Raw genomic sequence first — 57,671 nt, forward strand, 5'->3', positions numbered from 1 at the left:
GTGAAAGTTTTTTTCCCTTGTCGGCCTTCTTTCTGCCGTGGCCACCGCTGCTCGGGGCGGGAGCCGGGCACATATGAGCAACGTACCCCGATCGGGTGATGTAGCGGGTACACACATCACAGGAGCCCGGCGCGGCCGAAGAATGACCTCGGGTCAGGCGGCGCGCAAAGGGGGAGTTCCGCGATGACGATGCCCGCGGGTGGGGAGATCACGGTCGACTGGGTCCACATCAGGGACACCATCCAGGTCAATGACGCACTGCTCGCCGAGATCAGGGCCGAGCTCCCACAGCTGCCGCCCGAGGCGCGGCTGGCGCTCATCGCGCGCGAGGTGGTCCACGATCCTCAGTACGTCCTCACCGGGCTCGCGGGCCACCCCCTCGTCGTGGTCGCCGAGACCTACCGTGGCAACGGCGGCGCGCTGGACAGCGGCGGCGCGCCCGGTGCCGCGGGTGCGTACGGCGCCACCGGCCCGTCCGGCGTCGGCTACAACGGCATGGACGGCGGCCCCGGCGGACCGGGTGGCACCGGAGGCGCGGGTGGCGCCGCCACGCCCGTCACGGTGCTCGCGCACACCATCACCGACCTGCGGATCGCCGCCCGCGGCGGCCAGGGCGGCCAGGGTGGTACGGGCGGGCTCGGCGGTCGCGGGAAGGACGGCGCCCGCCCGCCCAACCGGCCGGACCCGCCCGACTCCATCCCGGGCGGCAACGGCGGCCCCGGTGGGCCGGGTGGCACCGGGGGCGCCGGCGGCCCGGCCGCGGAGATCGTGGTCGAGACGGTCGCGTACTCGGGCCTGTCGCTCGACGGGGCGGGCGGGGCGCCCGGCGCGGCCGGGTCCGGCGGCAGGGGCGGCACCGGAGGCAGGCACGGCGGCGAGAACGGGCCCGGCGGACCGCCGGGCACCGCCGGGTCCACGGCCGGTCCGGGGGTGGAGCCGAGGCTCCTGGTGCGCTCCGACGCCGACTGGTGGGGCGTGGTGCGGCCGCGCCTGGGCGGGCGCGCCGCGGAGTGGGCCCACTACCGCACGACGGTGGGCGAGTTCCTCTTCCGCTCCTACGCCCCGGGGCTGCCGGAGCGGAGCGGCCACCGCGACAGAGCGGCCCATGAGTTCGGCCGGGCCCTCGCGCTCGACCCGGGGCAGGAGCGGGCCGCCGAGCTGTCGCGGTACATCGCGACCAACCTCTCGCCGATCGGCCAGCCGTACAACCTCGACCTCATGCCGGACTTCCCGAACTTCGAGGACGTGGTCGTCGACTACGACGCGATCGTGCACGGCCGCTTCACCGACGCCATGAATCTGCTGCTCTCCGTCCTCAGCACCGGCCAGAAGCGCGAGCTGCTGAAGAGCGACATGGAGCAGCTGGCCGGAATGCGCGATGTGCTGGTCCTGGAGGAGAAGGCGGCGGGGCTGGCGCTGGAGGGGGCCGAGGGCCGGCAGAAGATCATCAATCAGCAGATCGAGGAGGTCAACCAGCAGATCCAGCAGGTCCGCGAGGAGATGACCCGGCAGCGCATGCAGTTCCCGCCGGGCAACGACCTCGGTCCGCTGGTGGGCGCGGCCATCGCGGTGGCCGCCGCCGCGTCCGCGATCGTCTCCGCCGGTGCCACCGCCGTGGCGTTCGTCGCCGCGGCCGAGGCGATCGCCACCTCCAGCGCCTCGTTCGAGGGGTTCGACACCGCCACCGGCCGGTACGGCGAGGGTGCCTATCTCATCAACTACATCGACTGGTCCAACCCCACCAGCCCCAAGCCCAAGCCGGAAGCCGCCAAGGTGATGGGCGGGCTGAGCGATCTCGTCAAGAAGAGCGCGAAGTTCATCGAGGCCGGGCGGACCATCGCGGAGCTGGCCGCCACCACGATCGACGGAAAGCTGGAGAGCAGGGAGCGGGATCTGGTGGCCCGCCACCTCGACCTGGTGCGGCAACTCGGCGTGCAGATCCTGGAAGTCCAGCAGAAGCAGCTGCTCAAGCGGGCGGCCGAGGCCAAGCTCGCCCGGAATGAGGCCGACCTCGAGGCGATGCGGAGGCTCGACGGGGACTGGGCCTCCGACATCACCGTGCTCAGCGCGACCGCCCGCCGCCTGGTCACCCAGACCCAGTTCTATGTCGACGTCCTCATCCGGTACTCGTTCTACGCGCACCGGGCGCTGGACATCTTCACCTTCGGCAACGAGGCCCCGGCCTACAGCTTCGACTGGGGCCATCTGCACCCGGACGAGGTCGAGAACGCGTATCAGCCGCTCGCCCGGGGCGATGCGAGCCGGGTGCCCGGCCTGTTCGACCGTTACCACCAGTCGTGGAACGCGATGCTCAAACTGGAGCCCCTGCGCACCAGGTACATGGAGTACAAGGCGCTTCTCGACCACACGGTGCGCTTTGTGAACATCACCGCGCCCGAGGTGCTGACCGCGCTGCGGACCACCGGGCAGGCGACGTTCACCGTCTCCCTCGACGGTTTCCCGGCCGCCTTCTCGGAATTCAAGATCGACCGGGTTCATCTGGGCCTGGTCGGGGCCACCGCCGAGACACCGGCCGTCGTCCTGTTCCTCCAGCACGGAGGCGCGGCCGTGAACCGGCGGCGGAGCGGGACGGAGGAGCGTCCGAGCGGACGCCCCCTGACCGCCACCGTGGAGGCCACGTTCGACAGGAGCGACCCGACCGACCCCGCGGACCCCCGGCCGTCCTACTGGGGCCGCAGCCCCGCCACGACCTGGACGGTCACCGTCGAGCCGACATCGGCGCGGGAGGGCGGCCTGAAGCTGGACCGGCTCAGCGCCCTCCAACTCACCATCTGGTACTGGTACTTCACCGCGCCCGCCGCCACGGCTCAGCCCGTCGCGCCCATGCCGGTGCGGGCCGACTACGACGGGGACGGCGTGGCCGACGAGGCCACCTGGTCGTCCGCCGAGGGCTCCTGGCAGATCCGGCCGTCGTCCGGCGCCGCGCCGCGCTCAGTGCCCTGGGGACGGCCCGGCGACATACCCGTACCGGCCGACTACGACGGCGACGGCAAGGCCGAACTGGCCGTGTTCCGGCCGGACAACCACAAGCTCTACACCACCCGGGCGGACGGTGGCCCCGCCGCGGTCCACTACTGGCGGACCGCCGACTACGTCCCCCGGCCCGCCGACCTGGCCCGTATGAACCTGCTCGCGAACACGTTCCGGCAGCGCGCCGCCGTGCTGACGAACGCCGGTCGCCACGCGGAGGCCGTCGAGGTCCAGTTCCAGGCCCGCGACGCGTATCTCCAGCTCGCCACGGTGTCCGCCCCGGCCCGCCGGGACGTGGCCCAGACGCTGGTCATCCTCGGGATGTATCTGTCCCGGGTCGGGCGCCATGACGAGGCGATCACGATCGGCCAGGAGGGCGTCGCCGAGTACCGGGCCATCGGGGACGAGGAGCATGTGGCATGGGCGCTGGGAAATCTGGCCGCCCGGTTCTACGAGGCCGGCCGCCCGGAGGAGGCCGCGGAGGCGCAGCGGCGTGCGGTGGCCGCCTACCGGGTCCTGGCCGCCGCCGACCCCGCCTTCGAGACGGCGATGGCGAAGATGCTGGTGTTCCTGGGGATGTATCTCCAGCACGCGGGCCGTCATGAGGAGGCGGTGACGGCCGGACGCGACGCGGTGGCGATCTACCGTCGCCGCGCGGATCTGCCCAATCTGGCCTGGGCGCTGGGCAATCTGGGCGCCCTGTTGCAGTCCGCGGGCCGCCCCGGCGCGGGCGCCGACGCATGGCGGGAGGCGCGCGAGATCTACCAGCGGCTCGATGCCACCGTGCCCGGCACCTACCGCCCGCTGCTGGCCATGGCCGCGTACCGGCAGGCGGCGCTGCTGGTGGCGGACGGGCGCCGCGAGGAGGCCTTGGCCGCGGCCGAGCAGGCGGTGGCGCTGTACGAGGAGCTCGGCGCGGCCAGCCCGGGCAAGTACATCGCCGAGACCGAGGCGGCCAGGAAGCTGAGGGATTCGCTGCGGCCCGGGTAAGGCGGTCCCTGATGAGGCGGTCCCCGGATCCGACACCTTGTCTCAAGCCCACGTTTCCCTGGAGTACGGAAGCGGAGGCGGGGAAAGCGATGATCGGGAGAGCCGAGGGTCAGGGGCGGGCGCACCGCGGCGAACGGGCGCCCGCCCCTGAAGGTGTCCGAGGGTCTTGACGCCTGCGGCGCGCTGCTCCCCTCCCCGCCCCTTCCCGTTACCAAGGGCTTCGCCCCTGGACCCCGGAGTCTGGGGCGGAGCCCCGCACGCGGCGGAGCCGCATATCGGAGCCGCATACCAATGCCGCGGGAAGGGGCGGGGAGGGGCAGAGATCCGCCGGACACCCCGTAGTGGTCCTCATGCCGTCGCCAGTCTCTGTACCGGAACTTGAGCGCAACTCGGCAGGCTGGGAGGACAGTTGGGGCGGCCGCCCCGCCGTCCCGTCCTCGAACGGAGTCGACCATGGCCTTCACCCTCGACCCTGAGCTCGCCGCGGTTCTCCAGGCCCTCGCCGAACAGAGCGACCCCGCTCCCCCGCCCGAGCGCGACGACTGGCGGACGCTGCGCGCCAGGGGCACGGCCTCGATGCGGTGGATGGCCTCACTGCTCCCGGCGTACCCGTTCGGTTATCCGCTGGTGAAGGCGTCCTCGCACAAGGTGCGGTCCGCGGACGGGGGGGAGATCCTCGTCCGCTGGTACGAGAAGGCCGAGTCCACGCCGGGTTCCGCGGTCGTCTACGCCCATGGCGGAGGGATGATCGCCGGAAGCATCGATCTCTATGACTCCGTGGTGGCCGGGTATGTCCAGGCCACCGGAGTGCCGTTCGTGTCCGTGGACTACCGTCTGGCCCCCGACGCGGCCACCGGCACCGGCCCCGTGGAGGATGTGTTCGCCGCGCTGGCCTGGCTGGGCGACCAGGCGCCCGAGCTGAGGGTCGATCCCCGCCGCATCGCCGTCATGGGCGACAGCGCCGGGGGCGGGCTCGCCGCCGGAGTGGCGATCCTCGCCCGCGACCGGGGCGTTCCGCTCGCCCGCCAGGCCCTGCTGTATCCCATGCTGGACGACCGCACGCTCGCCCCGGATCCCCGGCTGACCCCATATGTGGCCTGGACCTGGGACGACAACTGGACCGGCTGGCATGCCCTGCTGGGTGCGGCGTTCGGCACCGACGATGTCCCGCCGCAGGTGGCGCCCGCACGTGTCGCCACCGTCGAGGGCCTGGCACCGGCCTATGTCGAGGTCGGCGAGCTCGACATCTTCCGCGCCGAGGCCGTCACCTACGCCCAGCGGCTCGCCGACGCCGACATCCCCATCGAACTGCATCTGCACAGCGGGGCCATCCATGAGTACGACCGCCTCGCCCCCGCCTCCCGGCTCGCCCGCCGCGCCATGGAGGACCGCAGGCGGGTGATCTCCTCGCTGTGAGGGCCCGTCACGAGAGAGCCCTTCATGAGAGGGTCCGTCATGAGCCGGTGCGGGGGTCCAGCACCGCCGCTCGTCCACCCGCGCCCACGGCCTCGGTCCGCCGGGCCGCGGCGCTCTCCCGCAGCGAGCCGAGGAACGCCCCGGCGGCGGGGGTGAGGGCGTGGTCGGCCATGCGCACGAGCAGGATCCGGCGCACCGGCGCGGGCGGCCGCAGGGGCAGCACGCTGACGCCGGGGCGGATGCCCTCCAGGGCCAGCGTCGGGGCCAGCGCCACGCCCAGACCGGCGGCCACCATCGCCTGCGCCTCCTGGTAGTCGTGTGCCTCATACGCGATCTGCGGTTCGAAGCCGACCGCCCGGCAGCTGCGCACCAGGGCCTCGGCCACCGGATGTCGGTCGGCACGGGTGATCCACGAATCGTCGGCGAGATCGGCGAGCGTGGCGTCGGTACGGGTGGCCAGCGGATGGCGGTCGCCGACCAGGAGGGCGGGCGGATCGTCGAGGAGCGGGGTGATGTCCACGTCCTCGCGGTCGATGCGGCACCAGTCGTAGTCCCACATCAGCGACATCTCGACCTCCCGGTTCTCCAGCATCGACCACAGGCCCGCGATACGGGCGCTGCGCACGGTCAGCCGTACATCCGGGTGGGTGTCGCGGAAGGCGATGACGGCGGGTGGCAGCAGCGAGGCGCCGACGGTGGGGAAGGTGCCGATGCGCAGAGTGCCCGCGCGGAGCCCCGCGAAGTCGGCGAGCTCACTCTCCGCGGCCTTCAGCTCACGGGCGATCCGCTCCCCGCGGTCGGCCAGGGCGCGCCCGGCGTCGGTGAGGGTGACACCCCGTGCGTGGCGGTCGAGCAGCGGCTGGCCGGCCTCCGTCTCCAACCGGCTGACCTGCTGGGACACCGCTGATGGCGTGTAGTTCAGAGCGCGGGCCGCGGCCGTCACGGAGCCGCGCCTGGCCACTTCGGCGAAGAGCAGAATGCGCCGGACGTCCAGCACGGCATCACCTCAAGCCTTCAGCTCTGCTTAATACCCCTACAGATTTCCGAGATTGTACTTCACGCTGCGGTAACACACCGTAGATGCCACCGCCCACGCAGGAGCCGTCGGCGGGGTGTCGATTCCACGGCCATGGGGAGTCCGTTGTGTTGCGTGTGCGGGGCGAGATGATCCGCGGGGGTACCAGCAAGTGCTGGATCTTCGACCACCACGATGTGGTGGCCACCGGAGTGGATGCCGACACCCTGCTGCTCGCCGCCTTCAACGCGGCCGACCCCCGCCAGATCGACGGGGTGGGCGGCGCCTCGTCCACCACCTCCAAGGCCGCGATCGTCCAGCTGTCGGACGTGGCGGGCGTGGATGTCTCCTACGCCTTCGCGCAGGTGGGCATCGGCGATGAGCGGGTGGAGTGGACCAGCAACTGCGGCAACTGCGCCACCGCGGTCGCGCTGTACGCCGTCCACCGCGGGATGGTGCCGATCACCTCGGACACCACCACCGTCCGCATGCTCAATGTGAACACCGGGGCCCGCCTCACCGGCACCATCCCCACCTCCGGCCGGACCGCGCCCGACGAGGGCACCGCCGCGGTGCCCGGCACCGACGCGCTCGGGGTGCCGGTCCTGCTGGGGTTCCAGGACCCGGCCGGGTCCACCACCGGCCGCGCCCTGCCCACCGGCCGCCCGCTGGACACCCTGACCGGGCCGGACGGCCCCGTCGAAGCCTCGCTCGTGGACGCGGGCGCGCCCGCCGCGCTCTTCGACGCCAAGGCGTTCGGCCTCGACGGCTCCGAGTCCCTGGCCGCGTTCGCCGCCGCGGTGCCCGCGCTCACCGTGCTGCGCCGCACGGCGGCGCTCGCGATGGGGCTGGTCCGCGAGGACGCCCCGGTCAGCCACGCGGTGCCCAAGGTCGGTGTCGTCGGCGGCCCCGTAACATATCGCACCACCCACGGTCACCTGGTCACTCAGGACCGGTACGACGTGGCCGTGCGCATGGTCTCCATGCACGCCCCGCATCCGGCGATCGGCCTCACCTCCGCCGTCGCCCTGGCCACGGCCGCCGCGACCCCCGGCACCCTCGCCCACCGCGTCACCCGGCAGACCGCCGACGGCACGCTGCGGCTGGGCACCCCCGCGGGCGTCATCACCGCCCGAGCCGTCCCCGCACCGGACGGCGCGTCCCCCACGGTGCTCCTGCACCGCGCCGCCCGGCGCATCGCCCGAGCCGAACTTCTCGTTCCCGTCCCGGAAGGACGCCCCGTATGAGCCGCAACGCCGCAGCGCCGGGCACCGTCGCCGCCCCCGACCGGCCCGACCGGCCCGGCCGCATCCGCCTGCTGCTGTCCCGCCTCTATGTCCAGTGCCTGCTCGCGGTCCTCGCCGGGGTCGTCGTCGGTTCGCTGTGGCCCTCCTTCGGGGCGGAGCTGAAACCGCTGGGAGACGGTTTCGTCGCGCTGGTGCGGATGATGATCGCGCCGATCATCTTCTGTACGGTCGTCCACGGCATCGCGGCCATGAGCGACCGCAGAGCGGTCGGCCGGGTGAGCCTCAAGGCCCTGGTCTACTTCGAGATCCTGACCACCATCGCCCTGGTCATCGGGCTGGTCGTGGTCAACGTCGTACGGCCCGGCAGCGGACTGCACGTCGATGTCTCCACCCTCAGCACCGACAGCCTCCCGGCGGAGGCGACCCAGGCCCATGAGAGCTTCACGGACTTCGTCCTCAGCACCATCCCGGACACCCTCGTCTCCGCGCTGACCGGCGAGGAGATCCTGCCGGTGCTGTTGGTGGCGGTCCTGTTCGGCTTCGGTCTCCAGGCCAGTGGCGCGGCCGGGGCGGGCATCGCCGCGGGCGTCGAGAAGCTCTCCACGGTGCTGTTCCGGCTCATCCGCTGGATCATGCGGCTGGCCCCCGTCGGCGCCTTCGGCTCGATGGCCTTCACCATCGGCAACTACGGCCTGGGCACCCTGCGCCATCTGGCACTGCTGGTCGGCTCGTTCTGGCTGACCGCCCTCTTCTTCGTCCTGGTGGTGCTCGGTGCGGTGATGCGCCTGGGCGGACTGCGCCTGCTGCCGTTCCTCCGCTACATCAAGGAGGAGCTGCTGATCGTGCTCGGCACCTCGTCCACCGAACCGGTGCTGCCGCGCATGATGGCCAAGCTGGAGCACGCGGGCGCCTCGAAGCCGGTCGTGGGCATCACCCTGCCCGCCGGATACTCCTTCAACCTCGACGGAACGGCCATCTACCTCACCATGGGGTCGGTGTTCCTCGCCCAGGCCGTGGGGGTGGACCTCAGCCTCACCCAGCAGCTGACCATGCTCGCCGTCATGCTGCTCACCTCCAAGGGCGCGGCGGGGGTGACCGGTTCGGGCTTCGTCGCCCTGGCCGCCACGCTCAGCGCCGTCCCCCATGTCCCGGTGGCGGCCCTCGCGCTGATCTTCGGCATCGACCGGTTCATGTCCGAGGCGCGGGCGCTGACCAGCCTGGTGGGCAATGGTGTCGCCACGCTGGCAGTGGCCCGCTGGGAGGGGCAGCTGGACGAGGCCCGGGTCCGGGCGGTGCTCCGTGGTGATCTGCCCTTCAACCCCGATGACACGGCCACCGACGACCTCGTTCCCGAGGAGCCGGCGGGATCGCCCCGCGAACCCGTCCCCGCCATCGGCTGACCACATCGCCACCTGGCTAACCGCCCGGGCCGAAGCGAACGCTTCGGCCCGGGTGTCGCTTGTCGGCCCGCCGTTTTCCGTTGCACGGGAGTAAACCCAGCAGTGCCATATGTGCAATTGCCGTTATCCACGAGGGTGCCTACGGTCGAGGCACAGACGGCGAAGCGCGCGCCAAGCCTCCCCCTCCTTCACCATTCGCGGGAGCACTCATGTCCACGTCCACCGGCACCACCACCGACACCGGCCTCGACGCCGCGTTGCTCACCCGGGTCACCGCGGCCGTCCGCACCGCGGGTGACCTGCTGCGGGACCGCCACACCCCACAGGCCCGCGGGGTGGCGCTCGACGAGATCGTCACCGAGATCCACGCCAACGACGACGCGGTGCTCGACGTCCTGAAGGCGCCGCTGATGGCCGCCAGGCCCGGTGCGCGCTGGGCCGAGGACGAGCTGGAGGGCGGCGCGCTGCCGCCGGGCGAGTGGTGGATCGTCGACCCGGCCGAGGGCAACATCAACCATGTGCACGGCATGTCCGACTGGGCCGTGACCGCCACCCTCGTCCGCGACAACCACCCGGTGCTCACCGTCGTCCACCTTCCGCTGACCGGCGACTGGTACACCGCGGTGGCCGGACACGGCGCCCGGCTGAACGGCGCGCCCCTGCGGGTGTCGGCCAAGACGGACCTGGGCGCGGCCCTGGTCGGCACGGGCCAGGCCCGGCCGGGCGAGGACGAGCACACCTTCCACCGGATCGGCGCCTCGGTCACCCGGATGCTGATCCACGGCCTCGTCGTCCGGGTCTCCGTGCCCGCCACCCTCCAGCTGATCCATGTGGCCGCCGGGCGCATGGACGCGTTCTGGCAGTTCTCCGATGTGCGCTCGGGTCTGGTGGCCGGCGCGCTGCTGGTCGCCGAGGCCGGTGGCACCGTCACCGACGTCCAAGGCAATCCCTGGGACCTGGCCAGTGGTGACTTCCTGGCCACGGCCCCCGGCATCCACGCCGAGGCCGTCTCCGTCCTGTCGCCCATCGTCTGACCGCCCACCCCCGAGCAAGGAGTTCACACGCATGACCAGCATCGGCATCCTCGGCACCGGACGCGTCGGCAGCGGTCTCGCCCGCGCACTCGCCACCGCCGGCCACCAGATCACCCTCGGCCACCGGCAGCCGCCCGAGGAGACCCCGGCCGACGAGACCGGCGCCGTCCCCGCGATCCGCCACACCGACCAGCGCACCACCGCCGCCACCACCGACATCGTCATCAACGCCACCCCGGGCGACACCGCCCTGGAACGCCTCTCCGCCCTGCACACCGAGCTGGCGGGCAAGATCCTCATCGACGTCTCCAACGCCACCCGGCACACGCCCGACGGACTCCCCTCGGACCTGTGCTACCCCGGCAGCAGCCTGGCCGAGCGGCTCCAGCGGGCCCTGCCCCAAACCCGGGTGGTCAAGGCACTCAACACCATGCTCTTCCCGGTCATGACGGCCCCCGCCGAGCTGTCCACCCCGCCCACCGCCTATCTCTCCGGCGACGACGCGGAGGCCAAGGCCGTCACCGCGGGCCTTCTCGCCGACCTCGGCTGGAAGCCCGAGTGGATCGAGGACCTCGGCGACATCACCACCGCCCGTGCCACCGAAGCCCTCGTGCTGCTGGTGCCGCATGTGCTGCGCCGCCATGGATTCCGGCCGTTTGCCGTCTCCCTGGCCCGCTGACCACCCCGCACCTCCGGCACCGCGGGGACGTGTCGTACCACACGTCATGAAACATGCCCTTGCGCATCGATAGAACCTCAGGCCAGCATCGACCGTCTTCTCATCCGAACAGCCGCCGGACGAAGGACGCGCATGACAGGCAGAGACGGGGAGACGACCGGGAGCGCCACCGCGGAACGGACGGACGCCGGGCGGCAGCGCAAGGGGCGCCGCCCGCTGCGGATCGCTCTGGTGGTCGTGGTGTCGTTCCTCGTGCTGCTCGGCGGCGGAGTGGGCTGGCTCTACTTCAAGCTGAACGGGAACATCACCACCTTCGGGGCGGACGGCCTCTCCGACAACCGGCCGGAGGGGAACGCCGCCGGCCAGAACGTGCTGGTCATCGGCTCGGACACCCGGTCGGGCGGCAACAGCAGACTGGGCGGCGGCACCGGAGACGTGGGCCGCTCGGACACCGCCCTGCTGCTGCACGTCTACGCCGATGGCAAGCACGCGGTCGGGGTGTCGATACCCCGCGACACCCTGGTCGACATCCCGCCGTGCCGGCTGCCCGACGGCACATGGACCAGGACACAACGGAACGCCATGTTCAACTCGGCGTTCTCCGTGGGCGAGACCGCCCAGGGCAATCCGGCCTGCACCCAGAACACCGTCGAGAAGCTCACCGGGCTGCGCATGGACCACACCGTGGTCATCGACTTCGAGGGCTTCTCCCGGATGACCTCCGCGGTCGGCGGGGTCCAGGTGTGCGTGCCCCAGGACGTCTACGAGCGCGATCTGAGCCCCAGCCGGACCACCCGCGGCAAGCGCATCTTCAGCAAGGGGGTCCAGACGGTCTCCGGGCAGAAGGCGCTGGACTACGTGCGCATCCGCCACGGGATCGGCGACGGCTCCGACATCGGGCGCATACAGCGGCAGCAGGCGTTTATCTCCGCCCTGCTCAAGAAGGTCAAGAGCCAGGGGATCAATCCGACCACGCTGTATCCGCTGGCGGACGCGGCCACCAAGTCCATGACCGTGGACCCGGGGCTCGGCTCCGCGAAGAAGCTGATGTCCTTCGCCATGTCGATGAAGGACATCGATCTGCACAACACCAAGTTCGTCACCATCCCCTGGCGCTACCAGGGCGAACGGGTCGCCATCGTCCAGCCCGACGCCGACGGGCTCTGGGCGGACATCAGGGCCGACCGCACCATCGACGGGAAGGCGGCGGGCGGGAAGAGGGACGAGCCCCGGGACCCCGCCACGCCAAGTGCCACGTCCACCGTGTCGGGCGCGGGCATCAGCGTCAGCGTCTACAACGGCACCACCACCCCGGGCCTCGCCGCACGCGCCGCGGACACGCTCCGGACCCACGGCTTCACCGTGACCGGCGCCACGAACGCCGACACCCAGGACCACGCCACCACCGTGGTCGGCTACGGCCCCGGTGAGCGGGACCGGGCCCAGGCCGTGGCGCGGCTCTTCCCCGGCGCCGGACTGCGCCCCGCCACCACCCCGGGCATCAGCCTCACCCTGGGCCGTACGTACCTCACCGCGCCCTCCCCCGATACCTCCACACCCTCCGCGCCGTCCACGCCCTCCTCCCATGTGGCCGACGACGCCCGCTCCGCCGACGACGACCCCTGCTCCAATCTGTCCTACGGCTGACCGGATCCGCGCACGGTCCTCACATCCCGTTCAGGCATGGCCCGCCACTCCCCGGGCATCAGGAAGATCAAGCCGCTCGCAACCACCGCCGGGCGGACCGCGTCTTCGTTGACGCCCGTACACCCGCGCAACCGACTGAACACGTCATCGACCGGGCTCACTCACCCCGGCACCACCGCACGACAGCACAACAGCACGACGAAGGGGACGAACAACGTGGGTATCGTGAGCTGGATCATCCTCGGCCTGCTGGCCGGAGTCATCGCCAAGATCCTCCTCCCCGGGCGTGACCCGGGCGGGCTGGTCGGCACCACGGTCACCGGCATCGCGGGAGCGTTCGTGGGCGGCTGGATCTCCGCGAAGTTCTTCGACCGCCCGGTCCAGAAGGAGTTCTTCGACCCCGCCACCTGGGGCGCGGCGATCGGTGGCGCCTTCGTCCTCCTCGTTGTGTACCGCCTGTTGTTCGGCAATTCACGGAACTGACGCATCCATCGCGCTCGTCCTGTCCGCCACCGCGTCCGCGAGCCCGCGGATCGTGCGGGCGGAGGGGGATCCGGGGTCGGCCGTGATCAGGACCACTTCCTGGTCGTCCTCGGGGACGAGCAGGACATCGCAGTTCAGCCTGAGCGGCCCGGCCGTGGGGTGGTCGATGGTCTTGGTCCGGTGGCCGGGGGCGTGTACCGGACGCTCCTCCCAGATCTGCCGGAACTCCTCGCTGCCGGTGCGCAGTTCGCCCAGCAGCGCGGTGAGCGCCGTGTCCCGGGGGTAGCGGTCGGCGGCCCGGCGGAGCCGGGCGACCACGATGTGCCCGAACTCCTCGGCGCTCGAGCTCTCGTACACATGGCCCCGGCCGAGGAATCGGCGGCGGGCGAGGTTGGTGTCGCGGCCGAGGCCGTCGCCGAGCAGGGCCCGCGCCAGCGGGTTCCAGGCGACCACGTCGTAGGCGGCGTCGGTGACGATCGCCGCGGTGTCGGGCAGCCGCCGCAGCATCTGGGCCACATGCGGGCGGACCCGCCGGACCGCCCGGGCACCCGGGGGCGCGCTCGTCCCCGCGAGCCGGAACAGATGGCTGCGCTCGGCGGGCGCGAGCCGCAGCGCCGCCGCCAGCCCGTCCAGGATGCGCGGCGAAGGTCGCGGGCCACGGGCCTGCTCCAGGCGGGTGTAGTAGTCGACCGACATATGGGCCAGCTCCGCCACCTCCTCGCGCCGCAGCCCGGGCGTACGGCGGTGGGGGTCGGCGGGCAGGCCGATGTCCTGGGGACGCAGCCCCTCGCGGCGGTCCCGCAGGAAGCGGGCCAGCTCGTGCCTCGCCATGCTGCCTCCTTCGGCTGACGGGTGCTGCCTAGGACAGGTTGTCCCTGGCAGGGTGAACGTGGCCGGGGAACCCTTGGTGCCATGAACAATCGCACAGCACTGGTCACCGGTGCCAACAAGGGCATCGGCAGGGAAATCGCACGCCAGCTCGCCGCCGAGGGGCTCACCGTGCACGTGGGCTCGCGCGACGCCGAGCTGGGGCGGCGGGCCGCCGAGGAGATCGGCGGCGACGCCCGGCCGATGGTGCTCGACGTGACCGACGCGGACAGCATCGCCACGGCCGCGGCCCAGCTGGAACGGCTGGACGTCCTGGTCAACAACGCGGGCATCATGGTGGGCGGCGCCACGGCGCCCGAGGCCGATCTCGAGGACTTCCGCCGGACCTATGAGACCAACGTCTTCGGTGTCCTCGCCGTCACCAACGCCTTCCTCCCGGCCCTGCGCCGCTCGGACGCGCCCCGGATCGTCAATGTCTCCAGTGGCACCGGCTCGCTGACCTGGAGCGCGGACCCGGAGCACCAGTTCGCCGTGTCCGCCGGGTCGGCCGCGGCCTATCGCTCCTCCAAGACGGCCCTGAACGCTCTCACCCTCTACACCGCACAGGCCCTGGCCGCCGAGGGCTTCAAGGTCAACGCGCTGGCCCCGGGGCTGCGCAGGACCGATCTGAACGCCCGCGCCGCCGGGAGCGACGGGGATCCGGCCGAGGGCGCGGCGGGCGCGGTCCGGCTCGCCCTTCTCCCGGACACCGGGCCCACCGGCGGGTTCTTCTCCTGGGACGGCACTCCGGCGCCCTGGTAGACCCCCGGCGTCGCAGGCCGTCCCCCGGCGTCACACGGGCCGTGCGGTGGTCCTCTCGCCGCCGCCCCGGTGTTCCCACCCGCTCCCGCCGACCGCGTCAGTCGGCGGAGAGCTGGGTGTTCGGCACCCGCCAGGCGGCGATCACAAAGGCGATCAGGCCCACCGCGGCGCCGGTGAGGAAGACCACGCGCAGGGCGCTGACATAGCCCTCCAGGAACGGCTGCGCCACGGCCGGATCGAGGTGGTGGAGGAAGGCCGAGTCCTCCAGGTTGACCCCGCCGTCGGGCCGTACCACGCCCTTCAGCGCCTCGGCGTTCGCCGGTTCCCCGGCCAGCCTGCGGAACGAGGCGTCCTCGGAGGCCACCGCCAGCCGGTCGCTGATCCGCGTACCGGCCAGGGAGAAGAGGATGGACAGGAAGGCGGCCGCGCCCACCGTGCCGCCGTTGGACCGGAAGAAGTTCACCGACGCGGTGGCCGCCCCCATGTCCCGCCCTGGCACCTCGGACTGGGCGAGCGTGGTGATCGTTTGCATCGCCGCGCCCAGGCCCGCCCCCATGAACACCATGCCGATGGCCACGTACCACAGCGGGCTGTCGTCCCTCAGCGTGGCGAACACCAGCATGGCGACGGTGAGGGAGCCGACGCCCGCCACCAGATGGATTTTGAACCGGCCCGTCCGTGACATCAGCCGGCCCACCACCAGGGTCACCGTGACATTCGCCGCCATGGTGGGCAGCGTGGCGAGGCCCGCCCCCATCGGGCTCATGCCCTTGGCCAGCTGGAGATAGAGCGGAAGGGTGGTCATGGCGCCGAACATGGTGATGCCCACGGTGAAGTGCAGCACGGTGCCCAGCCGGAACGCGCGGATGCGGAACAGCCTGACCGGCAGCAGCGCGGCATCCGCCATCCGCCGCTCCAGCAGGACGAAGCAGATCAGCCCGGCCACTCCCACCGCGTACATCACCAGCGCCCGGGGCGAGGCCCAGCCCCAGCTCCGCCCCTGTTCGGCCACGACGAGCAGCGGCACGATCCCGACCGCGAGCGTGAGCGCCCCGCCGTAGTCGAGCCGGTGCCGTACGGGCTGGTGGGGTATGTGCAGCACACGCAGGATCACCACGATGGCGAGGGCCGCCAGCGGCACGTTGACCAGGAATATCCAGCGCCAGCCGTCGATCCCCAGCAGCGAGGCGCGCCCGGCGAACACCCCGCCCACCAAGGGGCCGACGACGCTGGACCCGGCGAACACCGCGGTGATGTAGCCCTGGTAGCGGCCGCGCTCCCGTGGCGAGGTGATGTCGGCGATGATCGTCATGGCGAGGGACATCAGCCCGCCACCGCCGAGGCCCTGCACCGCCCGGAAGGCCGCGAGCTGATGGATGGACGTGGCGAATCCGCACAGCAGCGACCCGAAGGTGAACAGCACGATCGCGGACAGATAGACCGGGCGGCGGCCGTAGATGTCGGAGAGCTTTCCGTACAGCGGGGTGACGATGGTGCCGGTGACGAGATAGGCGGTGGTCACCCATGCCTGGGCGGTGAGGCCGTGCAGATCGTCGGCGATGGTGCGCAGCGCCGAGGAGACCACGGTCTGGTCGAGCGCGGCGAGGAACATGCCGAGCACCAGCCCGGACAGCACGGTGACGACCTGGCGGTGGGTCAGCCGGGCGGGGGTCTGGGGCTCGGTGGGCTCGGTGGGCTCGGTGGTGGTGGATGAGGACGACATACGTACCTGCGAACCTTCTCTGCCGCGCGTGGGGGACGTAGCGGGGGCTGGATACCCGCGGGGAAGAGCGGGACCCGGAGCCCGGGCGCCGGGGGCCCGGGCTCCGGAGCCGGGGGTTATCCGGCGAGCTTCTCCAGGTCGGGGACGGCGCTCTCGATCTCCGGCAGCGCCAGCATCTCCAGCCGCGCCCGGCGGGCCCGGGCCCGGCAGCCGTCGTCGGCCAGCACCTCGCGGCAGACGGCGCTGATGCCGTCCGGCGTGGCGTCGGTGATACGCCGGCCGAGGCCGAGTTCCTCGACCCGCTGTGCGTTGCCGGGCTGGTCGCCGAACTGGGGCAGCACCGCCATCGGTGTCGCCGTGCGCAGCGATTCGCGGATGCTGTTGAAGCCGCCGTGGGTGAGGAAGAGGTCCACGGACTCCAGCAGCAGCGGCTGGGGCAGCCGATCGGTGATGTGCACATGCGGCGGCACCCCGTCGGTGTCCACGGGGATGCCCCCGGTGGCGAGGATGACGGTGCACTCCTCCAGCCGCGACACGCCCTGGACCATGGCGTGCATCGTGTCCACCGGGTCCGGCATCGGCATGGGCGGCGGCCCGGAGTCCGCCCCGCGTGAGCTGTCGTGGAGCATGGGGATCGCGGTGCCGATGGCGGCGAACATCAGGGGCCGGTCGGTGGGCAGTTCGGCGACCCAACGCGGCAGCACGGCACCGCGGTCCACGTCCACCGTCTGCCGGTAGGCCCAGGTGGCCGGCGCGTGGCGGGCGAAGGAGAAGGACGGTGGTACGTAGTCGATGCGGCCGTGCGGCATGATCGACAGCGGATCCTCCGGGGAGGGCAGTCCCCGCCGCTTCCGCAGGGCGTTGAGGCCCGGCAGCAATGCGGCCGGGTCGAAGCCGTTGACGGCCCCGGACGGGGTGGGCAGCTGGGGTATGCCGAGGGTTTCGGCGACGATACAGGCGCTGAGGTCCATGCCGTCGCGCAGGATGAGGTCGGGGCGGAAGTCCTGTGCCACGGGGAGCACGGCGTCCAGGAGCATCGTGGCCATCGGGCCGGACACGACCTTGCACATGACGCGCAGCATGAACGCCTGCCGCTGTTCGTCGTCCATGTCGGGCAGACCGGCCCGTTCGGTCTCCTCGGCCAGGACGGGGCCGAGGAGGGAGGACGGGCTGAAGTCGCTGATGGCGCTCGTCACCCGCACCTCCTCCCGTTCGAAGACGGGGACGAGGGCCGGAGTGGTGACCACCAGCACCTCATGGCCGGCCGCCGCGAGGGACCGGGCCAGGGGAAGCTGCGCCCGGCCGTGGGAGGGGCTGGCGAGCGTGGTGAACATAACCCGCAACGCAGGGGCCTTTCTGTGGGAAGGGTCTCGTACGGGAGAGATAGGGCGAGAGGTACGGGAAGGGGTACGGCGAGGGGTACGGCGCGAGAGGGGGTGGGGCGGTCAGCGCGCCATCGCGGGCGTGCGGCCGATGCCCTCGCAGCTGAGTCCGGCGCGACGCAGCCGGTCGGGGTCCAGGAGGTTGCGGAAGTCGTAGACGACCGGGGACCCGAGCAGCCCGGCGGCACGCTCCCAGTCGAGGGCGCGGAACTCCGGCCACTCGGTGAGCACCAGACAGGCGTGCGCTCCCCGGAGGGCCTCCTCGGGGGTGTCCGCGAGGGTGAGCAGATCGCTGAGGTCGGGGCGGGTCTCGCTGAGCGCCGGGTCGTAGGCGTGGAGTTCGGCGCCCCGCTCCTTGAGCAGCCGGGCGATGGCCAGGGCCGGTGAGTCGCGCAGATCGGAGGTGCCCGCCTTGAAGGCCAGGCCCAGCACGGCCAGCCGTACGCCGCGCAGCGAGCCGTCGCCCGGGGTGCATCCGGCCACCACGCGCTCGACGAGCCGCCGCTGGTGTTCGACGTTGGTCTCGATGGTGGCGCCCAGCAGCGGGAAGTCCACGTCCGACTCCTGGCAGATCGTCAGCAGGGCGTGGGTGTCCTTGGGCAGGCAGGAGCCGCCCCAGCCGGGGCCCGGTTTGAGGAAGGCCGAGCCGATGCGCGGGTCGTGGCCGATGCCCGTGAGCACATCGTCCACATCGGCGCCGAAGTGCTCGCACAGCGTGGCGAGGTTGTTGGCGAAGGAGAGCTTCATGGCCAGGAAGAAGTTGGCCGCGTACTTGGCGAGTTCGGCGCCCGCGGCGTCGGTGAGCACCAGCGGGGCGTCAAGACCGGCGTACAGGTCCGCCACCCGCCGCGCCGCGTCCCGGTCCGCGGCGCCGACCACGATGCGGTCGGGGTGGAGGAAGTCGCGCACCGCGTAACCCTCGCGGAGGAACTCCGGGTTGGACACCACCGCCACGTCCGGGCGGTTCAGCAGCGCGGCGACGCGCTCGGCGGTGCCCACGGGCACGGTGGACTTGTTGACCACCACGCTGCCGGGCGGCAGCGCGTCGCGGATCTGGTCCGCCACGGCCTCGACGGCGGCCAGGTCGGCGGCGCCACCGACGCCCATCGGGGTCGGCAGGCACAGGAACACCACGTCGGCGCCGGCGACCGCGGCCCGGGTGTCGCGGATGAACGCGAGCCGCCCGGAGTCCAGTCCCTCCCGGACGAGTTCGGGCAGCCGGGGCTCGAGGATGTCGACCTGTCCGCGCCGGAGCCGTTCGACCTTCTGGTGGTCGGTGTCCGCGCACACCACTCGATGGCCGAGGGTGGCCAGACAGGCGCCGGTGGTCAGTCCGACATAGCCGGTGCCCACCACCGCGACGCGTCGTATCTGCACAGGGAATCACCACTTCTGCTGGGGGTCAGATGCGGATGCGTGGCGAGGGCGGCACGGGGCCGCCCGGTCGGGAGACGAGCAGGCCGGACACCGTCGTCCGGCCGGGATCGCGCGCCGCGGCGACCAAAGTCACCACGCGTTGACAAAACATAACGCGCCGACCCACAGCTTGGTCAACAAGTGATGACAACAGTGGATGACTTCTGGACATGCGAGGCTGAACCGGCAGCATGTACGGCACGGTCCAGGCGGAGGTACGACGAGTGAACCGGGCAAGCGACACAGGAGGGTGCGACGACCACCCTCGCCGCGCCCGCAGATACGACGCGGCGGGCACGCGCAGCGCCCTGCTGGGGGCCGCCGGGCTGCGGTTCGCCAGGTACGGCTACGACGGCTGTAGCGTGCGCGACATCGCCAAGGACGCGGGCGTGGACGCCGCCCTGGTCTACCGCTACTTCGGCTCAAAGGAGGCGCTGTTCGACGCCGTGTCGACCAGCACCGGCATGTTCGAGCCGCTGCGCCATCTGCCGCTGGACGAGGTGTCGGCGTGGATCTGCGATGTGGTCTCCACGGGGCCCACCGAGGAGGAGGCCCCGCATCCGCTGCTGACCAAGCTGCGCTCCTCCAGCCGGGAGGAGACCGTCGGGCGGTTCCGCGAGGAGATCACCGAGGTGTTCTCGGAGGGGTTCGCGCGGCGTCTGGAGGGCGAGGACGCCGAGCTGCGGGCCGAGTTGATGGCGGCGTGGCTGATGGGCATCACGCTGCTGCGCCTGGCCATCCGCTCACCGGCGCTGGCCGCCGCACCGGACGACACCCTGCTGCGGTTCCTCCGGGCGGGTATCGATCCGCTGCTGGACGCGGGCTGCCCCGGGGGCGGGAGCGAGGACGGCTGACCCGCTCCTCGCTCCGCCCCCGGGGCGGATAAGCCGCCATGGCGGCCTGCGGATTCCCCTACCCGCCCCTTCCCGCGGCGTAGGTATGCGGCTCCGCCGCGTGGCAGGGGCTTCGCCCCTGGATCCCCGGGGGTCAGACGTTCGGCACGCGCAGCTTGTCCCAGCTGGTCTTGCCGGGGACGCCGTCCGCGTCGTCGCCGGAGTAGCCCAGCTTGCGCTGCCAGGCCGCGTAGGACTTGCGGTCCGCCTCGGTCCACTCCGGGCTCGGGCCCTCCTCGTAGCGTCCGCAGCCCTCGGCCACCAGCCGCTTGCCCATCGCCGTGATGATCTTGCTTTCGCGGCCGTCGCGGAAGAAGTCGGCGCCCGGGAACGGCTCGTAGGTCGCCGGTGGCTTGGGCGCCGGGCCGTCCGGTTTGGCGCCGAGCCGCTTGGCGACGCGGCTGCGCATGCTGTCCATCGTGAAGCCACGCGGGTCGACCTTGCCCGGCTGCCACTCCAGATGGCCGATCACCGAGCGCTGGGTCCAGCCGTGGGCGCGGCAGATGGCCGCGGACACCTTCTCGATCGCCAGCTTCTGCGCCTCCGGCCAGGGGTCCTCGCCGTCGCCGAGGTTGATGCACTCGAAGCCGTAGAAGTGGCGGTTGCCGTCGGTGTCGGCCTCGTTGTCGGGGGGCAGCGCGGATTCGTCGACGACGGCTCTGAGCACGTCGCCGTCGCCCAGGCCCGCGTGGTTGGCGCGGCCGTTGCCGACCAGGTGGACCGCGCCCGACTTGTCGATGACGCCGTGGCACAGCGGCCCCGGCAACGAGGAGTGCCCCTCGTAGCACAGCTCCACGGAGGAGTCCGTGCCCTTGGTGACGGTGTGATGGATCATCACCCCGTTGACCGGCCCCCAGGGGCCCTTGCTGTTGCGGTTGTGAGTCCGCCAGTCGCGGTACTCATGGACTTCCAGTCCCTCGTCGCGAAGCGCCTTGAGCAGACGGTCGGCGGTGAGCGGCGTGGCCATGGTGGTGTGCTCCTTAGGGATGAGGCATGGTGATGTACGGATGCCACGGGCACGGAACTCAATCGGCTCCGCGCCGGGCCTACGTTTCCGGTTCGGTGTCCTCCCTGGCCCTGGTCTCGGCGGCCGCTTCGGCCTCCGCCGCGAGCGCCGACGCGTCCGCGGCCGGGGCGGGCACGGCCAGCGGCCCGAACACCCTCCGCAGGTCCAGCTCCGCCTGTTCGGCGGTCACCCACGCCAGGGGCGCGTAGTGTGTCTGGATTCCGGCCGGGGCCTGGAGGAGCGGTTTGCGGGCCGCGTTCACCGGCCACTCCACGCCGCCCGTGGCGGTGCGGGCCGGGATCAGCCAGTGGTCCCCGGAGCGGTAGGCGCCGTCGGGGGCGAAGTACACCTCGACACCGTCCTCCAGCGGCAGCCAGCGGCCCTCCTCGACCTTGAGCGCACCGCGCTTCAGCCGCGCCGCCGCGCCCTTGCGGGGGCGCCGGGTGGGCTCCCGGTGGTCCCAGCGGCGCAGGAACGGCCGCAGCTCGGGGCGGCGTCCGACGCCCGGCTCGGGCTCACCGGACAGCCGCACCCGCCGCCCCGGCAGGTCGGCCTCCTCCACCCGCAGCAGCGGCAGCGGTTCGCCCCGGCTGGTGTAGGCGGTGTCCACGAACTCCACCAGGTCCCCGACGTTCAGGTCCAGCTTGTCGTCGCTGCCCAGCGACGCCAACTCCACCCAGGTGCCGTCGAGTTCATCCACGGGGAAGACCACCGAGCCGTTTTCCCGGGACCATTTGAAGGTGGCCTCCTTGGCCGTGCCACCCTCGTGGATCTCCACCCGGTACAGCTGGTTCTCCGGCCCCCGGTAGCGGGCGTCCGGGCGGACCAGGCAGGGGTCCTGGTCCGCGTGTTCCGGCCGCTCGGCGCGCGCCGCCAGCCGGGACCCGGGCGCCGTGGCCTTCCGCGCCCACGCCTCGAACGCCTTGCCCACCTGCTCCTTGCTCGCCCCTCCCGGGTTCTCCAGGTCCAGGGCCGAGCTCTCCACCGGCAGCACCTGCCAGACCACCTTGACCCGCGCCGCCGTGTCCGGCATCGCCGAGCCGAGGGCCACCTCGCGCAGCGCCGGGTCCTCGGCGGCGGTCACCGACCGCTCCCACACCTTCAGGGCGACCAGGAACGGACGCTGCTCGGGCAGCCGGTCGCCCGGCCGCTCCGGGTCCCGGTAGGCGTCGGGCTGGTCCCAGTAGGTCCAGGTGGCGGGCGGCTCGTCGGGCTCGGGCGGGTCGGCCTCGCCCTCCGTGCCGGAGGCCCCGTCCGCCGCCTCGTCGTCGACGGCCGCACCGGGCAGCGGCCGGGTCGCATCGCACAGGATGCCGTCCACGTAGTAGCGGCCGCCCTCGATGATCAGGTCGTCCAGATCGCGGCTGCCGCCCTTGAACCGGATGCGGAAACCGGCGTCCCCGGACGGGCCGCCGTGCTGTCCGATCAGGTCGGCGGCGAGCGTACGGGCCTGGTGGAGCTGGATCGCGGTCTGCTCGTTGGCGTCGGCGTCGAGCGTGACGCGGCCCTGCTGGGCGACGACGGCGGAGTAGCGCCGGTCGGACCGGAAGGTGAGTCGGGAGAGATCGGCGTACATGGAAGGGGTCCCCCTCGGAAGGTTCGGAAGTCTGGCGGGCGCGGCTCGGACTCGACTCGGCTCATGTCACGGCGATGACTCCCGCGTCCGTGCCCGCCGGTGTGTACTCCGCGAGCCGCGCCCGCAGGCTGTCCTCGCGCTGCGGCTGGTACAGGTCGTGGAAGGCGCCCATCTCGGCGCCGTCCTCGGCGCCCCGGCGGATCTCCTCCGCGCATCCGGCCGCCAACTGCCCGTACACCGGGGTGCCGTAGCGCTCGCCGCTGAACAGCGGCCGCACCCGCCACGCCTCCTCGGCCCCCACCAGATCCGGCTGGCAGCGGTGGCGGCGCGGGGTGCGCGAGCCCGGCGGCACATAGCTGAACCGCAGACATCCGACACCGCGCCGGGCCACGTGCATCCGCCCGGTGAAGAGGCTGTTCTCGCCGATCCGCACGGCGTGGGTGTGCACTTCGCCGATGACGGTGGTGCGGTGGGCGTGCAGTACGGCGTGGGCGTGGCGGCAGTCCGGGGCGGACAGCGCCGGGCGGTCGTGTCCGGTGGCGTCCAGGATGGAGTCGCGGATGTGGAGGGCGAGCGGGTCGGTGTGCACCTCCTCGCCGATCACCTCGATGGTGCCGAGAACGCTGCGCTCGATCTGGACACACGCGGTGGTGTGTTCCAGGACCAGGCTGGGTTCGTCGGGCGAGCGCGGCTCGCACTCCGGCTCCAGGGACCAGCCGGGGACGAGGGTGCAGTGGCGCAGCACCACGGCGCCGACCGGCCCGGTGACATTGAGGCCGCGCCCCGCGATCAGCAGCCCGTCCAGCACGATGCGCGGCGCCTCGCCACCGGTGTTCCCGTGCTCCTCGCGCGCCCGGATGTTGAGCGCGTCGGGGCGGTTGCTGTACCAGTCCAGCAGCCGGATCACCGGCCGGGTGCCCTCGGCGGCGCGCAGTTCGAGCCGGTCGCCCGGGTCCAGGTCGAAGTCCAGCTGCTCCTGGTAGGCGCCGCTGTGGGTGATCTCGATGATGCCCTCGGGGCCGCATCGCCCGCCCCGCCGGTCGTGCTGCCACTGCCGGTACGCGTCCATGATCCGCTGGTATGCGCACCCCGGGCCGACCCGGTAGACCTCCGCGGCCGGGGAGGTCTCGCGGTCGTCCCGGTCGTACTCCCCGCCGCCCATGTCGTCGGGGTACGCGTAGTGGTACGTGACCCAGACGCCGTGGCGCGGCGCGGTGCGCGAGCCGAAGGCGATCCGGCCGAGCTCGGGGTCGATGACCACCTGGCCGCGCTTGGCGCGGTAGCGCCAGTCCGTCAGATCGGCCACCACGATGTCCGACGGCGGTACGGGCTCGTCGTGGCCGTCCCGCCAGATGGTGAAGCTCTTGCCCGGTCCGTAGGAGTCGAGGAGATGGTCGGCGAGCTGCCGGCGGCGGATGTACGCGGGCACGTTGTCGATGGACGCCGGGGGTCCCCCCGCCGAAGGCAGGGGGCACGTGCTGGACGGCTCGGGTTCGGGGCGGGTCACCAATGGGGTGTCATTGCCGAGGATCGAGAAGGTGTAGAGGTTGCGGGCCCGGTCGACGCAGTACGCGGGCGCCCTGGTCACGTGGTACGGCTTCAGCCGCCACACGAACAGCCCGACCCCGGCCGGGGTGTGGCCGCCCTGTCTGCGGCGGGAGCCCGCGCGCCGTACGTCCACCGAGCGCGCCACCGTGCCGAACGGCCCGCCCGCCAGGTCGAGCGCCGCCCCGTCCCGGAGGTCGGCGAGCCGGCCCCGGGAGAGCCTGCGCAGGTCAGCCGCCGCGCCGCCGGTCCCGCCGTAGAGCCTGACCGGCTGCTGGTGCGCGGTGAGCCGGGAGAGTTCGACGGCGCGGGCGGGCCATCCGGCCACCGACGCGGAGACCTCCTCCAGCAGCGCGAGCGTGCCCTTGCGCCGCCGGTGGGCCACGGTGGCGGCCACGTCCCGGCGCGGCGCCAGCGCCTCGGCCAGCCGCGCCGGGGAGGCGTCCGGCGGCCCGCCGTCGCGCAGTCCGGTGGCCCGCACCCGCTCATAGCCGGGCAGCGGGCGGTAGCCCACCAGATCGCCCAAGTACGGCAGCACCCATGCGGTGGCGGTCTCCACGAACCAGTCGTCGTACTGACGCTCCACCCCGTCGCGTACCCGGTCGACCTGCTCGGCGAGCACGGCGAGCAGGGCGCGCAGCGGCTCGCCCGCCTCGGCGTCCCTGAGGCGATGCCACTGCGGAAGCAGCTCGGCGAGCCCGTCCGGCTCCCTGCTCATGAGGTGACCTCCGTAAGGATCAGCGTGTCCGGCACATCGGGTGAGAACATCGCGAGCCGCGCCGGGCGGATGCCGCGGAAGACGGACACCGAGCGGCCCTTGGCCAGGCGTCGGGTGTCGGTGATGTCGGGGTTGAGGCGCAGCAGTTCGGCGAGCGGGATGCCGTGGCGTCCGGCGATGTCGGTGAGCGTCTCGCCGCCGGTGGCGGTGACCCGGTAGGTGTCCTCGGCGTACTCGGCGGGCCGGGCGGGGACCACGGCACTGGGCTCGGTCAGCCGGGCGGCCAGGTCGGCCAGTTCCCGCGGGGTGCTGGAGGCCGGGACGCCGGTGAAGGCGTCCACGTCCACATAGTCCACTCCGGGCACCGACTGGGCGGTGGCCAGGACCTCGGAGAGCGCGGCGGGCTGCCCCAACTCACGGCCCGGATAGCCGAGTTCGCGCAGCAGGGCCTGGCGCAGCCGGGGTTCGACCAGCTCCCAGGAGTGGTCCGGCGCCACCTTCACCCGTGCCACCAGCACCAGCAGCACCAGCTCCCGCACATCGACCCGGACCGGCAGCCGGGTGTCCCCGTAGGCGGCCAGCGAGGTGCGCAGGGCGCGCAGCACCTCCGCGTCCGCGCCGATCGGCGCGTCGTCCACTCCGGCCACGGTCACATGGAGCACCCTGCGCCGCCCGTCGAAGAGTTCGCGGGCGGCGGCCCGGCCGATGCCCGCGCGGGACCGGGCGAAGTCCTCGTAGTCCTGGAGGGAGACCAGCCGGTCGAGCGCGGAGACCGCGAGCGGGACGGTGCGGCGGGTCAGGCCCGGGCCGTCGCCGTCCGCGCCGCCGGTGGCGGGCTGCGGATTGGTGACGGCGGTGACGCCGAGGGGCCTGGTGAGGGCCTGGGTGATCCGGTCCGCGGGCACGTTGGCGGCCTCGCCGGTGCCGAAGCGGTAGCGGGCCCGTACGTTCTCGTGGCCGCCGGGCAGCCGGGCGCCGTGCGCCCCGTCGCCGAAGGTCACCGTGGTCCGCCCGTCGCCGGTGATCCCGGTGACGTAGACGCGCTCGTGCGGTCCGCGTCCGGCGAGGCTGTCCACCCGGTGCCACAGCAGCCCGTCGACGCGGATCTCGAGGGCGGGGGTGGCGCCCAGGGGGTTGTCCGCGGGGAGCCAGGTCAGCGGCGACTGCCACAGCGTGAAGGTCTGGTTGGCCACGGCCGGGTCGCCGCTGCCGATCGCCTCGTCCCGGCTCTCGCCGTGCGTGGCGGGCACGACATTGCCCTGGACCCGGACCGTCTCGCGGCGGTAGCGGTAGGCCAGATCGGCGGTGAGGGTGAGGGTGGTGTGCACATGGTCGCCGGGCAGGTCGGGATCGACGCGCTGGTCCACGGCGGCGATCACCGCGAGCTCCGTGCCCCGGACCCCGGCCGGGGCGCCCGGACCGGCCGGACCCGGGATGTCGGCGCGCTCGCCGGAGACCACGATCCGGCGGCCGGGCCGCAGCCCGTCGTACAGCTCGGCGAGCTCGATCTCGTTGCCGTGCACATCCTCGCCCAGCGGCTCGTCCGCCGGGCGCAGCGGCTCACCGCCCGCGTGCACGGTGGTGTCGCGGATGGCGGAGAGCAGCACATCGTGTTCGTCGAGCCACGGGTCGGCCAGGGTCAGCCGGGTGCCGCGGCCGGTGATGCCGTAGTTGGTGTACGCGGCGGTACGCACGGCGACGACGCGGGTGGTGACGGAGGCGAGGTTCCTGTCGCCCGGGATGCCGTCCGGCTCGCCGGACCCCTTGCGGGGGCGCTCGACGGCCACCCAGCTGCCGACCGTGATGGAGTCCTGGACCGAATCCAGTGGCAGCACATAGCGGTTGGTGGGCTCCGGCACGGTGGCGATGCCGATCTCGACGGCCGGGGGCTCACTGCCGGGGGTGAACCGCAGCGTCAGCTCATAGGCGCCGTAGCCGATCTGTTTCACGGGTTCGCCACGGCTGAGCATCCACTGCTTGGGCTCTCCGTCGTCCACGACCACATGCACCCGCCCGTCCTCGGCGGGCCGGGACACGAACAGGGTGAGCGCGGGCAGTCCGGGCAGCAGGGTGGCGGTGACGCCGGGTTCCTGCGAGTCGGTGGGACGGCCCCGGAGCCAGCCCAGGTCGTGGTCCTGGCCGACGCGGGTGGACAGCTGCACCCGTCCCGGGCCGAGCTCGAACTCGGCGGTCTGCGGCAGGTTCTCGCTGCGCTGCCAGGACGTCCCGGTCTCGATGTGCTGGAACTCCGCCTTCACCGGCGCCTTGACCGCCGTGTCGTACACGATCCGTACGGCGGTCAGCTCACCGCCGGTCAGCGGCCAGTCGGTCTGCCGGATGACCCGGCCCCGGTCGTCCTGCACCGGCTTGAGCGGCGCCATCGCCCCGAAGGGCGCGGCCGTCACCCGCATCGCCAGCAGCTCGCGCAGCAGCGGGACGGTCCCGGGCGGGGCGGTGGCGGCCGGGGTGGCCCGGCGCCACGCCGTGTACATCCCGCTCGCCACCCTCGGGTCGAGGGCGGCGAGCAGCCCGGCGGTCAGGTCGGAGCCGGGCCCGAAGAGCCGCCGCGGATCGTGCGCCACCGTGGCGCGGGCGCCGGACGGGGGCCGTACGACACGGGTGCGCAGGGCGGGCAGGACGGCGCCGAGCGCGCGTACGGCGGCGGTGCCGTGGGCGGGGCCGTGGGTCCCGGCGGCGGTGCCATGGGTCCCGGTGGCGGGGCCGTGGCTTCCGGTCGCGCCGTCGGCCGCGGGCCGGTCCTCGGCGAGCTGGGACCGCAGCCGCACCTCGCCGGACCCGGCGGCATCCAACTCCCCGGCCCGCTCGCGCAGTTCGCCGAGCACCGCCTCCAGCCGCTCGAACCAGGCGGCGACCTCCTCGTATGGGGCGGCCAGCACCTGCGCCTCCGCCAGCCGGTCATGCGGTTCGGCGAGCCGCCGGACGAGCTGCCCGGGCGTGGTGATCCCGTCCAGGTCGCCCCGCAGCGGCGCCAGGACCTGCGCGTCGAACTCCTCGATCAGGCGGCTGACGGGACGCGGATCGGGGTGGTCCGGCGTGGGCTCGGCGTCCCCCCGGTCGTCCGGGTCCTCGGCCGCCTCCGGGTCGGTGATCCACCGCCGTACCTCGTCCACCAGTTCCTCGAGCGACGGCGGGGCGGACCCCGGCAGCCCGATCGCCGTCACGTCCTCGTCGCGGTCGACGGTCACCCGGGCCACCGGCAGCAGCAGCCTCCGGCCGCCGCCCCCGGACTCCGCCGTCCCGCCGAAGACGAAGAGCAGCTTGTCGCCGACGGTCAGCCCGAGCGAGGTTCCGGACACCAGCAGCTCGGAGCGGCGCTTCAGATCGTCGGGGCCGATCAGGGCGGGCCGGCGGCGGCGCACCGCCAATTCGTTCCACGCCCATCGGGCCGTCAGGTCCTCGCTGGTCTCGAAGGTCTGCGACTCCTCGTCGGAGGCCGCCGGGACGCTGTGGCTGATGGCCCCGCGCGGAATCGTCACCACCACGTCCTCGGCGCGCGGATCCCGGTCCAGGGTGTACGCGAGGTGGGTGTCGGCGGCCACGCCCGGCCGTGGCACATGCCCCACCAGCCGCCCCAGGAGGGCGAGCGAGCGGGGGTCGTGGGCGGTACGCAGATAGCCCTCGTCGGCGATCCGCTCGGAGTGGAAGGTCAGCAGGTCTCCCAGCACCGCCCAGGCGTCCAGCAGCCCGATGGCCGGGTCGTCCGGGGTGCGTACGGTCAGGCCGCGCAGCGCGGGGTAGGCGGGCGAGGCGAGCCGGTCGAGCATGGCGGCCAGGAACGAGCCGTGGTCTCCGACACGATAGTCCAGGGCGGTACGGCCGGGCGGGTTGTGCGGGATGCCGGGGGCGGCCCGGCGCTCGTCGTGCCCGCCGCAACCGCAGTCGCAGCCACCGGAGTTGACGTGGTCGGGGTGGTCGGGGTGGTCGCTCATCGGGCCCCCTTCAGCTCGATGACCAGGCGGCCGTTCTCGGGCCGGTCGGGGTCGTTGTCGCATTGGGCGATCTCCAGGGGGCCGATGCGCAGGATGCCCTCCTCCAGCGCCTCGCCGTGTGATGTCTCGTACGAGGTGTCGTCATCGGGCTCCTTGGGCCCCTCCAGCCCCTCGTGCCACAGCCGCCGCAGCCGGGTGACCTCGACGCTCAGCACCCCAGGCACCGCCGCGGCGACGGCCACCAGGCGGCTGAGCCGCACCGGTTCGCCGAAGGTCAGCGCGTCGGGGTGGAAGAAGCCGAGCCGCCCGCCGGAGAGCCGGCGGCTGCCCAGCGCCCGGTACAGCTCGGCGAGGATCTGCCCGTGCTGGTGCCCGGGCGCCGCGCACACCTCGAGCGCGATGTCCAGCGGCACGCCACGGGCCGGGCCGACCACCAGGTCGTGTCCGATCCGGCGGTAGCCCTCCAGGGCGTGCGCGACCGCGTCCAGGAGGGCGGGGGGCGGTGTCCCGGTCCCGTACGCGTCGATGGCGATGTGCGCCTCCCGCACACTGCCGGTCCAGCGGATCTCCGCCGCCGCGCGCCGCACCCCGGGCAGTGCGGCGGCGAGCGCCGCGTAGTCCTCGGCGGTGATGGCCCGGTGCCGGGTGCGCTTCAGATCGAGCGGGGCGAGCTGGCGGACCTGTTCGACCGGCTCGGGCTCGGTGCCGCCGACGGCGGGCAGCGGATTGCGCACCCCGGCCACGGGCAGCGGCCGTCCGGTGTCCGCCGCTTCCGGATCCCGGCACAGCACCAGGTGGTTGATGGCCTCGGGGCCGACGTTGCCCGCCGTGCCACCGCCGGTCCGGTAGTGGACCGCGAGGCGCGCCCCGGGCTTCGGCACGGCGCCGTACCGGCCGTCGCCGAAGCGCAGCGCGATCCGGCCGTCGTCCTCCAGCTCGCCGACGAAGTGGCGGTCCCGGGGGCGGGAGGTGAGCAGATCGCGGCGCGGTGTCCAGGTCCCGTCGCCGTCCTCGATCGTCACGGCGGGAAGCGCGGCCCGTGGGTCCTGCACGAGCGCGGCGGCCGGGCCGTGCAGCACCGGATCCTCCGGGCGCAGCCCGGCGGCGTACGCCCGGCCCCAACTGTGCGCGATCTCCCAGGCGATGCGCCCGTCCAGGACGGTGCCCGCCCGGGCCCTGGCGGTCAGTGCGGCCAGGCGCCCCAGCTTGGCATCGAGCAGCCGGTCGCAGCGGTGCAGCAGCTCGCGCAGCGCGCGGACGGGGTGGCGGGCGAGTTCGAGGCGCTCCAGGACGCGCAGCCCGAACAGGACGGCCAGTTCGGCGATCTCCTCGTCCGAGAGCCCGTCGCGGTCCCGGGCGCTGCGCCACAGCTCGGTCAGCCGCTGCCGCACCCGCCCCGGGATGGCGGCCAGGTGCTCGGCCTGCCCGGCCGCGATATGGCGCGGATCGGGGAAGGGCACGGCCTGGGTGACGGGCGCCTGGTGCAGTACGGGCCGGAAGCGCGGCCGGATCCCGGGGTAGACGGACTGGGCGAGCAGTGTCCGCAGGGCCTCGGCCTGGGCGTACGCGGTGCCGGGCACGACCTTCTCGCGCCGCTGCCCGGCCGACTCCAGGCCGATCCCGGCCCGGCCGGTGGCCTCCGGGCCGACGGTGGTGAACAGCTCCCGTACGTCGTCGGGGGTGAGTTGCCGCCCGTGGCGGGCCCGGTCCAGCAGGGAGTCGATGAGCCGCGCCGGGGCGTTCCCGGCGTCCTTGTCGAAGCAGCCGAAGGCGGGTGGGTCACAGGACCCGGCGACGGCGGGGACGGGCGGCACGGTGAGGGTCTCCGGTGTGCCGCAGCAGAAGGTCAGCGAGCGGCCGTGGTCGACCAGCACCACGTTGCCGCGCGCCACGCTGACGTCCTCGACGGGCGCGCAGTCCGGACCGCCCCGGGTGGCCAGGCACAGCGGGAAGGCCAGCGCGTCCTCCCGCGCCCAGGTGACCTCCAGCACCGGCTGCTCGGCGAGCCGGTCGACGGCGGGGGTGACGGAGGTGAGGCGCACGGCCTGCCGGTGCGAGGGGTCGGCGTCGCCGGGCGTCCCGGAGCGCGGCCCCCGCACCTCCTCGAAGAGCAGCAGATCGCCGGGGCGCAGATCGATCACGCGGTCCCGGCACTCCTCGTCGGCCCACGCGTCGCGCAGCGTGGCGGACGTGGCGCCCACGGGCAGCGAGCACACCTCGCCGCCCCAGGTCCACAGGCGGATGCGGTGGTGTTCCGGCCGCAGGTGGAGGGGTTGGCCGGTGACGACGGGCTCGAACACCTCCACCGATCCGCGCTCGTCGAGCACGGCCAGCTCCCGGTCGTCCAGCACGGCCCCGATGTCGGGCCGGTCCAGCGGGCCGAGCGTACGGATGTCCACGGCGGCGAAGCGGTACTCCCCCGGGTTCAGCGTCAGCGGCTCGACGGTCTCCACGGTGACGAAGGCGCGGGCGTTGCAGCCGTCGTGCATCGGATAGTCGATGAGCCGTACGTGGCGGCGTACGGACACCCGGCGGCGGGCAGTGTCGAGATACGCCTCGGTGGCCACCGCGTCCTGCTGGTAGCTGATCTGGTCCGCGGTGTAGGCGAGCAGCTCGACCAGGGTCATGCCGAGGTCGGCGGCGTTGCGCTCGGCCCAGTCGGGGGTGGTGAGACGGAGCCGGTCCAGGACGACCTGGCGGAGCGTTTCGTAGTCGCGGGCGGTGTAGTCGATGACGGGGGCGGGGGCGGGGGCGAATGCGGCCGGGAGGTCTGGGGTCTCGTCCTTGCAGTCGAACGGGCTGGGGCAGTCGGGCCGGAAGGTGAACTCGGCGGAGAAGTACCGCTGGTCGAAGCCGGGGAAGGGCTCGGTGCCGGGCCGCCCGTAGGGGTCGGTGTCCACGAGGGAGAGCCGGTAGGCGGAGGTGTCCCCGGCCCGGTCCACGGTGACGTACAGCTTGTCGTCGAGCTCGGGGTCCTCCTCGCGCTCGACGGAGATCTCCATGACCTCGATGCCGGTGATCCGGCGGCCGCCGTCGACGCGTACGTTCTCCGGGCAGAGGCCGTGCGGGGCCTTGCCGAGGAAGGTGACGGTGAGGGTGATGCCGTCGTCGCCGACCTCGACGGCGTCCACCCCGTTGAGGTGGGCGGCCCTGATGCGATCGCGCCGTGACGCGGTGGAGGGGTGGCTCACGCGGCGCCCCTCCCCTCGAACACCTCATCGCGCAGCCCGGCGGTGGCACGCACCACGTACCGCAGATGGACGCGTACGACGTTCTCCTCGCTGACCACGTCCAGGGACTCCACCTCGATCAGCTCGCCGAGCCAGCGCTGGAGCGACGCCTGGACCGACAGCTCGACGGCGGAGGCCAGTTCGGGGCTGTTGGGCGTGAAGACGAGGTCGAGCAGCCCGCAGCCGAAGTCGGGCCGCATGACGCGTTCGCCGGGGCTGGTGAAGAGCAACTGCTCGATCAGATCGCGTATGTGGTCGTCGTGGCCGGCATGCGCGGTGCGCCCGCGCCGGTCGATACGGAACGGAAAGGCGATATCGGTCCGTACGGTGTGTGTTCTGCCGGTCCGTGTCCTGCCTGTCGGTGTCCTCATCCGCACATGACTCCTTGCCGCGCGGCGGAGACGACGGGTGGCCCCTGCGGCACGAGCCCCGCGCTGAAGCACTGTGCCGAGGAGGTGTCGAGCAGGACGGGCACGCCGTCGATCAGCACCGTGTCGCGGTCCGGCGTCCACCGGACGGTGGTGCACGGCAGCGGGACGCGGTCGACGGTGTGCGGGCAGCCGACGACCGTGAAGACGTCGTCGGCGGTCGGCACGGGCTGCCCGTCGAGCCGCACACCGGACGACGACGCACCGGATGCCGCCTGTACGCGTCCGCCGTGCGGGCAACTGATCACGGCGGTATGGCTGACGAGGTTGCCGGAATTCCCGGACACGTCGCTTGTCCCTCCCCGTTGGCTGCTGACCATCGCTTCTTGTGGCTATCGCTTGTGGCTATCGCTTCTTGGGGCTATCGCTTCTTGGGCACGGTCAACCGGCCCTGGTTCAGGTCGACTTGGTCTCCGACCAGGGAGACGGAGGCCCCTTGGCCGTTGTCGATGTGCACTCCGGTCGCGTCGATCCGTATGGACGCGCCGCCGGGCGCCTGGAGCAGAATGCCCTCGGCCGGAACGTCGGACATCACGATCTTGTGCTTCCCCGGTGTCTGGATCACCACGGGGTGCGCGGTCGCCGGATCGGTCCGGGCGTCCTCCGGGAGCTGCTCCCTGGCCCCGAACCAGCACCCCGTCCAGATGGGGAAGCTGGGGTCGCCCTGCTCGAACTCCACCCACACCCCGGCCCCGACGGACGGCACGACGTATTGCCCGGCGGGCCGCTGCTGCTCACCGGTGAAGGGGAAGCAGGGCATGGCCCAGGTCGACGGCTCATCGCCGAGGACATCGGGCACCTCGACGGTGATCCGGCCGATGCCGAGCGGGTCCTGGTTGTCCCGCACCCGGCCCCGGAATTTGCCGAGGAAGCGGTTGTTGGGCGTTGCCGCCATAGGGCGCTCCTTGAGGGCTCAGGGCCGAACGGTGTCGCTCCGGGCGATGAGCCCTTCGCGGGTGAGGGTGAAGTTCTGCTGGAAGGAGCCGGGCCGGAGGTGGTGGGTGACGGTCTTGACGTAGTACTCGCCGTCGTAGGTGACCCCGGCGCCCCGGACGCCGACGAGCTGGCGTGGCTGGAGGATGTACCCGTGCCGGTTGACGTCGAGCGAGCCGGAACCGGAGATGGCGTCGGCGGAGGTGGCGGCCCTCGCCAGGGCCTCGGCCTCGGCCTGCGCCCGGTCCTTCTTGGCGGTGCCGGAGAGCGTCTTGCGCTTGAGGGCCGGGGTGGCCCGCTTGCCGAGGGGCGGCCGGAGGGGGCTGATGTCGGGCTGGGCGAGGAGGGTGGAGGTCCGGGTGGTGGGGTCCTGCCAGCGGGCCTGGGGCTCCTCGCGGGCGGTCCCGTCGTAGGCGAACGTCAGCTGGTCGACGGTGGAGTTGACGTCCATGTTGACGGTGAGGGCGTGCTGGGCCGTGCCGACGCGCTTCTCGGGCCCCCAGTAGGCGGTGGAGACGCCGGCCACGGGCCCGGGGACGAGGTAGAAGACATAGCCGTTGGCCTGGGCGAGATCGGTGACGTACTGGAGGTCGGTGCCGGTCTGGTAGTCCACGCGGCGCTGTGCGTTGGGCGGTTGGAGGATCTTCTCTTTGACGACGTGGGCGTCGATCCCGTAGTCGGTGTACTTGGCGAGAATGCGGGTGACGCGCTGCCAGGGTGAGAGGTTGGGGTAACGGTCGGTCCGCTCCTCGAGGTCCATGAGGAGGGTGAGGTCCTCGCCGGTGACGGTGAGGGTGGTCTGCCCGGGCTGATTGCTGGCCCCCACCTCGTGGCGCACGATGAGCCCGTCGAGGAGGACGATCGGCGTGCCCTTGACGGCGGCCGTGACGATGACGCGGGTGCGGGGGTCGAAGAACCCCTCGGGGAGCAGCCGATCGATGATCGCGCCCCTTTTGGTGAGGTCGAACGCCATCTGGAAGCCACTGCGTTCGCCCGCGGTGGTGGTGATCTGCGCGGACAGCAGCGCCTGGGTGACCTCGGGGGGCACGGGGCGGGTGAGCTTGGGCCCCATCCGTAATTCGAGGTGGATGGGCCCCTGCCCGACGGGCTCATCAGCCATGACGCCCACCGCCTCCGCCGCCTCCGCCGCCTGGGAATCCGTTGGGGATCTCGATCTCCTCGCCCGGCTCGGCGGTGAGCTCGCGGGGGTCGAGGACGGGGTTGGCGTCGGCGATCCGCCACCAGGCGGCGGGGTCGCCGAAGTAGCGCTGACCGAGGTGGTCGGGGCGCTCGCCGCTGCTGACGGTGTGGGTGGCGGTGTCCTCGTCCGCCTCGCTTATGGGCGGCAGCAGCCGCCGCTTGACGTACCGGACGGGCGTCCCGTCGGGCTGCGTGTGAATCCCGATCTCGGCGTCGTGGTAGCGGCTGGAGCGGGGGTAGGGGTGCGACCCCGGAATCGCGTCGAGCGCGCTCTCGTACGGCTGTGGCTGTGACCCGGCCATCTGCTTCTATACCCTCCCCAGCCCGATGTCCCCGCTGTTCAACCCGAGCGCGCTGAGCGCACCGCCGCGCGCCGCCGCCGCGAGCCGTTCCTTCTGCGCGAGATGCGCGAGATAGAGCTCAGCCCCGCGGTGGCCGGCGGGCAGGTCGCTGACGGTGAGCACCTTCAGCCCGATGCTGAGGGATGCGCGGATGGGGTTGAGGTTGACGTCGAACGCCGATTCGTTGATCGAGAGTTCCGTTATCCGCACGGGCATGACCCGCTTACTCCCCCAGGTGAAGAGGGTCAGCGGCATCTCGATGGGGCTGATCTCGATGGTCCCCTTCTTGGAGAGCCGCATGGCGTCCCGCAATTTGGCGGTGGTCGGCTGCACGAGCATTTCGAGCGTCGCGAGCTGCGGGTGTATCCCGTCGGGCGCGGCCACCTCGAACTGATCGGTCGCGTCGATCTCCGCGGTGAACTTCCATGTCTCCTGTGCGGGCCCTTTGAGGCGGAGCGCCTCGTTCTTGTCCCCACTTCCGCTGCCGCCTCCGCCGCTGTCGGCTTGGTCGCCGGCGGATTGGGGGGCCAATGACCGCTCCAGCGTGTCGGGATTGAACTGGAGGATGATGATGCGCTGCGGCGTCCCCCGCTCGGGGTCGACGAGGACGATGCCGGAGCGGATGGGCTTGGGGATGTCTGCATAGCGAGTCACGAATCGCTCCTCCTCTACCTACTCAGCATCGGGGTGTTTTGTTGCAAGGGTGATCATTTCGTGCAGAATTTGAACGGCACCGGCGCCTTCCGGTAGATCGCCTCCGTCGATCAGTTCGTCGAGCACAGGAAGAAACTCCTCCCAGAGCACCTCCTCTACAAACCTCCTTGCCGCGACACGCACTTCATGATCTGGGTCACGCAATGCCGTCGAGACGCTTTCGTGCAGGGCAGCGAGGAACGCATCGGGGGGACCGGCAGCAGCCCTCAGAATCGCGTTCTTACGCTCTTCGGGCGTATCCGCATTTTGCACGGCCTCAAGAATCTCCGTGGCCGGAGTCACGTCGAGAACCGTGCGCACATCGTCAGCCGCCGCTCGCACCACGCCCCCTTTTTGTCCGGTGACCACCACTCTCAGACAGCGGAACAGATTGGATTCCTCGAACAACACATGGACGCCGTCCGGGAGCTCCCACTCCATGGCGCGTTCTACGCCCTGCGCGGGCTCCGCCCACGTGTCGTCCGGGCACTTTCCGAAGGCCCTGTTCAAGGATTCGACAACGTCACCCACACGACTTTGCGCCGCAAGGACCAAAGTCTCATTTCGGTGTGCTGGCTGCATGTGCTAAACCCACTCTCACAGGAGACCGTTCTGGCGCAGGATCCAGGGACCCAGAATGTTCTCTACCAGGTGCTCAGCGACCTTTTCTGCGTTGCCTTCCTCCACTAGCATTTCAAGGACCTTGAACTGCTGCATCTCCCGCTCCAGATCCTTTCGCCCCGGGCCCCCGCTCCTGGCTCCCCTGCCGTTCAGCTGCGTCGCCACATCTTGCCGCCTCGCCATAAGCCACTCGGACGTATTTCGGGCCAATCCCTCGTGGACCGTCCACGCAGATGTCGGACCACGACGAACGGACGCTAGATGCAAATTCCTGAGCTGCGCTTTCAACTGCTCAGGATGCGGATTGGCCCCTTGGGCAGAGGAAATGGCGTGGGCACGGGCGACATCCTCGTACTCCCGCGTCGACCTCATGGCACCACGACCAACGAGGGGTTGCCCCACATAGCGCAGGGACGAGTACTGACCCGAGTTTCCATACACGCCCCCTCGGAACATTTCCGTTGGCTTTGCGCCTTGCTGTGTTATATAGGCGTTCATGACACCGGAAGCAAACCCAAGGAGTGAACGGTTCCCCTCGCCCGCCTGCGTAACGGAGGCCGTCAGCGCCGGATAGGAAGTGCCGAATCTGGACTGATCTGGGGAAATCTGCCCGGCAGTCGCCGCCATCAGTTCCCGGCCGTACTCACCGAGTTCCGGTTGCGTCAACCCGGCTACCCCCTCTCGGATATCCGGATAGCTCTCCAAATCCTGTCGAACGGTTCCCCCACTGATACCGGAGAGGTACTGGTGGCCGATGTCAGGAGTGGCTCCCTCCGGCACATTTGGTCGGCTCCACACGGGGACATACTCTCCGCGCTGCAAGGACTCGAAGAGCAGCATGGCCTCTTGCCCCACGATGAGCGGCCCTTGCTCGATGTTGTGCGCCAACAGAGCTGCCTGGCTGGTCCCGCTGGGAACACGCGTGACCGGCATGACGCGATTCGGATCGAGACGGGTGGGATCCCCTCCATCCGGACCTATCAGCGAAGTCGGCGCGGAAGGAATATCACCGAGCCTCTCGTCCTGCGTGCTGATGCCCTGGCTCTGCGTCCTGAGGTTCTGTGCAGCCGCCGTCTGCGGCCAGGTGATGCCGTTCGCCATGCGTTGCGGGAAGTGCCTCTCCAGGTACAGGAGAAGCTTCCCATTGACGAGTCCGGAATCCAGCGGACCGACCCGAGCCTTGGCATTGAGGCTCGGATTGAGCGTGGCGCGGACGTTGCCGAATTCCAACTCCAGCTCTGTGAGCCGATACCACAGCCGCATCGCCGAAAGCGCCGGGCTGAAGGATTTCTTCGGCACCCCGCTGTCGAGGAGCCTGTCCAGTTTGGGACGCATCCGGGCCACGATCTTGCGCAGCCGCTCGTCCTTCGACTCCTTGGACTTCTCGTCCTTCTTCCGCCGTTCCTTCTGCGACTTGGTCTTCGGTCGGCCGGGGCCGCTCTTGCCAGGGTGAGGCATGCGCTTGTCGGGGCCCTTCTTGTCCGGCCGTCTGCCCGGGCCGTCCTTGTCGGGTTTGGGCTTTCGGGGGCCCGGCTTGTCGCCATCCCTGTCCGGCTTGGGCTTCTTGCCGTCTCCTTCCTTCGGCCTGGTGGGCTTGTCGCCGTCCTTGTCGGGCTTGGGCTTCTTCGGGTCGTCCTTGTCAGGCTTGGGCTTGGTGGGGTCTTGCTCCTTGGGGTCCTTGGTCGAGGGCTTGTCGTCGTTCTTCGGCCGGTCCTCGGAGCCCTTGTCGTCCTTGGGGTTGGGCTTTGGCTGCGACTCGGGTCTGGGCTTCGCCGGCGGTTCCGGCCTGGGCTTGGGTTTCGGGGATGGGGTCGGGCGGGTGTCCGGACGGTCTTCCCCGGGCTTGGGTTTGCCGGGGGTTTCGGGCCTGGTGGGCTTGGTTTGGGGGTGCGATTGCGTTGTGGGTTTCTTGGGCGTCGGTTCGGCACCCGGCTTCGGCTTCGTGGCCGTTGGCGTCGGGCGCGTCGTCGTTTTCGGGGCAGTCGGTTCCTGCGGCTTCCCTTCGGTGCCGGGCTTGCCGCCCCGGCCGTCCGTGCCCTCCCCGTCCGCGCCGCCCTTCCCGCCCGCTCCGCCCTTGCCGCCCTTCCCCTGGCCCAGCTTCGCCGCGATGGCCTTGAAGCGTCGGCCCACCTTCGCGACGTACTTGCCGATCCCCGACAGCAGCGCCTGGTAGGCCAATTCGAGGAGTGCCACGATGCCCGCCGCGACGGCCTTCGCGAAGAGGATTCCCGCGCCGCCCATGCGGACGAGCTTCAGCCAGTCGAGGACCGCGCCCACCGCGCGCAGGATCGCGCCGAGCGCGCCGATGGCCGTGCGGATGGCGTCGATGACGGCCATCACCCAGCCCGCACCCGGGATCAGCTTGGCGATGACCTTCGTGATGACGATCTCGCCGATGATGAAGGGGAGTTGGGGGACGATCGCGTCCCATGTCTCCTTGACGATCTGCTCCAGTGTAAAGCCGCCCTTGAACAGCTTGTCCAGGATCGCCTTGGGGACGCCGATAATCTCCTGGATCTTGGACTGGAACCACTCCTTGACGGCCGACTTCACCTCGCGGAAGAGGTGGTTCTTCGCACCGTCGACCGCCGAGTTCTTCGCACCGCTCAGCCAGCCGCCGGGGTCGGAGAGGAAGTCGACCGCGATGAGCATGAACTCCCCGAGCGCGCCCAGGAGCTTGGAGGCGAAGTCGAGGACCGCCTTGACCGCGTCCACGACGGCCTTGACGACGTCCAGCAGCATCTTCTTCAGGACGTCCAGGATGCTGCTCAGCAGCTTGCCGAGGGCGTTCAGCAGGTCGGTGATGGCCTGCTTGAGCATGGTGGCGAGCTTGTTGACGAGGGCGATCGCCGCCTCGATGAGCCCCGTGATGAAGTTCCGGATGCGCTTCGCCAGGTCGATGACGGCCCGCACCATCGCCTTGGCGAACTCGATCAGGTCATTGATGAAGTTCTTGATCGCGTCGACGATCGCCTTACGCGCGTCGTTGATCCAGCGCTCGACGGTCTCCTTGAAGTTCTTGATGAAGCCGATGACCGCGTCACGCGCCTCCCTGATGACGCGGACGATCGCGTTCTTGATCTCGATGACCTTGTTCTTGATCCAGTCAAAGGCCTTGCTGACCCAGTTGCCCGATTCCTCGACGCTGGCGTCGCGCTTCTTCTCGGCATCCTGTTCGGCCTGGTCGCCCTTGTCCCGGATCTTCTTGTCGCTGTCGTCCTTCTCCTTGTCGACGTCCTTGTCGGTCTGCTCTTCCTTGTCCTTGACGTCCTTGCGGATCTTCTCGTGCCGCTCGGTCTTCTTGTCGCCGAGCGACCGGAGCTCCTTGTCCTGCTCCGTGCGCCAGTCCTGACGCTTGGCGGTGACCTCCGTCATCGCCTTCTGACGCTCGCTCGCCTGGCTCTTCGTATTGGCCGCGATCTCCGCGTCGACCTGCCGCTTGTGCTGCTGCTGACCGTTCCTGAAGTCGCGGTCCTTGGTCTGCCGCCCCTCGGACATGGTCTTCTGGCCGTCGGAGAAGGCGGCCTGGAACTGCGGTCCGCGTTCGTGCTCCGCCACTTCCGAAGCGGCTTCGGGCGGAACGGCGCCCGTCGTCGCACCGCCCTTGGGCCCACCGCCGCCCCCGCCACCCTGCTGGCCGGGGACCTTCGCCTCCATCTGCTCCTTGGGAGCGTCGGGGTAGACCTGGTCCTCGCCCATTCCCCGGCCCGCGTCGTCTCGACCCGTAGCGACGGTTTCCTGGCCCTTGGTGTCGACGGCCGAGCCCTGCTCACCGGCCGTCTGGTCGGCAGCGCCCCGCATCTGTACGCCCGGCGCGTTGCCCGCCTGGGCCTGCTTGAGCGCCTCGTCCTTGGTCGGCAGCCCGGCGAACTTCGCGGCCAGCGCCTGCGGGTCCACTACGGGCTTGTCGGCGCCGAAGAGGCTCGCGGCGGCGTTCACGATCTTGCCGCCGATGAAGCCCAGGGCCATCTTGAAGGTGTCCCAGCCGCCCGGCTCCTCGGCCTTCTCCGCCTCGATCTGGCCCTCGGGCTCCTTGGCGCCCGTGACCTTGGCGTCCTCCTTCTCCGGCGCCTCGGACTTCTGGGCCGGATCCTGCGAGTACTGGGCCGGGGCGTCGGTCTTCGGCTTGCCCTGGAGGGTCTGCGGGGCACCCGCCGGGCGCTGCATCGAGGGTGGGGCGGCGGCGAGCGCCTTGTGTTCGTCGCCGACGGTGCGGTTCACCGAGCCGCTCACACCCGTCATGGCCTGCAACGCCACATGGGGCTTCAGCCTGGAGGCCGTGGACAGGCCCGCTTCCGGGGACACCTGAGAGAGGTTCGGGGGCGGTCCGGAGTCCTTCTTCTTGCCCTTGGCCGGGGCGGAAGCCTTGCCGCCGCCACCGCCTCCACCCGCCCCGCCGCCACCGCCACGCGGTGTCTTGGGGGCCGGTGCCGACTTGGGCGCTGTGGGCTTTGCTCCCGACGCGGACTTGGGTGCCGGCGGCTCGGGCTCGGCGGACTTCTTCGGTTCCGGCGCGGACGGCGCCGGCTCCGCCGCCGGGGTCTCCGTACGTTCCGCCGGCGCGCCCTGGTCGCTCTGCGCCCCGCTGCTCGCGCCGCCGGGTGTATCCGCGCTGGATCCGCCCGTGACCTGGGTGTCGCGCGCCGGTGAGGGGGACTTGGCGTCCGCCGTGGGTTCGCTCTTGGCCTCCGGCGCCGCGTCCGCCTGCTTCTGCTCCGCCTTGGCAGCGGGCTCCTGCGCCGCCTGACCGCCTACCGCCTGCTGGGATGCCTTCTCCTGCGCACCGCCCGGCGCGTCACCCGCCGCGGGTGTGCCCTTCTCCTCCTTCGCGGCCTGTTCCGTGGCTTCGCTGCCGTCCTCCGACCTGCCCGCGGCCTCCTGCACCGTCGTCTGCGCGACGACGGGCCCGTCCTTGGGGTCGGCGCCGCTCTTCGGGTCGCGGGTCGCGGCCGGTCCCGGTCGGTTCTCGGCGGCCCGTTCCAGGGCGAGACCGCCGAGCCCGGCGCCTGCCACCGTCGTGTCCTCGTCCGCCTCCGCTGACGGTTCGGTGTCGACGGCCGAGTCGGCAGCGTCTTCCTCGGGTTCCGCGTCCTCCGCCTCGTCCTCGGCGTCCTCCGCGTCCCGTTCGGCCTGCACCTTGTCGGCCTTGGTCAGCGGAGGGGCGGGGAAGGACGGGACGGGGGCGTCGGCGGACGAGGCGGGGTCGAGCTGGTCCGCGGTCGGTACGCCGGACACGTCCAGGTCCTGCTCGGGCAGGAAGTCCTCCGGCTGGAGCTTGATGTCCCAGGCGCTCTTCTCCGCGCCCCCGACCTCGACCTCCGACTCACTGCCGGAGCCGAACGGATCCTCCTCGGCCCGCTCCTCCGGGCCGTCGAGATCCTGGGCCCGTACGCCGTCGAGCGTGGAGAGGGGGCCGGGCGACTGGGTGTCCTTGCCAGACGCCATCGGCGAACCGGTGGGCTTGTCCGCGCCCCGCTTGTCCTGCTGCTTCAGCTGCTGACCCGCCACGAGCGAATCGACCGCGCCCGGGCGGTTCTTGGCCGCCGACTCCTCCTTGCTCGGCGTCGCGACACCCTGCTGCTCCTGCCCCTCCTTCCCCTCCCCCTCCTTGCCGTCCTTTCCTTCCTTGCCCTTCTCGGAGCCCTCGGACTTCTTCTCGCCGCCCTGCTGCCCGCCCCCGGACGGCTGTTGGGACTGAGGCTGGGACTGCGGCTGCGGCTGGGACTGAGGGGCGGCTGCTGAGGCCGAATCGCCCGACTTCCCACCGGACGAAGGACTTCCGCCCTCGCGTCCCGCGTCCGCGCCCGGCCTCTGTTCCCGGCTCCCGCCCTGCCCCTCCTGCTCCGCCGCGCCCCCGCCGTTCCGCGGCGTACTGCCCGGCGCGCCCTCCCCTGCGGGCGCATCCTTCTCCGGACCCGGCGCGGGCGCCGGGCGCTGCTCCTCCTCGCGGCGCTCCTCCGCCCTCCGCCGCCACGTCTCGCGCTCGAACAGCAGCTCCTCGACCGGGTCCGGTTCGACCTCCGGGGCGGCCGACGACTCCCGCTCCAGGTCGCCGTCCGCCTCGATCTCGTCGACGAAGTCGAGCACCCGCTCGTGCTCGGAGCTGAGGAGCCTGGTCTCCAGGCGGTCGAGGACGGCGTCCTGTACCTCGTCCGGCATCCGCGCCAGCTGCATACGGGTGCGCTTGGAACGGTCCTCGGGGTCGCCGCGCAGGGAGCGGACGACGCTGTTGGCGAGGCGGTCGACCAGGGTCGCCGGGTCGAGCTTCTCCATGCGGTTGCGGTCGGCGTCGACCGTGGCGTAGCGGAGCCAGCCCGGGGTCGCGGACTGCTCCGGATCCAGGTGGGTTTCCGGTTGGCCGCCGCGTACGAGTTCCTGTGCCGTGTCCTCCGCCTCGCGTTCGACGGCCTGCTGCGGCAGGCTCACCGCGCCCAGGTCGCGGCCCACGCGCAGGGTGCCGAGGCCGTGGGGGTTCTGGACGGTGTGGAGCAGTTCATGGGCGAGGAGGCGTTGGCCCTCCGTCGTGCCGGGGCGGTAGGTGTTCTCGCGGAAGAAGATGTCCTGGCCGACCGCCACCGCGTCCGCGCCCAGCAGTTCGGTGAGGTGGCCCGCGTCGCGGTCAGTGTGCAGGCGGACCTGGCCGAGGTCGTGGCCGAGTTGCTCTTCGAGGTCGCGCCGGACGCTCGGGTCAAGGGGCTGTCCGGCGCCGCTGACGATGTCCTTCGGTTCGGGCGTACGGGCCTTGCCGGTCCGCTCCTTGCGCTTGCGGCGCTTGGCGGACTGGGACGCGCGGTCGTCCTGGGTGGTGGACGGTGCGTTGCTCATGTCCCCTCCCGCCCCCTTCCGGACAGGCCCGCGTGCACGGCCCGGGCCAGGGCCTCACCCAGCCGGGCCGGGGAGGTGGTGGCGGGGAGCGGGGGCAGGTCGGACAGGACGTCGAGGGCGCGGTCGGCCCCGGTCGCCGCCAGCGGTACGCCGCGTTCCCGTACGAGGCGGGTCAGCTCCGTCTGGAATGCCACCCCGACCTGGTCCGGGTCGATCCCGGCGCCGAAGCCGGTCAGCGCCAGCTCGCCGATGTCCACACGGACCGTGCGCGGCTCCTCGTTCAGACCCATCCGGTGACCTCCGAGGGTGTGAGCGAACGGTCCAGCTTCTGGTACTCGGTGCGCGCCGCCGCCAGCATGTGACGCATCTGGAGGCGGTCGCCCTCCTCGGCGGCGAGGAAGGCGCCGGAGAGCGCGATATTGCGGATCGAGCCGCCCGCCACGGTGAGTTGGGCGAGGCGTTCGGGGTCGATGTCCTTCGTCGGCGCCCGGGCGGGGAGCACCCGGCGCCAGATCTCGGCGCGCTCGCTCTCGCCGGGGAAGGGGAAGTCCACGACGAAGCGGATCCGGCGCATGAAGGCCGGGTCGAGGGCCTTCTTCATGTTGGTGGTGAGGATGGCCAGGCCCCGGTACGCCTCCATGCGCATCAGCAGATAGCTGACCTCCAGGTTGGCGTACCGGTCGTGGCTGTCCTTGACCTCGCTGCGCTTGCCGAACAGCGCGTCCGCCTCGTCGAAGAGCAGCAGTGCGCCACCGCGCTCGGCGGCGTCGAAGACCTTGCGCAGGTTCTTCTCGGTCTCGCCGATGTATTTGCTGACCACCTGGGAGAGGTCGATGATGAAGAGGTCCAGGCCCAGCTCCTTGGCCATCACCTCGGCGGCGAGGGTCTTGCCGGTGCCGGAACCGCCCGCGAAGAGGGCGGTGACGCCCAGGCCGCGGCGGAGTGTCGCGGCGAAGCCCCACTCCTGGTGGACGGTGGCGCGCTGTCGTACGTGGGCGACGATCTCGCGCAGGATCCGCGCCTGGTGGTCGGCGAGGACCAGATCGTCCCAGGCGGCCTCGGGCTCGATGCGCCGGCCCAGTTCGTCCAGGCCGATGCGCGCCTCGGTGAGCCCGGCCCGCCACGCGAGTTCCGCGGGGTCCAGTGGGGCGTCGGTGACGTCGGTGACGTCGGTGAGATCGCGGCGTACGGCGGCGGCAGCAGAGCGGATGACATGTGGCGGCAGCTGGAATTGGGCCACCAGCGACCGCAGATGGGCCTCCTCGACCCGGGTGATGTCGGCGAAGGCGTCCGCCCAGAGGGCGAGTTGTTCGCTGTCGTCCAGCCCGGGCACGGTGACGCGCTCGCCGCGCGGGCGGCCGGTACGGCGCGGGCCCTCGCTGGAGACCACGAGGGGCACGGCGGCGGCCTCGATGAACGCGTCCGTGGCGGCGGTCTGCTCCCGGTCCAGCTCGCCGACCTCCAGCAGGAGCGCCGCGGGCAGCAGTACGGCCTCGCGCTGCCAGAGGCGGGCGAGGCGGTCGCGTTCGGCCGCGTCGGTGGGGACGTCGTCCGAGGCCATGACGTACAGCGCGAGTCCGGTGCGGCGGGCGGCCTCGGCGGCGATGTCGGTACGGGTGGTCAGATCGCCGCCGACGAGCTCCACGCGCAACGGCGCCTCCGGACGCGACTCGTTCCAGCCCGCGGCCACCTGATCCGCCGCCCGGTCGTACGAGGGGGGAAGGGTCCGCGGGGGCTGCGCACGGCGCAGCAGCCCGTGCAGCCGGGCGTCGAGGTAGGGCGACCCGGCCAGGAAGTGCAGGATGCGCTCGTCGATGCGGAGGCGTGATGTGGTGAGCCGGGTCTCCTCGTCGAGGTCTACGAGCCGCCAGCGGCGGAGCGGGGACACGGGGGTGAGCGCGCTCCAGTGCGGCTCGTCGAGCGCGGCGAGGGCGAGCGAGAAGGTGGGGTACGCACGGGCCGGATCGCCACTGGCGGCGGCGCACCGCGCGGCGGCGGTGGGGTCCAGCTCGGCGGCCGCCGCCAGCAGGACGAGCTGGCGCTCGAAGGTGCTGAGGCCGAAGCAGGCGGCGAGAGCGTCGAGGGCGGCGGGGCCGGGGATCGCTTGCGCGTGGTCTTCCGTGTGGGGTGGCTGGGCGGCGGTGGGTGGGGTGTTGGGGTCGTCGACGGTGGCGGTATCGCGGGTCGCGGAGGCGCTGGACCGGGAGCCGTTGGCGGTGGCGGTGGCGCGGCGCGCGTGGGCGTCGACGCGGGCCAGTACCGCCTGGACTGCGGCGGCCAGGGCCTGCCCATCCTCGGCGGCGATGGCCCCCGCTGCGAAGGAGCCGGCGCCCGCGCTGGAGCCTGCCCCCGCGGCGAAGTCCCCGCCCGCAGCGGCGTCCCCACCCGCGCCCAAGTCCCCACCCGCGACGGCGTCCGCGACCTCGGTGGCGTCCCCACCCGCGATGGCGTCTGCGCCCTCGGTGGCGTCCGCACTCGCGAAGGCGTTCCCACCCGCGACGGCGTCTGCGTCCTCGACGGTGTCCCCGCCATCGATGGCGTCCGCGCCCTTGGTGGCGGCGTCGGGCGCCGCCGATGCGTGGCCGTTCCGCGTGCCCATGGTGTCGTCCGCCCCCTTCTCCCCCACCGTGTGCCTCAGCTCTCCGTGTCCTCGGAGCGGCCGCCGCGGCGCCGGGGCGTGGACTTGCGTGCGCGGGTGGGTGAGGCGGCCGACTTGGCCGCGGCCGACTTGGTGGTCTTGGTCGCGGCCGATTTGGTTACGGCCGCCTTCGCGGTCTTGGCGGCCTTGGCGGTCTTGGCCGCGGCCGTCTTCCCGACGGCGGGGCGCTTCTTCGTGCGCATGGCGGGCGACGGGGTCTCGGCCTCCGTCGATGCCTCCGCCTCGACGGGCTCCTCGGGCCGCTCCGCCCCCGGCAGGGTGGGTGGCTCCGGCGCTCCCGGCGCGCCGAAGGGCAGCACCCGCACTGTGGGCCGTTCCACCGGCTTCGCCGGGACCGGGCGCTCGCGCCCCTCGATCAGGACCAACGAGCCCTGGTAGCAGACCGACAGCACATACGGGGTCTGGTAGAGCATCCCCCAGAGCTTGGAGGTCTCGTCCACGTCCATCTGCGTCGGGGTGAAGCGCACCCGCTGCACCGCATCGATCAGGTCGCTGCCCGTCAGATACGAGCGCCGGGCGGCCTCCTCGATCACGTCCTTCGGCAGCATCGGGATCTCGTGCAGGATGCGCACCACGGTGCCGATCAGGCGCTGCCCGACCAGTTCGGACTCCTCGCCGTACGCGCTGATCAGGTAGTGCAGATCCATCGCCGCGGCCGGTCGCTTGAGCAGGGTGCCGTCCGAGGCGCGGGTGGGCAGGTCGGTGGCGCGCATCGAGGCGTTCGGGGTGACCTGGTAGAGGAAGATGTTGATGGTCGGTTCGGTGGGCGGCTCGGCCGGGGGCCTACGGGTGTCCACCGTGACCGCGATGTCGATCTCGGGCCGCAGATTGTTCGCGATCAGCAGCGCGAGGGCCTGGGTGACGGTCGCGAAGGCGAGTCCGTTGCTCACGGTGTCAGTCCCTCCTCTCGCCGCGTGCCAGGTAGTCCTCCAGGCTCAGCGCGGGCGCGCGCCGTCCCGTCGTTCCGGCGCGGGCGCCCGTGGTGCGGTCGGCGCCGGGCGGGGCGGCGGCGGTGACCTCCAGCCGCCCGATCTGGACGTGCACCGTGCGCTGGGCGGACCGGGCGCGGCGCCGCCCGGCGGGGAGCCGCGCGGCCTCGCGGCCCGGGGTGGCGTCGGCCGCGCGGGGTGGCAGCGGCGCGGTGGCCACCGCGGACCACACGTCCGCGGACGGCGGCCCGGGCCGGGATCCCGCCGCGGCCGGTGTGGCGTCGGGTGCCGGGGACGCCGTGGTGCCCCGCCGTGGCGCCCGGGCGTCGGGGGCGACCGGGTTCGGTCCGGCGGTGAGCCGTGCGCTGGGGAGCAACAGCGGTGCCGGGGCCGGGGGTTCGGCGTACCGCGCCACGTCCTCGTACGGTGTGGGCTCGGCGCGTACGACGGTGTGCCGGTCGGTCCTGACCTCGTGCTCGTGCCGGACCACCTCCTGGTAGCGGTCGGCCACCGGTGGCGGGGCCACCCGGGCCGGAGTGGGCTCCTCCGGCAGCGGTGACTCCCCCCGCAGCGTCTCGATCCGCTCGTACGGGCCCGGCAGCCGCGGCCGTACCCGGACCGGGCGCTCGCCGGCGCCACCGCCCGCCGCCGGCCCGGGTACGGGCACGGGGGCGTGCCGCGCGAGCAGCCGGTCGAAGTAGTCAGCCATCTGCGCACAGCTCCAGGTAGTAACGGCGCCGCAGCGGGCTGAGCGCCAGGATCTGAGGCTCGCTCCAGCCGTATGCGGTGGCGAGCAGGTGGACATCGAGCAGCAGGTCCCGTGCCCAGTGGTCGAGTTCGGTCCAGAGGTAGGAGGCGATATCCAGCTCGGCCCGGGTGGCCTCGCCGCATTCGGGGCAGGCGACGCTGAGCGTCACATCGGCCGCCGGGTCGGCGCGCTCGGCGGCCTCGGCGAGGCGCCGCTGCACCGGCTCCGGCAGTTCGGCCGCGGGGAGGCGGTCGGCGGGGACGGGCCGCCCCGAACGGTGCACGGAGACGATGCAGCGGGCGATCAGGGCCCGGCGGGCGCGGGCGGCGGCGGTGGGCTCGCGCCCGGCCTCGCCGCCGTACGAGTCGGAGGCCGCGTCCACGTCGGAGTCCACGCCCACGCGCACGCCCGAGTCGGCGCCCACGCCCACGGCCACGTTCCCGTTCGCGCCCACGCCCGAGTCCAGGTCCGCGCCCACGCGCACGCCCGAGTCCGCGCCCACGTCCACATTCCCGTCCGCGCCCAAGGGCCCGCCCGCTTCGGCCGCCGCCCGCGCGGCGGCCTCCAGGTCGGCGACGGTGGGCAGCCGGAACTCGACCGTCCACTCGCCCTCCTCCACCCGGAGCGGGCCGTCCCGCTCCCCCGGGCGCACGCCCAGGTCACGTGCGTCGAGGTCGAACTCCATGGCCTCGCCGCACGCACCGCACTCGGCCCGGATCTGCATCCGCTCGCCGAAGAGCGCGCGCCGCAGGGCGTACAGATCCGCCTCGCGCTCGCCCACCGGCAGCGACAGCAGCTCGTCCGCCGCGGTCTCCGGGCGGGCCGCCCGGTGCAGCAGCAGGGCGCGGCCGGGGCCGTGGTGCGCCAGCCCCGCCTCCCAGATGGCCAGCAGCTCCGCGGGCCCCGTGTTCCCCATCTCTCAGGCCGTCCGCTCCCCGTACCGTGCAGCTCCCCGTACCGTGCCGTTCCCCGAACCCGTGACCGCCGTCGTCCCGCGCCCCGTCCCCGTCTCCGTCCCCCGCCTACGCGGGATGCGTGAACGAGGGCTCTTCCGGCTCCGGCACCTCGTAGTCCCGCTCCCAGCCCTCGCACTCCAGCTTCAGGCTCTGGATCGCGACCGCGTTGGCGTTGGCGTCCAGCTCGCCCAGCACCTGGTACTCGCTCGGCCAGGTCCGGTAGAGCTTGTGCGAGACGGCCACTTGGCCCGCCTCGTTGAGGACCTGGATGACGATGTCCTTGCGGAAGTCGGCAAGCGAGACCTCGGCGCCGAGCCCCGCGCCGACCTGCCAGACCTTGTTGGCCCAGCGGTCGAACTCGGGGTCGTGGGTGACGCCGCGCTCCAGGGTGATCCCCTCGAACTCGGACCGGCCCGGGGACTTGCGGGGTGAGCTGGGGTCGCCGCCGTTGCGGTGCTTGACGACCTCGGTGGTGCGCTTGAGCGGACTGATCTTGCTGATGCCCGCGACCGTACGACCGTCCCAGAGGACCAGAAACTTGAAGTTCTTGTACGGGTCGAAGCGATGGGCGTTGACCTGGAACTCAGCCATCACATTCCTAAATCTCGAACTGTCCGGCCATCTGCTGGATCTTGACGATCACGAACTCCGCGGGCTTGACCGGCGCAATACCGACCACCACATTCACGATGCCGTTGGCGATGTCCTCGTCCGTCGTGGTGTCCTTGTCGCACTTGACGAAGTACGCCTGCCGCGGAGTGCCGCCCTTGAACGCGCCCTTCTCGAACAGCGTGTGGAGATAGCCGGAAGCGTTCAGCCGGATCTGCTGCCACAACTGCTCGGTATTGGGTTCGAAAACGACCCATTGCAGTCCGCGGCGCAGGCTCTCCTCGATATGCAGCGCCAGCCGCCGTACCGGGACGTACTTCCATTCGCTGTCGAGCGCGTCGGCGCCGCGCAGCGTGCGGGCGCCCCAGACCAGCGGGCCCACCACCGGGAACGTGCGCAGGCAGTTGATGCCCAGCGGGTTGAGCAGCCCGTTCTCCCGGTCGGTCAGCTGGACGGCGAGTGAGTACACCCCGGCCAGCCGGGCCTCGGTCCCGGCCGGGGCCTTCCACACGCCGCGCTCGCCGTCCGTACGGGCCATGACGCCCGCGAGCGCCCCGGAGGGCGGGAAGGCGCGCAGCCGCCCGGTGAGCGGGTCGGTGAGCCGCAGTTGCGGGAAGTACAGCGCGGCGTGGTCGCTGCGGACCGGCTCGAAGGCGCCGATCCCGGCGCGGGCCGCGTCCACGCTGCCCCAGGCCGAGGGCGCGTCGACCAGCAGGAAGATCCGCCGCTCGCGGCACAGCCGGTCGGCCGCCGAGAGCACGGTGACCATGTCGCCCACGGACTCGTATCCGGCGAGCTCGGGCAGCGACAGCAGGTTGACGTCCTCGATGTCGCGCAGCGCCTGGAGGCCGGTCTTGGCCGCCTCGCTGCCGATGAGGTCGCGGGGGCCGGGCGGGGCGCCGTCCTCGCCGCCGGACAGCGGGAAGACGGGCGGGTTGACCGATGCCTCCAGGCCCAGGTCATTGGCGCATTCGCCCAGGAAGCGCACCACGTCGTCGGGGTCGATGGAGCCGGCGACGACCTGGAGGCGGCGGCCGAACGCGGTGACCTCGGTACCCGCGAAGGCGTGCTTGCCGGGGGCGTCGGGCAGCGCGCGCAGCTTGCGCTCAAGGAGCAGGGCCAGCTCGGTGACGTCGCACGGAGCCTCGCCGTCGCAGTCCGGGTCGTAGAGGGTGAACGCGCGCTCCACCTCGCCGATCTTGACCGTCAGCTCGACCTCGAGATCGGGGAGTTCCTCCGCGAACGGCTTGGAGACCGTGCCGGAGGGGTCCGGCCGGCCCTCGCCGACCGCCTTGACCCGGATCAGCGCCGACCCGGCGTTGATCACGGTCTCGGCGTGGCGGCCGTGGGCGGGGTCCATGGACAGGTTGGCGAAGGACTCGCGGGAGGTGCCCCGGGCATCGAGCACATGGAGGTTGAAGGTCTCCTCCGGGCACGGGGTGTCGTAGTCGACGGCCAGCCGCAGGCCGGAGCCCCAGTGGCCGGGCTCCTTGGCGTGCACCTCCAGCACGGGGCATGCGCTGTGGCCCTCGGTGGATTCGAGGGTGACGCAAGCGGCCTTGCCGGTCCCGGCCTTGGTCACGCGGACGACGACCGCCACGGTGCCGCCGTTGCCGAAGAACTGGTGCACCGCGTAGCCGACCGCGCTCTGCGAGGTGAGGCCCCCGAAACGGCGCTCGAAGTCGGCGAAGCTGGTGATGCGGACCGGGGTGTTCAGCGGGCCGCGCCGGGTGTGGCCCACGAAAGCGGTCACCGAGGTGGTGACCGAGGCGATGGTACGGACGCTGCTGGGAAGCTCTTCGATGTAGACACCGGGATAGCCCGCGGGCGTCGGCATTCCCCCTCCATTCTCTTCAGCGCATCAAGAGATGAGGAGGGGAAGTGAAGATCACGCGCACGGATTTCCCGCCGCGCACACAATTTCTCCCTGTACTTCCCCCGGTCGCACGCCCCCGCGAAACCGGTATCGCAGGGTTCGGAACGTCGCTTGCGGCTCCTGATGCGTGAGTGCGGTTTGAGTTTCGGTGCTCGGCGTGATTCCGGTCAAGGCGTTGATCCGGTCATCTCCTTCACGGGGAATTCCTAGATCGTTTCTTTCTCTCCATGAAGTTGACCAAGCTATTACCGTGCGCGAACGCTTCCGGCAATTCTTGATCACAAAATCCCGGCTGATGTGCGCCAACGACGAGAACGAGCCGAAAAGGTGAATGGTGCGGCGCGCCGTTTTGCGGTCCCGCGCTTCCGGCGATATCATACCCGCGCCCGCGGGCAGCACCCGCTGAGCAGGCACGTCAGTCGCGCGCGAGCGGGGACGGCGCGAGGAGCGCATGGCCGTCCAGCCAGGCCGGGCGGCTGAGCAGCGGGCGGCAGCGGGTGAACAGGGCGAGGAGTTCGGGGCCGCGCCGCCGGCGCAGGGCGGGGTCGAAGCGGGCGAGGTCGAGCTCATTGGCGGCCGACAGCTCGGCGAAGTCCCGGAGCAGCCGGGGCTCGGGGGTGTGCGCACGGCCGGTGAAGCGGTCGTGGAAGAGCGCGCCGGGGTCCCCGAGTGCCGGGCAGGTGGCCTTCCGGTCGCAGCTCGCGTAGAGGTACACGATGGCTTCGGCCTCCGCGCCGATCACCGCCACGAGTTCGCCGCGGCGGCCGAGGGGCAGCAGGGTGACGGGGAAGCCGTCGGTGCCGTAGAACGCGTGGCACAGCCCGGCGAGTTGGAGCTCGGGGCGGGCTCCCCAGGCGGCGAGCCGGGCGCGTACGCGCTGGAGGTGGGCCAGGAGGGTGCTGCCACCGGGGTGGGCGATGCGCGCGGCGCCGAGGCGGCGCAGAAGGGTGACGGCCCGGTCGGCGGCGGCGGGAGGGGGAGCGGCAGGCACAGGTCGTGTCCTTTCGGTGCTTGGCAGGTCGGCACCCGCACCGCGCCCCCACCCGGTCCGGATCCTCGTGCCGGCGCCGTACGGGTTGCCGCCTGAGCCCTGCGACGATCGTCGCGACCACCCGCCACCCCAGTCAATCCTGGGGATTGCTCGCCAACTCCAAGCTCTACCTTGGAGGTTATGACTCTGGACGATCTACGGGTGTTCGTGGCCGTGTGCCGGGCCGGCAGCCTCAGCGCCGTGGCCCGGGAGCTGACCTGCACACAGTCGGCGGTGAGCCAGCGGGTGAAGCGACTGGAGCGCGAGACCGGCGTCAGCCTGCTGGAGCGCCAGGCACGCGGGGTCGTGCCCACTCCGGCGGGACGCATTCTGCGCGAGGCCGCCGCCGACGGGATCGCCGGGCTCGATCTGGCGCTGCGGCGGCTGGGGGACCTGGTGCACGGGGAGAGCGGTTCGGTGCGGATCACCACCGGCAGCACCACCGTGCGGCACTTCATGGCCGAGGCGATCGTCGCGTTCCGCCGCCGCTATCCGAAGGTGAACCTGGAGTTCCAGACCGAGAGTTCGAGCCGGGGCTGTCTCGACGCGCTCATCGCCGGCCAGCTGGATCTGGCCTGGATCACCCTCGGCGGGCCGGTGCGCGGTGTCGAGCAGCGGCCGGTGGCCGAGCTGCCGTGGGTGCTCGCCCTGCGGGCCGGGGATCCGCTCGCGGACCGGTCGCGGGTGGAGGTGTCCGACCTCGCCGAGATACCCCTCGTACGGCTGCCGCCGAACTCCACCTCCGGCGGGCAGCTCCACGCGGCCCTGGCCGAGCTGGGCGTACGGGCCGGTTCCGGCACCGGCGTCGCCGACTGGGACACGGCCCTGCTGCTGGCCGAACTCGGCCTGGGGCGCGCCGTGGTGCCCGCCCTGCCGGGGCTGCCGGTGCCCGGGGACGACGGGCCGCTGCGGCTCGTCCCGATCCCCGCGCTGCCGCCGCTGCCGGTCGGCTGGGCGGCACGCCGCTGGGACGCGCTCCCGCCGCTGGCCCGGGCCTTCGCGGACACGGTGGCCGGTACCTTGCGCGGCGACGACGCCTCGCCCGAAGGGAATCCCGTGGCGCGCCGCGAGTGATCATTTTCGGCCTTCCGCCGTCAACGCGCCCGGATGGGCCGCCTCGGCTCGGCACGCACCTCTATGCTTCTACATGCATGTAGAAGCCCCTGCGCATACGCGACAGTACGCACATTGAAGGAGTGGACGCCCCGATGGTGTTCAAACGACTGCTCGGCTCGCTCGGTGTCGGCGGACCCACCGTGGACACGGTGCTGGACCCCGGCCCGGTACACCCCGGCGGCCCGCTGACCGGTCAGGTCCATCTCCGGGGCGGCACGGCGGACTTCGAGATCGAGCAGATCACGCTGGAGCTCGTGGCCCGGGTGGAGGACGAGCACGGCGACGAGGAGCGGGAGGGGGTCGTACTCTTCGACCGCTTCACCGTCGGCGGCGGATTCCGGCTCGCCGAGGGCGAGCACCGCAGCCTCCCGTTCACCGCCAGCCTCCCCTGGGAGACGCCGATCACCGAGCTGTACGGGCAGCCGCTGGGCATCATCCTCGGCGTCCGCACCGGGATGGAGGTCGCGGGCGCGAAGGACAAGGGCGACCTCGACCAGCTGACCGTGGCCCCGCTGCCGGTCCAGGAGGCCGTTCTGGAGGCGCTGGGGCAGCTCGGCTTCGGCTTCAAGTCCGCCGATCTGGAGCTGGGCCATGTGGGCGGCACCGGGCAGCGGCTGCCGTTCTACCAGGAGATCGAGCTCAGCCCGGCCCCCCAGTACGCCCACGCCATCAACGAGTTGGAGGTGACGTTCCTGGCGAACCCGGGCGGCATGGACGTCGTCCTGGAGGCCGACAAGCGCGGCGGGCTCTTCTCCTCGGGGGAGGACGCCCTCACGCTCTTCACCGTCGGCCATGAGGGCGTCGAGCACCGTGACTGGAACGCCGAGGTCGACGCCTGGATCAGCCGGCTCGTCGAGCGGCGCGCCACCTATGGCTCTTACGGCTCGCACGACTCTTACGACGCCCATGGCTCGTACGGCGCCCATGGCTCGTACGGCCACGGTGAGCATGCCGGGCACGGTTACAGCCACGACGGGCACCACGACGGCGGGCGGCGCTCCGGCCCGAGCACCGCGGCGGTCGTCGGAGGCGTCGCGGCGGGTGTCGCGGTCGGCGTCGTCGGCGGAATGGTCGCCGCGGAGGTCGTCGACGAGATCGGCGACGCCTTCGAGGACGAGGAGGACGAGGACTGACCACCTCCCCCGGCCCGGGGCGGCCCCGGGCCGGGGTTCCTTCTCGGCGCTTCGGCCATGGCCCCGGTGCGGCCGGGTCCATGCGGCCGTGGTCCTATGAGGCCGAGCGGCACCGCTCAGGGACCCGCCCAGCCGTCGAGGAGGACGACCGACCATGACCGCCGACAGCCGCCCGGAACCACCCCACTTCGGCGACGAACGCGAAACCCTGCGCGCCTTCCTCGACTACCAGCGGGCGACGCTCGCCATGAAGTGCGAGGGGCTGACGGACGAGGAACTGCGGCAACGGTCGATGCCGCCCTCGACGCTGACGCTGCTGGGCCTGGTGCGGCACCTGGCCGAGGTGGAACGGGCCTGGTTCCGGAGGGTGTTCGAGGACAACGACGCGCCGATGGTCTGGTCCCCGACGATCGACTTCCAGGCGGCGTACGACGTGAGCGAGGCGACCGGAGCCGAGGCGTTCGCGGCCTGGGAGGCGGAGGTCGCGACCTCCCGCCGGATCGAACGGGAGGCGGACTCGCTCGACCTGGCGGGCCACCAGCCCCGGTGGGGCGAGGAGGTGTCGCTGCGGATGGTGCTGGTGCATGTGCTGCTGGAGTACGGCCGCCACAACGGGCACGCGGACTTCCTGCGCGAGGGCGTGGACGGGGCCGTGGGGGCCTGAGCGGCCGGCTTCCGGGCCGTGCTCATCGGCCCTTTCACCGTGCTGTTCCGGCCGCCAGGAACAGGGGTACGGCGAGGAGGAGCCGGTCGGCGCGGGCGCGTTCGCGCTGTTCGGCACACCACGCCCCGGCCTGGTCCCGGGTGATCGCACCGGCCGCGCACGCGGCCTCGGCCAGGCCGGTGAGCAACGGCAGCGTCTCGGGCCCGGTCAGAACAGTGGTGTACGCCTCCGTCGTGACGTCGCCCAGCCCGGCGTCCAGCAGCAGACCGCGCTGGCCGCGTGTGGCGCGGGGCGAGGGGACGAGGCTTGCGCGGGCGCGCACGATGGCTGCGGCACTGGGAGACCGTGGGACTGCTGTGCCCCGCGCGCGACAGCGCCGGGCGCCGCCGTTACGGCGAGGCCGACCTCGTCAGGGTGGCCGTCATCCTGCGCGCCAAGGAAGCCGGGCTCGGCCTGGACACCATCCGCGCCCTGACCGCCGCCACCGAGCCGGCCGACCGCCGGGACATCCTGCGGCGCGAGGCCGAGACGCTCCGCTCCCGCATCGCCGCCGCGCGGGACTCGCTGGCGCTCGTCGAATGCGCCCTCGGCTGTGAGCACGACGACCTCACCCGGTGCCCGCACTACCGGCGGCGGGTGGCTCCGGAGTGCCGCGAGGAGGGGTCTGGGGCTGGTTGAGGCGACCGGAGCTGGGCACTCCGTGGGGCGCGTGGCCCGATACGACCGTGCCGAATCCCAAAGGACGATCATGAGCGAGCCCAGGTCATCGACATCCCCCCGCATCCTCGGCATCTACCTCAACGACCACCTGGCCGGGGCGACGGCCGGAATGCAGCTGGCCCGCCGCACGGCCCGGGAGCACCGCCAGGCGCCCTTCGGCGGCGACCTGGAGGACCTCGCCGTGCAGATCATGGAGGACCGCCAGGCGCTCCTGACCGTCATGGCCGACCTCGAGGTGCCCGTCCGCCGCTACAAGGTCTACGGGGGCTGGCTGGGCGAGAAGGCCGGGCGGCTGAAGCCCAACGGTCGGCTGCGGCGGCGCTCCGGGCTCAGCACGGTCCTCGAGCTGGAGTCGCTGCGGATCGGCGTGGAGGGCAAGGCGCTGCTGTGGCACTCGCTGCTGGCCGCGGCCGGCGAGGACCCCCGGCTGGACCCCGATCGGCTCACCGAGCTGCTGGACCGGGCGCGGCGGCAGCGCGCGACGCTGGCGTCGCTGCACGAGACCGCGGCCACCACGATGTTCAGCCCCGGCCGGACGGAACCGCGGGAGGCGGTGGTCGGCACATGACGCCTCCCGCTCCTGGCCGGAACGTAGCCCCTCCCGCTCCTCCCCCGGACGGCGCCGCCGAGCTCCTCTTCGTCGGCAATGCCACGCTCCTCATCCGCTACGGCACGCTGACGCTGCTCACCGACCCCAACTTCCTGCACCGGGGCCAGTACGCCTATCTGGGCAAGGGGCTGATGTCCCGGCGGCTGACCGAGCCCGCCCTGACCGACTCGGAGATCCCGTCCGACCTGGACGCCGTGGTGCTCTCGCATCTGCACGGCGACCACTGGGACCGGGTGGCGCGCCGGCGGCTGGACCGCTCGCTGCCCATCATCACCACCCCGCACGCCTCCCGGCGGCTTCAGGGCGTCCATGGGTTCAGCCGCGCGACCGGGCTGCCCACCTGGCACGATCACGTCCTGGTGAACGACCGCAGCCAGGTCCGGATCACCGCGCTGCCCGGCCGACACGCCCCCGGCCGGTGGCAGCGGCTGCTGCCACCGGTGATGGGGAGCCTGCTGGACTTCGGCGCGCCCGGGGAGCCGCCACGGCTGCGGGTCTACATCACCGGCGACACGCTGATGTTCCCGGGCATCCACGAGATCGCCCGGCGCTACCCGGAGGTGCATCTGGCGGTGGTCCACCTGGGCGGCACCCGGCTTCCGGGCGGGCTGATCGTGACCATGGACGCGCTCCAGGGGGCCGGTCTGGTCAAGGCCGTACGGCCGGAGCGGGTGCTGCCGGTGCACTACGACGACTACGCCGCCTTCAGCTCCCCGCTCTCCGCGTTCCTGGCGGAGACCAGGGACCCGGACTTCCCGTCCGAGGTGGTCCACTGCCCCCGTGGCGAGCGTGTGACGGTGAACGCGCAAGGCGTGCTCCAGGCGCAGTGACGGCCGCCCGCGGTGGACTGGCGTCGTGCACGGCCGCCCGCGGTGGACTGGCGCCGTCAGGCCGCGCTGGTGGGTGTCTGGTCGTCGCTGGGCAGCCGCCGCAGACGTTCCAGCAGCTGGGGACGGTGCAGCTCCACCACGCACGCCATCAGGTCCGGATGACGCATCAGCGGCGCGGCCTGCCAGTCGTGCGCGTCGGGGTCGGTGAGCCGCCGGAACTCCCGCGGGGCCCCGGCGGCGTGCTCACAGTCGGCGAGCGCCGCCACGGCCTCGGACGCCAGGGTGGAGCAGGTGAGCAGGGCCGCCGCCCAGCTCGCCACGACCTCGTCCACCCAGGTGCGCCAGACGCCGTCGGGCCCGCGGATCTCGTACGGCTCCGCGTCCACGAGCCAGTCCAGCCGGTAGGAACCGCCCGGTCCGGCCATGGTCACCAGGGCGGCGTCGGTGGTGGTCGGGTAGCGCAGCCACGTGGCGACGGTCACGGCCTGTCGCGCCTGCGCCTCTGCGAGCGCGGCGTTCATCGCGCCGTCGGCCGCCGGATAGGCCCTGATCAGCCACTGCGTGGTCGCCGCTATGACGGATGACAGGTCCAGGGACAAACGAGCCGCTCCTCTTGCGCGATAGCTGTCAGCACCGTACCCACGGAACGACGGTGTCGAACATGACATACATCACTCTTGACGGCGGCGCGCCGGTATGGACGGCCGGGTGCGCATCGCATAAGAGCCGCGGGTCGGCGTACCGCATAGCGGCCGGGGCGCCGGGTACCTGAGGGCCATG

At 72.0% G+C, this 57,671-nt stretch carries 45 protein-coding genes (1 of these 45 running past the window's edge); 17 read left to right on the top strand and 28 right to left on the bottom strand.

The window, feature by feature from the left end; all coding sequences use genetic code 11:
• Positions 1 to 183: 183 nt before the first annotated feature.
• A complete protein-coding gene (locus tag ACT2CW_RS14920) occupies positions 184 to 3,981 on the top strand; it encodes a tetratricopeptide repeat protein (protein ID WP_445516900.1) in 3,798 nt (1,265 codons plus the stop codon).
• Between the two features lie 453 nt (positions 3,982 to 4,434).
• Positions 4,435 to 5,397: an alpha/beta hydrolase fold domain-containing protein gene (locus tag ACT2CW_RS14925; protein ID WP_445516901.1), complete on the top strand. Its 963-nt coding sequence runs from the start codon at positions 4,435 to 4,437 to the stop codon at positions 5,395 to 5,397.
• A 37-nt stretch (positions 5,398 to 5,434) separates the two neighbouring features.
• Here ACT2CW_RS14925 and ACT2CW_RS14930 read toward each other — a convergent pair whose 3' ends face one another.
• Entirely contained in the window at positions 5,435 to 6,394 is a 960-nt protein-coding gene (locus ACT2CW_RS14930) for a LysR family transcriptional regulator (protein WP_445516902.1), read from the bottom strand.
• 146 nt (positions 6,395 to 6,540) lie between these two features.
• Between ACT2CW_RS14930 and ACT2CW_RS14935 the strand changes: the two genes are divergently transcribed.
• The 6 genes from ACT2CW_RS14935 (at position 6,541) to ACT2CW_RS14960 (ending at position 12,902) form a co-directional block, all read left to right on the top strand.
• The gene (locus ACT2CW_RS14935; RefSeq protein ID WP_445516903.1) at positions 6,541 to 7,659 is read left to right on the top strand and encodes a PrpF domain-containing protein; all 1,119 of its coding nucleotides are present in this window, start codon (positions 6,541 to 6,543) and stop codon (positions 7,657 to 7,659) included.
• Positions 7,656 to 9,059, top strand: a complete 1,404-nt coding sequence (gene dctA / locus ACT2CW_RS14940; RefSeq protein WP_445516904.1) for a C4-dicarboxylate transporter DctA — start codon at positions 7,656 to 7,658, stop codon at positions 9,057 to 9,059. Before ACT2CW_RS14935 ends, dctA begins: the two co-directional genes overlap by 4 nt.
• Positions 9,060 to 9,268: 209 nt before the next feature.
• Entirely contained in the window at positions 9,269 to 10,093 is an 825-nt protein-coding gene (locus ACT2CW_RS14945; protein WP_445516905.1) for an inositol monophosphatase family protein, read from the top strand.
• Positions 10,094 to 10,124: 31 nt separating this feature from the next.
• Positions 10,125 to 10,772, top strand: coding sequence for an NADPH-dependent F420 reductase (locus ACT2CW_RS14950; RefSeq protein WP_445516906.1), 648 nt, complete (start codon positions 10,125 to 10,127; stop codon positions 10,770 to 10,772).
• A 132-nt stretch (positions 10,773 to 10,904) separates the two neighbouring features.
• The gene (locus ACT2CW_RS14955; RefSeq protein WP_445516907.1) at positions 10,905 to 12,419 is read left to right on the top strand and encodes an LCP family protein; all 1,515 of its coding nucleotides are present in this window, start codon (positions 10,905 to 10,907) and stop codon (positions 12,417 to 12,419) included.
• Positions 12,420 to 12,635: 216 nt separating this feature from the next.
• Positions 12,636 to 12,902, top strand: coding sequence for a GlsB/YeaQ/YmgE family stress response membrane protein (locus tag ACT2CW_RS14960; protein ID WP_037947522.1), 267 nt, complete (start codon positions 12,636 to 12,638; stop codon positions 12,900 to 12,902).
• Here ACT2CW_RS14960 and ACT2CW_RS14965 read toward each other — a convergent pair.
• Positions 12,891 to 13,733, bottom strand: coding sequence for a helix-turn-helix transcriptional regulator (locus ACT2CW_RS14965; protein ID WP_445516908.1), 843 nt, complete (start codon positions 13,731 to 13,733; stop codon positions 12,891 to 12,893). The two genes, ACT2CW_RS14960 and ACT2CW_RS14965, sit on opposite strands and share 12 nt — an antisense overlap.
• An 81-nt stretch (positions 13,734 to 13,814) precedes the next feature.
• On the opposite strand from ACT2CW_RS14965, the gene ACT2CW_RS14970 reads away from it, so the two are divergent.
• On the top strand, positions 13,815 to 14,531 hold the full coding sequence (locus ACT2CW_RS14970; RefSeq protein ID WP_445516909.1) for an SDR family oxidoreductase: 717 nt from the start codon (positions 13,815 to 13,817) through the stop codon (positions 14,529 to 14,531).
• Positions 14,532 to 14,628: 97 nt separating this feature from the next.
• Here the strand turns inward: ACT2CW_RS14970 and ACT2CW_RS14975 are convergent, their stop codons facing one another.
• The 3 genes from ACT2CW_RS14975 to ACT2CW_RS14985 all read right to left on the bottom strand — a co-directional run bounded on the left by ACT2CW_RS14975 (position 14,629) and on the right by ACT2CW_RS14985 (position 19,013).
• Positions 14,629 to 16,254, bottom strand: a complete 1,626-nt coding sequence (locus ACT2CW_RS14975; protein ID WP_445516910.1) for an MDR family MFS transporter — start codon at positions 16,252 to 16,254, stop codon at positions 14,629 to 14,631.
• A 116-nt stretch (positions 16,255 to 16,370) separates the two neighbouring features.
• A complete protein-coding gene (locus tag ACT2CW_RS14980) occupies positions 16,371 to 17,588 on the bottom strand; it encodes a glycosyltransferase (RefSeq protein ID WP_445516911.1) in 1,218 nt (405 codons plus the stop codon).
• A 111-nt stretch (positions 17,589 to 17,699) separates the two neighbouring features.
• The gene (locus ACT2CW_RS14985) at positions 17,700 to 19,013 is read right to left on the bottom strand and encodes a UDP-glucose dehydrogenase family protein (RefSeq protein WP_445516912.1); all 1,314 of its coding nucleotides are present in this window, start codon (positions 19,011 to 19,013) and stop codon (positions 17,700 to 17,702) included.
• 263 nt (positions 19,014 to 19,276) lie between these two features.
• Between ACT2CW_RS14985 and ACT2CW_RS14990 the strand changes: the two genes are divergently transcribed.
• Positions 19,277 to 19,906, top strand: coding sequence for a TetR/AcrR family transcriptional regulator (locus tag ACT2CW_RS14990; RefSeq protein ID WP_445516913.1), 630 nt, complete (start codon positions 19,277 to 19,279; stop codon positions 19,904 to 19,906).
• A 133-nt stretch (positions 19,907 to 20,039) separates the two neighbouring features.
• Here the strand turns inward: ACT2CW_RS14990 and ACT2CW_RS14995 are convergent, their stop codons facing one another.
• From ACT2CW_RS14995 to ACT2CW_RS15095, 21 genes are all read right to left on the bottom strand, one after another.
• Entirely contained in the window at positions 20,040 to 20,912 is an 873-nt protein-coding gene (locus ACT2CW_RS14995; protein ID WP_164434063.1) for a peptidoglycan-binding protein, read from the bottom strand.
• 79 nt (positions 20,913 to 20,991) lie between these two features.
• The gene (locus ACT2CW_RS15000) at positions 20,992 to 22,527 is read right to left on the bottom strand and encodes a DUF6519 domain-containing protein (protein ID WP_445516914.1); all 1,536 of its coding nucleotides are present in this window, start codon (positions 22,525 to 22,527) and stop codon (positions 20,992 to 20,994) included.
• A gap of 61 nt (positions 22,528 to 22,588) precedes the next feature.
• Complete coding sequence (locus ACT2CW_RS15005; RefSeq protein ID WP_445516915.1) at positions 22,589 to 24,790, bottom strand: hypothetical protein; 2,202 nt, start codon at positions 24,788 to 24,790, stop codon at positions 22,589 to 22,591.
• Complete coding sequence (locus ACT2CW_RS15010; protein WP_445516916.1) at positions 24,787 to 28,740, bottom strand: putative baseplate assembly protein; 3,954 nt, start codon at positions 28,738 to 28,740, stop codon at positions 24,787 to 24,789. The genes ACT2CW_RS15005 and ACT2CW_RS15010 overlap by 4 nt, the downstream gene beginning before the upstream one ends.
• Positions 28,737 to 31,931 (bottom strand): putative baseplate assembly protein, encoded by a 3,195-nt coding sequence (locus ACT2CW_RS15015; protein ID WP_445516917.1) that lies wholly within the window; start codon positions 31,929 to 31,931, stop codon positions 28,737 to 28,739. Before ACT2CW_RS15015 ends, ACT2CW_RS15010 begins: the two co-directional genes overlap by 4 nt.
• Entirely contained in the window at positions 31,928 to 32,341 is a 414-nt protein-coding gene (locus ACT2CW_RS15020) for a GPW/gp25 family protein (protein ID WP_445516918.1), read from the bottom strand. Before ACT2CW_RS15020 ends, ACT2CW_RS15015 begins: the two co-directional genes overlap by 4 nt.
• The gene (locus tag ACT2CW_RS15025; RefSeq protein ID WP_037947567.1) at positions 32,338 to 32,685 is read right to left on the bottom strand and encodes a hypothetical protein; all 348 of its coding nucleotides are present in this window, start codon (positions 32,683 to 32,685) and stop codon (positions 32,338 to 32,340) included. Before ACT2CW_RS15025 ends, ACT2CW_RS15020 begins: the two co-directional genes overlap by 4 nt.
• Positions 32,686 to 32,759: 74 nt before the next feature.
• Complete coding sequence (locus ACT2CW_RS15030; RefSeq protein ID WP_182473933.1) at positions 32,760 to 33,293, bottom strand: phage baseplate assembly protein V; 534 nt, start codon at positions 33,291 to 33,293, stop codon at positions 32,760 to 32,762.
• 18 nt (positions 33,294 to 33,311) lie between these two features.
• Entirely contained in the window at positions 33,312 to 34,451 is a 1,140-nt protein-coding gene (locus ACT2CW_RS15035) for a hypothetical protein (protein WP_445516919.1), read from the bottom strand.
• Positions 34,444 to 34,833 (bottom strand): hypothetical protein, encoded by a 390-nt coding sequence (locus ACT2CW_RS15040; RefSeq protein WP_182473935.1) that lies wholly within the window; start codon positions 34,831 to 34,833, stop codon positions 34,444 to 34,446. The genes ACT2CW_RS15035 and ACT2CW_RS15040 overlap by 8 nt, the downstream gene beginning before the upstream one ends.
• Positions 34,834 to 34,839: 6 nt before the next feature.
• Positions 34,840 to 35,526: a hypothetical protein gene (locus tag ACT2CW_RS15045; RefSeq protein WP_445516920.1), complete on the bottom strand. Its 687-nt coding sequence runs from the start codon at positions 35,524 to 35,526 to the stop codon at positions 34,840 to 34,842.
• 18 nt (positions 35,527 to 35,544) lie between these two features.
• Entirely contained in the window at positions 35,545 to 36,006 is a 462-nt protein-coding gene (locus ACT2CW_RS15050) for a hypothetical protein (RefSeq protein ID WP_445516921.1), read from the bottom strand.
• Between the two features lie 156 nt (positions 36,007 to 36,162).
• Positions 36,163 to 43,011, bottom strand: coding sequence for an eCIS core domain-containing protein (locus ACT2CW_RS15055; protein WP_445516922.1), 6,849 nt, complete (start codon positions 43,009 to 43,011; stop codon positions 36,163 to 36,165).
• A complete protein-coding gene (locus tag ACT2CW_RS15060) occupies positions 43,008 to 43,301 on the bottom strand; it encodes a hypothetical protein (protein ID WP_037947578.1) in 294 nt (97 codons plus the stop codon). Before ACT2CW_RS15060 ends, ACT2CW_RS15055 begins: the two co-directional genes overlap by 4 nt.
• A complete protein-coding gene (locus tag ACT2CW_RS15065; RefSeq protein ID WP_445516923.1) occupies positions 43,292 to 45,610 on the bottom strand; it encodes an ATP-binding protein in 2,319 nt (772 codons plus the stop codon). The genes ACT2CW_RS15060 and ACT2CW_RS15065 overlap by 10 nt, the downstream gene beginning before the upstream one ends.
• A 35-nt stretch (positions 45,611 to 45,645) precedes the next feature.
• A complete protein-coding gene (locus ACT2CW_RS15070) occupies positions 45,646 to 46,560 on the bottom strand; it encodes a DUF4255 domain-containing protein (protein ID WP_445516924.1) in 915 nt (304 codons plus the stop codon).
• A gap of 4 nt (positions 46,561 to 46,564) precedes the next feature.
• Positions 46,565 to 47,308, bottom strand: a complete 744-nt coding sequence (locus ACT2CW_RS15075; protein ID WP_445516925.1) for a hypothetical protein — start codon at positions 47,306 to 47,308, stop codon at positions 46,565 to 46,567.
• Complete coding sequence (locus ACT2CW_RS15080; RefSeq protein WP_445516926.1) at positions 47,301 to 48,263, bottom strand: T4 family baseplate hub assembly chaperone; 963 nt, start codon at positions 48,261 to 48,263, stop codon at positions 47,301 to 47,303. The genes ACT2CW_RS15075 and ACT2CW_RS15080 overlap by 8 nt, the downstream gene beginning before the upstream one ends.
• A gap of 106 nt (positions 48,264 to 48,369) precedes the next feature.
• Entirely contained in the window at positions 48,370 to 48,894 is a 525-nt protein-coding gene (locus ACT2CW_RS15085; RefSeq protein ID WP_014058531.1) for a phage tail protein, read from the bottom strand.
• 7 nt (positions 48,895 to 48,901) lie between these two features.
• Complete coding sequence (locus tag ACT2CW_RS15090) at positions 48,902 to 50,749, bottom strand: phage tail sheath family protein (RefSeq protein ID WP_164437136.1); 1,848 nt, start codon at positions 50,747 to 50,749, stop codon at positions 48,902 to 48,904.
• Between the two features lie 454 nt (positions 50,750 to 51,203).
• The gene (locus ACT2CW_RS15095; RefSeq protein ID WP_182473942.1) at positions 51,204 to 51,779 is read right to left on the bottom strand and encodes a DUF6817 domain-containing protein; all 576 of its coding nucleotides are present in this window, start codon (positions 51,777 to 51,779) and stop codon (positions 51,204 to 51,206) included.
• A 180-nt stretch (positions 51,780 to 51,959) separates the two neighbouring features.
• Between ACT2CW_RS15095 and ACT2CW_RS15100 the strand changes: the two genes are divergently transcribed.
• The 3 genes from ACT2CW_RS15100 to ACT2CW_RS15110 all read left to right on the top strand — a co-directional run bounded on the left by ACT2CW_RS15100 (position 51,960) and on the right by ACT2CW_RS15110 (position 54,731).
• Positions 51,960 to 52,892, top strand: coding sequence for a LysR family transcriptional regulator (locus ACT2CW_RS15100; protein WP_445516927.1), 933 nt, complete (start codon positions 51,960 to 51,962; stop codon positions 52,890 to 52,892).
• A gap of 134 nt (positions 52,893 to 53,026) precedes the next feature.
• The gene (locus ACT2CW_RS15105) at positions 53,027 to 54,067 is read left to right on the top strand and encodes a sporulation protein (RefSeq protein ID WP_445516928.1); all 1,041 of its coding nucleotides are present in this window, start codon (positions 53,027 to 53,029) and stop codon (positions 54,065 to 54,067) included.
• Between the two features lie 154 nt (positions 54,068 to 54,221).
• A complete protein-coding gene (locus ACT2CW_RS15110) occupies positions 54,222 to 54,731 on the top strand; it encodes a DinB family protein (protein WP_445516929.1) in 510 nt (169 codons plus the stop codon).
• 34 nt (positions 54,732 to 54,765) lie between these two features.
• On the opposite strand, the gene ACT2CW_RS15115 is transcribed toward ACT2CW_RS15110, so the two are convergent.
• On the bottom strand, positions 54,766 to 55,053 hold the full coding sequence (locus ACT2CW_RS15115) for a hypothetical protein (protein WP_445516930.1): 288 nt from the start codon (positions 55,051 to 55,053) through the stop codon (positions 54,766 to 54,768).
• On the opposite strand from ACT2CW_RS15115, the gene ACT2CW_RS15120 reads away from it, so the two are divergent.
• The 3 genes from ACT2CW_RS15120 (at position 55,038) to ACT2CW_RS15130 (ending at position 56,891) form a co-directional block, all read left to right on the top strand.
• On the top strand, positions 55,038 to 55,409 hold the full coding sequence (locus ACT2CW_RS15120; RefSeq protein WP_445516931.1) for a MerR family transcriptional regulator: 372 nt from the start codon (positions 55,038 to 55,040) through the stop codon (positions 55,407 to 55,409). The genes ACT2CW_RS15115 and ACT2CW_RS15120 overlap by 16 nt on opposite strands.
• A 70-nt stretch (positions 55,410 to 55,479) precedes the next feature.
• Positions 55,480 to 56,019, top strand: a complete 540-nt coding sequence (locus tag ACT2CW_RS15125) for a hypothetical protein (RefSeq protein WP_445516932.1) — start codon at positions 55,480 to 55,482, stop codon at positions 56,017 to 56,019.
• The gene (locus ACT2CW_RS15130) at positions 56,016 to 56,891 is read left to right on the top strand and encodes an MBL fold metallo-hydrolase (RefSeq protein WP_445516933.1); all 876 of its coding nucleotides are present in this window, start codon (positions 56,016 to 56,018) and stop codon (positions 56,889 to 56,891) included. Before ACT2CW_RS15125 ends, ACT2CW_RS15130 begins: the two co-directional genes overlap by 4 nt.
• 56 nt (positions 56,892 to 56,947) lie before the next feature.
• Here the strand turns inward: ACT2CW_RS15130 and ACT2CW_RS15135 are convergent, their stop codons facing one another.
• A complete protein-coding gene (locus ACT2CW_RS15135; protein WP_138912554.1) occupies positions 56,948 to 57,490 on the bottom strand; it encodes a hypothetical protein in 543 nt (180 codons plus the stop codon).
• 178 nt (positions 57,491 to 57,668) lie between these two features.
• On the opposite strand from ACT2CW_RS15135, the gene ACT2CW_RS15140 reads away from it, so the two are divergent.
• Positions 57,669 to 57,671, top strand: the 5' end (the start) of a protein-coding gene (locus ACT2CW_RS15140) for a glycosyltransferase family 2 protein (protein WP_445516934.1). 918 nt of this gene lie beyond the right edge of the window; 3 of the gene's 921 nt are visible here — the first part of the coding sequence; the start codon lies at positions 57,669 to 57,671; its stop codon lies off the right edge, out of view.

Source organism: Streptomyces sp. NEAU-174, from assembly GCF_052665095.1.

Bases quoted from the DNA above. Each gene is read 5' to 3' on its own strand.
- dctA (WP_445516904.1), top strand. From the start codon at position 7,656: ATGAGCCGCAACGCCGCAGCGCCGGGCACCGTCGCCGCCCCCGACCGG.
- ACT2CW_RS15000 (WP_445516914.1), bottom strand. From the start codon at position 22,527: ATGTACGCCGATCTCTCCCGACTCACCTTCCGGTCCGACCGGCGCTAC.
- ACT2CW_RS14920 (WP_445516900.1), top strand. From the start codon at position 184: ATGACGATGCCCGCGGGTGGGGAGATCACGGTCGACTGGGTCCACATC.
- ACT2CW_RS15065 (WP_445516923.1), bottom strand. From the start codon at position 45,610: ATGGGCACGCGGAACGGCCACGCATCGGCGGCGCCCGACGCCGCCACC.
- ACT2CW_RS14995 (WP_164434063.1), bottom strand. From the start codon at position 20,912: ATGGCCACGCCGCTCACCGCCGACCGTCTGCTCAAGGCGCTTCGCGAC.
- ACT2CW_RS14965 (WP_445516908.1), bottom strand. From the start codon at position 13,733: ATGGCGAGGCACGAGCTGGCCCGCTTCCTGCGGGACCGCCGCGAGGGG.
- ACT2CW_RS14925 (WP_445516901.1), top strand. From the start codon at position 4,435: ATGGCCTTCACCCTCGACCCTGAGCTCGCCGCGGTTCTCCAGGCCCTC.
- ACT2CW_RS15005 (WP_445516915.1), bottom strand. From the start codon at position 24,790: ATGAGCAGGGAGCCGGACGGGCTCGCCGAGCTGCTTCCGCAGTGGCAT.
- ACT2CW_RS15010 (WP_445516916.1), bottom strand. From the start codon at position 28,740: ATGAGCGACCACCCCGACCACCCCGACCACGTCAACTCCGGTGGCTGC.
- ACT2CW_RS14970 (WP_445516909.1), top strand. From the start codon at position 13,815: ATGAACAATCGCACAGCACTGGTCACCGGTGCCAACAAGGGCATCGGC.
- ACT2CW_RS15030 (WP_182473933.1), bottom strand. From the start codon at position 33,293: ATGGCGGCAACGCCCAACAACCGCTTCCTCGGCAAATTCCGGGGCCGG.
- ACT2CW_RS14945 (WP_445516905.1), top strand. From the start codon at position 9,269: ATGTCCACGTCCACCGGCACCACCACCGACACCGGCCTCGACGCCGCG.
- ACT2CW_RS15050 (WP_445516921.1), bottom strand. From the start codon at position 36,006: ATGGAGTGGGAGCTCCCGGACGGCGTCCATGTGTTGTTCGAGGAATCC.
- ACT2CW_RS15020 (WP_445516918.1), bottom strand. From the start codon at position 32,341: ATGAGGACACCGACAGGCAGGACACGGACCGGCAGAACACACACCGTA.
- ACT2CW_RS15100 (WP_445516927.1), top strand. From the start codon at position 51,960: ATGACTCTGGACGATCTACGGGTGTTCGTGGCCGTGTGCCGGGCCGGC.
- ACT2CW_RS15040 (WP_182473935.1), bottom strand. From the start codon at position 34,833: ATGGCCGGGTCACAGCCACAGCCGTACGAGAGCGCGCTCGACGCGATT.
- ACT2CW_RS15075 (WP_445516925.1), bottom strand. From the start codon at position 47,308: ATGGCTGACTACTTCGACCGGCTGCTCGCGCGGCACGCCCCCGTGCCC.
- ACT2CW_RS15110 (WP_445516929.1), top strand. From the start codon at position 54,222: ATGACCGCCGACAGCCGCCCGGAACCACCCCACTTCGGCGACGAACGC.
- ACT2CW_RS15105 (WP_445516928.1), top strand. From the start codon at position 53,027: ATGGTGTTCAAACGACTGCTCGGCTCGCTCGGTGTCGGCGGACCCACC.
- ACT2CW_RS15035 (WP_445516919.1), bottom strand. From the start codon at position 34,451: ATGGCTGATGAGCCCGTCGGGCAGGGGCCCATCCACCTCGAATTACGG.
- ACT2CW_RS15060 (WP_037947578.1), bottom strand. From the start codon at position 43,301: ATGGGTCTGAACGAGGAGCCGCGCACGGTCCGTGTGGACATCGGCGAG.
- ACT2CW_RS15080 (WP_445516926.1), bottom strand. From the start codon at position 48,263: ATGGGGAACACGGGGCCCGCGGAGCTGCTGGCCATCTGGGAGGCGGGG.
- ACT2CW_RS15125 (WP_445516932.1), top strand. From the start codon at position 55,480: ATGAGCGAGCCCAGGTCATCGACATCCCCCCGCATCCTCGGCATCTAC.
- ACT2CW_RS14950 (WP_445516906.1), top strand. From the start codon at position 10,125: ATGACCAGCATCGGCATCCTCGGCACCGGACGCGTCGGCAGCGGTCTC.
- ACT2CW_RS15130 (WP_445516933.1), top strand. From the start codon at position 56,016: ATGACGCCTCCCGCTCCTGGCCGGAACGTAGCCCCTCCCGCTCCTCCC.
- ACT2CW_RS14980 (WP_445516911.1), bottom strand. From the start codon at position 17,588: ATGTTCACCACGCTCGCCAGCCCCTCCCACGGCCGGGCGCAGCTTCCC.
- ACT2CW_RS14955 (WP_445516907.1), top strand. From the start codon at position 10,905: ATGACAGGCAGAGACGGGGAGACGACCGGGAGCGCCACCGCGGAACGG.
- ACT2CW_RS15085 (WP_014058531.1), bottom strand. From the start codon at position 48,894: ATGGCTGAGTTCCAGGTCAACGCCCATCGCTTCGACCCGTACAAGAAC.
- ACT2CW_RS15090 (WP_164437136.1), bottom strand. From the start codon at position 50,749: ATGCCGACGCCCGCGGGCTATCCCGGTGTCTACATCGAAGAGCTTCCC.
- ACT2CW_RS14975 (WP_445516910.1), bottom strand. From the start codon at position 16,254: ATGTCGTCCTCATCCACCACCACCGAGCCCACCGAGCCCACCGAGCCC.
- ACT2CW_RS15055 (WP_445516922.1), bottom strand. From the start codon at position 43,011: ATGAGCAACGCACCGTCCACCACCCAGGACGACCGCGCGTCCCAGTCC.